Source organism: Parachlamydia sp. AcF125 (assembly GCF_018342475.1).
Lineage (GTDB): Bacteria > Chlamydiota > Chlamydiia > Chlamydiales > Parachlamydiaceae > Parachlamydia.
Window position 1 is genome coordinate 461,372 of the sequence record NZ_JAEMUD010000001.1, and the last position, 57,671, is coordinate 519,042.

A 57,671-nucleotide genomic window follows, 5' to 3' on the forward strand; every position below is an offset into this window, starting at 1 on the left:
AGTGCTTCTCCTTGGTCCAAAGTCGAATAAATTTCTAAAAAATTATTTTTAATTAATGAAATATTCAATTGCATAATTGTGTTTGCATCCTATCATACAATCCATGCCTTTAACTATCTCTACGGTTGAATTTCTGCTTTTAATGGACGTTTGCCTGAAGATAGATCAAAAATTTCAGTTTTCAACATAGGGACTTGATGGCCCATTGGAACTACAGCTTCTGGAACTTCGTTTCTTTGAAATACATTATAAGGGGCTGCTTGAGTGGTCCCTTGCCCAGCTCTTTTACTTGAAATTCTAAAGCGGTCGTTATCTAACAGGTAAGCTTTTTCTTTTTGCTTATCTTCCCTATCTAAATATTCTTGCTCAAACTTGACAATGTTGCGACTTTGCCAATAATATTCCACGCGTTTATGCCAATCATCTCTCCTGACATCTTTATAATCAAACGCATAAAAGCTGACTAATCCTTTATGAAGAGTCATAAATCCCACATAAAATGGATCAATAAAAACCCCTTCATACGATTCAAAATTTACAGCGATATCCAATTTTTCAGGGTTTAACTCCCCACCTGCTTGTGCGACAAGAGCGTATTGTCCATTAAAAAGGTAGAGGAAGTCTTCCACCACTTCTACCAATAATTCCCTTGCTTCTCTTACCTCAATGGCATGTTGGGTCGTAAATTTCAGTTGAATCCGGTTGAGTTTTCTATTACTGAAGATTACCTGAGAATCTTCCAAGATGAGATGTTTGTATTTTTTTCGCAAATCTTGAGCATAGAGCATGATTGTACGAGAAATATCTTCTGTGCTTGTTTTTCCCCCTGCTTTATATTCTCGCTCATATAAGGGTTTAGGGAGATTTGTCTTTTTAAGCTTGACACAGCAGGGTAAGAGAAGGAGGAGAAGAATAGGAAACAGCTTGAAATAGTGCATAATTAGCCTCTAAAGAGTGTCAAAAGTTTTATTTGCATCCTATTTCTTTTTAAGCTTTTTTTTAAAGAAAAACTCAAAGATTAGCCCAAATTGAGTCTGAAGCGACTGGAGTTTAGCAATCTAGAATATTTTTATTTAAGTTCAACTTAGATTGTGTAGAAATGAAAAATGGCTTTTTTGCTCTTTTGCTTCAAAAAAAGTTTCATAGCCGTCCTTTTTTTCCTGCATGAGAGGTGATTAAAAGGAGGATCGAAGAACTTTCCAAGAGCTTGGGATAACTGATGGCTTATTGAATTGTCTTGCTAAAAATAAATTAACGCACTCTTATTTATTTTTAAGCAAGAAGAGGGGAAATAAGGGATGTAAATAGCCACAGAGGAACCTTTTATAGTTCCTCTGTGTGCAAGAGCTTAGCTCAAGAGACTTGATTAGAACGCGTAGATCGCTTGTAATCTATACTCTGAATAACTGTGCTGATCTCCAAGGCTCTTTCTGATTTGTGTGGACCATTGTACACGAGCATCTAAAGAGAGGTTATCAGTTACAGCATACAAAGCCTGTAGTCTCCAGCCTTTGTAGTTGGTATTACCACGACCTTCATTGTATAAAGATTCGTTAAGCACGTTTCCACGCCCAATTCCAGCTACATCTTCATCTGGTACAGCCCGAGCTTGTACGTATTGGTACTGCACATCTACAGACCAGTCGCCTTCACAAATTACATCACCGAGTGTGAAACCTGCGTACCATGCAAAGTTATCACGCTTGTGGCGATGCTTGCCAGAATCTGTCTGCTCTTGAGTAGCGAAGATAGGTTGGTGTTTACGTGCAGCTGTGTTCCACAATACAGCACCGTAGACTTGAGCTGGTGCGTAAAGCATTTCTGGATCTAAGTGATAGTAACCAGTGAACTGAGATACACAGAAATTAGAGCCACGTGGGTTGCTTACTTTGCAACGGTTTTTTCCATGGTTATTCCACCAGTGTTTTTTCCAATCGATAAAGGAGTATTTAAAGTCAACACCTGAAGCATAAATATCGAGTAAGCCAACTTCACCTATAAATGCAGCATGGCTAGCTTTTTCGTCTACAATAAAGGCACCTAAATGAACATACCAATCAGCAAAAAACTCGGAGTTGCTGTCGTATTTTACTAAGATACCATCAAAACGGTTTAGAAATTGAACGCTGGAATCAAAGACTGTGTAAAGAGGACGACGACCAATTTCAATATCAAAACGGGCACCTTCGTTGGTGTAAAGGTTATAACCTAAATAAGCTTTTCTAAGGTTGATTGAATCGCCAAATCCACTTCCATGTAGAGCTTCTGAAGAAGTTGCACAATCTACTCCATCAATACCCGCAGAGTTATCAAATTGCAATTGAACTACGCCCCATGTGCTGTCGGCAGAATATTCAACAGTGAGGTTTGCTTCCATGTCATAGTCATCGCGAGGAATAAGCTTCCAATCTGCTTCATTCCCTGGATAATTTTCTGGAATAGTTGTCGTGCCACGTAACTTGTGGTGGTCACGCTTTTCTTGCATGTGTCTCCACTCTGTACGAACGTCGCCAGAAACTGTCAAGTTGCTTGCTTTTTCAGCAACGTTGATTGTGCGCTTTGTATTGATGTAATCTAGCAAAGCATCCCAATCTCTTTCATTGAGTTCATCGTTAAAGCGTGCTTCGTCGCCAGTTTTATCGTTAGCTGAATCTGCATAAATTGCAGAAGAAGTGAAACCTAGAGCTACCAGTAATGGCAACAAATACCTAAAAAGTTTCATGATTTTCTCCATTTTTGTTTGTTGCTAAGTTCTATTCAAATATTCTTTGCTAATCCCACCAAATTGTACTTGTAAGCGACTCCTGGGCTGGTCTCTTATTTTATCCCTTTATTGACACGAATCCCTATGACGGGCTAAGGGCGTATATAAGATTTAGTACATTTTTTGTAAATACAATTTGTAAAATTCCTTTTCGCTTTCGTAGCTAAAGCAGGCAATCTCGCTTTGGAAGCGACTGATTTAATTCGGTTGCGATCCTTGCTTTTTACCGTTCCCTTACAGGGGAAGCTTATGCTTAGGCTGATGTAAAGCCAAAAACGACTGCTCGTTGCTAACGTTTTACTGGATTTGAGGAGATTTAGTCAACATCTATTATGTTTTAATGCATTTTAAGTTGTCGAAAAAGACTATAGGTTGCTTTGTTCTTTTTAAGCAGTCTGCTCGCAAGCTATTGTAAATCAGAAGCAAGCTAACTCTTTCGAATTATTTATAATATTCGTAAGGATGGTTGTAAATTCCCCAAGATAAATCTCTGCGACTCCCATCTAGCCATTTATCCCAACTTGCCATAGGAGCCCCCGAGCTCCCAATAGGATCGACCCGCCACAGCTCTAATTTGTCTGTGCCTGGGTTAATCACAAACCCAAATTCTTCTTTTACCCAGTTAGTATCCGCAAACATAAAAGGAGCGGGGGTCGCATAGCCTAGCTTGCGTGCAACCAAACTAATTTCCTTGTGATAATCGATCGGAAAAGCTGTTTTCTCAGTAACCAAGCAAATTAAGCTTTTACAAATCTCTCTTAAAAGGTGGGCTGTTAGATAAGCGTAACTCTTACGCGTTAGGATATTTAAGTTAGCTACGGCTTTTTTGATTTCCTCTAAAATTCCAGACGAAAATCCCGGCAATAAATTCACGATTTCTAAAGCACGCTCTTCAAGTTGCTCGCGAGGGAATAAAGGAAGCCAGCTATACAAATAGCTATCTAATTCTTCTGGCAAAAGGGCTGGCTGATTCCCTCTTTGTAAACTTCTATCTTTTTCAAAAGCACTTGCGATCAAATTTCTTAGCTCAGAAACACTTTTTCTTCCATAAAGATGCGCACATGCCTTTCGAAAATAATGGCGATAGCTAGGGGGGATTTTTTGTGCAATTAGCTCTACTAAAACTTGAACAGCCTCTTCTTCTAAAAGGAGTTGTTCAGTAAATGCTTGAGCAGGCTTTAAAAATTGATCTCTAAGCCAAATATAGGTATAGGATTCGTCTCGCCAGGCTTCTTTTAAACGATCAGTGCCTGGCTTTAAAAGAAAGGCGTGTGTTGGCGAATGCATCAACAGCGATTTATTGGAATTCTGTTCGAATTCATCTTGAATTTTAGGAGGTAATTGCTTCAAGGTTTCAACCAAAAAAACAAGGAGTTCCATAGGGTTTTCTACCCACCGAGAAACCTCAGAAGGCTTTTGTTCTCTCGCAAAGTAGGCGCTAACCAGCGTACTCATCGAGCCACCCGAAGTATAGACCCATGGCTTTTTCTCAATTTTATCTAAATGATCCAAAGGATTTTTAACTATTTTAGTCTGATGAGCTGTTGCCATTCGATAAAAAGCTGTCTCTAAAAATTCACGCGTGCGAATGTGGCCAACTACAGCTGAAATCATTTCTGAAATGTCTCTCTCCAATCCCGAGGCTAGAGGATTATTTTGAATTTCGCTCTCGGTGGCAATGAAAAAAGAAACAAGGGCCTCAATAAATTCGTTTTGATCTTGGATGAGCGTCCATTGTGACGTATTGCTTCTCCCATGTTTAAATAGAAGCCGAAAGCCCGCCGGGCTATCATCATAAGGGCCCGTGGTCACATCATGCATATCGGCATCATAGACTTCTTGAAAATAGGAGGGAAATAGCTCATCGTACATTTCAATCAGCTCATTAAAAAGCTGAGCCAGCTGCCGAGCTTTAGCATGCATTTCATCCCTAAGTTCTTGTAAAACGTTCAGCTCGTTAACTTTACTTTGATATTCCACTTTCATCCACTTAACTTCTTGTTCTGTCGAAGCGCGCCCGATCCGTTGTTCTAAGTATTTGACTTGCGAAAATAACATTTCATACTCAGTTTGACGATCCTGGACTGCCTGATTGCATTCATCTAGTTTCTGTTTAATCATCTGATAAAATCGCTCTCCTATTCCTCCCGGTTCTTCCGGGGCAAACCCCAAGCTCGAGTATAAATTCCAGCGAGTAAAATGGGCTTTTGTTTCCGCAAAAGAAGCTAAAGTAAATTCCCACGATTTCAATAAAGCATTATCTGTTAAGGCCTTAAAAGCACTTCTTGCATTTTCAAGCTTAACAAAAAAATGGGCGCACGCTTGATTTTTTGAGACTTTGGCAAGCCCCCCGGAAGGCATACTTTGAATCAATAGATCGGTATAAAGCATCCCTTTTGAGCGGTTTGCATAATCGTTTAAGTCTTGTTGCGTCAGGCCTAAGTGCCCTAAGAGAGCCTCATAAATTAAATCTTCGGCAGAGATCAAAAAGTAGGGGAGATTGCCTTTATAATTTTTAAGAATTTTTTGAACGGCTTGCTTTGTTTTTTGGATTTTTGATTTTAAAGATAGGCCTGCTGAAACAATGTCAGCATTTTCAAAAGCGACCAATAACCCCGGAGAAAGCCAAAATTCAAAATCTTCGGCCACATTTCTGAGGATTAAAAACTGCCTTCTTAGCTCACCAGCTCCCCAACTTGTACTCAGAGGGGCGGAATATTCTATCCCTCCAAATGTGCGTTTTAACCTGCCGGTAGACAGAATCTCTTTGAGGTCAGTTAAAAAAAGTTTAGGCTGCTCATCATGCACTAAAATGGCAGGAGCAGTCGCAAAACAAGATCCCACATTTTGACGCAAGTAACACATCCAGGCGGACAAAGCTGCACGCCGCGCATGGGCATCCGTGATAGAGATGTTTGAAGGGAGTTGAAGTGTATCGCGAATGATCTGATCGGCAAATTTATGCTGGTAAGGGCGACTGATACTTTTCAAGGCAAGAGATAGCTCTTTGTCGGTTAATAGAAGAGATAAAACATGCAGGATATGCTCTTGCCTTTTAGCATCGTATTGTCGATGGGGGCCTAAAGAATATAAATAAGTCTTAAAAAGCTCCATTAAAGGGGAAATGAGCGAAAAATTAATTTCTCCCTCGTCATTGATCAATAAATTCGCCAGCCTTCTTGTGCGCAAAACATTTCTAGCCGAGCAACTTTCTTGAAGGGAAGAGCGATCCATCCGACGAGATAATTCTTCATATTCTTCTGCACAAACACGCTTTAAATTATCCCCATCTTTTGCATCGTTATGTTGCCTAATTTTTGTGACAATCGCAAATAAGTTTTGGAATAAACGTGGATCTTCTAAGGAGGCTTCAAGCTGTAAAAAGAGTTGTTCAATTTTATTTGAATCCACAAGTTCCTCTCTAATTTAGATCCCTTTCGAATTTCTTTTTCTTGTAGATTTTTAAAATTTGTACAAGTTTTTTGTCTTACTTTTTAGCTTATCCGACTGAGGAGGACAAAAAGCAAGGCGGAAAAAAGTTGGGGTAAAGACAAGCAAGATACAGAGACTTCGAAAAAGCTCCCTTGACTATTGCCGAGTATACAATCTAAGGATTGTTTGCAATCAAGCTTTTTAAACAAAACAATCGGATATAATGTGGAAATCCGCTAAAATCACAATTCAACTTTTTCAATGCTATTTTGAGGAAAATTATATCATGTTCGTGAAGGTCAGTGGAACAAAAGTATCAGAAGTGGAGTTGCCAGAAAAAAGCACTGCAAAAGAGCTTGCAGATAAGCTTCACTTAAACGGCCCTAATCAAGCTTTAGGCGTAAACGTAAATGGCAAGGCTGTTGATTTAAGTTATGCCTTAAAAGCAGGTGATACGGTTACGTTTTGGTCATTCGATGATCCCCAAGGAAAAGAAGTTTTTTGGCATACGTCTGCTCACGTGCTTGCTCAAGCTATTTTACGCTTATGGCCGAATGCCCAACCAACCATTGGCCCTCCCATCGAAAATGGTTTTTATTATGATTTTGGAAACTTAACGATCTCCGATCAAGATTTCGAAAAAATCGAAGAGCAGATGCGTCTAATCATTGAAGAAAACCACCTTTCCAAAAGAGAAAGCTTTGCAAATAAAGAGGAAGCACTTAAAGCATTTGCCCACAACCCTTTCAAAGTGGAACTCATCGAAAGCTTTCCAGAAGGGGAAGCACTTACGGGTTATCGACAAGGGGAGTTTTTCGATTTATGCCGAGGCCCTCATTTATACAACTTAGGCAAAATTAAAGCTCTTAAAGTGCTTAAAACCTCAGGCGCCTACTGGAGAGGAAACCCTGAAAACGCGATGTTAACACGCATCTATGCGATCACCTTTCCAGATCGAAAGATGTTAAAAGATTATTTAATTTCAGTGGAAGAAGCAAAAAAACGAGATCATAAAGTTTTAGGCGTAAAGCTCGATTTATTTTCTCTAAAAGAAGAAGCGCCGGGAATGCCATTTATCCACCCGAAAGGCACTATTGTTTGGAATGAATTATTGGCCTACTTGCGCCAATGTTTAGATGAAAAAAACTATATTGAAATTAAAACTCCAACCATGATGACCCGTGACCTTTGGGAATTATCTGGGCATTGGAGTAACTACCGTCAAAATATGTTCACTTCTCAAATTGAAGAACGAGACTTTGCCATCAAACCGATGAATTGTCCCGGTTGCATGCTTTACTATCGCAGTCAAATTCACAGTTATCGCGAGCTTCCTTTAAGAGTAGCAGAAATTGGAAATGTGCATCGTTTTGAACCCTCAGGCGCTTTATCAGGCCTTTTTAGAGTGAGGAGCTTCCATCAAGATGATGCCCACATTTTTATGAAACCAAGCGATATTCGTAGCGAAATTTTGAATGTTCTTAACTTAGCCCATGAAATTTACTCTACTTTTGGACTGACCTATCGCCTAGAGCTATCTACCCGGCCAGAAAAAAACACCATTGGCACAGATGAGGAATGGGCCATTGCTACTGAAGGATTAAAAAACGCATTAGATGAAACCGGACGGCCTTATCGCATCAATGAAGGGGATGGGGCTTTCTATGGGCCAAAAATTGACTTTCATATTCAAGATGCTATCAACCGTACTTGGCAGTGTGGAACTATTCAGCTTGATATGGCACTGCCCGAAAAGTTTACCTTGGAATATACGGCCGAAGATGGGAGTCGGCAACGGCCTGTTATGATTCATCGCGCCATATTTGGATCTATTGAACGTTTCTTTGGAATTTTAATTGAACACTTTTCCGGTCGCTTTCCTTTATGGATTAGCCCTCTGCAAGTTCGGTTAATACCCGTTGCAGATCGGCACGTGGAATATGCGAGAACCTTGCGCAAACAATTTAAAGAAGCAGGCTTTCATTGTGATATCGATGAATCTAATGAATCCGTTAGCAAAAAAGTAAGAAATGCGCAACTCTCGCAAATCAACTATATGTTAACCGTGGGAGATCAGGAACTCCAAAATCAAACAATCAACCTTAGAACGAGAGAAAATGCGGTTTACGGAGAAATCAAGCCAGCGGCATTGATTGCCTCTATGCTTGAGGAGAAACGGACCCGAGCCTTGATTTCCCCTTACCATAAATAAACGTTATACTGCTAACATTTGTTTTTGATTGATCTGAGCTAAAGACTATCTCAATCAAATAGTTGGCAGTATACCTTGACAAGGTTAAACTTATCTGTCTGGAGGATTATTTCTTCACTATGCCTAAGATCATTGCGATTAGCAGCTTTAAAGGCGGCACAGCTAAAACATCGACAGCTTTACATTTAGGAGCAGCGATGGTGAAATATCATAAAAAAAAAGTTCTATTGATCGATTTCGATGCTCAAGCTAATCTCACCACAGGTTTGGGATTTGATCCCGATGAAAACGATAGCCTAGCACCTGTTTTACAAGGAAACAAAGCATTAGCTGAAGTGGTACTTCCGACATGTATTACAGGCTTGGATTTAATCCCCGCTGATACGTGGCTAGAGCGAGTAGAAGTCACGGGAACGTTAGCCACTGATCGCTATTCCCACGAAAAACTGCGCACTATTTTACTCCCTTTAACATATGACTTCATCATCATTGATACTCCTCCTTCTTTGTGCTGGCTAACAGAATCTGCTTTAATTGCAGCCGAGCATACCCTAGTCTGTGCAACCCCCGAATTTTATAGCATCAAAGGGCTAGAAAGATTATCTCAGTTCGTTGAAAGTCTTAGTCAACGCCACCCTTTATCGGTATTAGGAGTAGTTTTGTCATTTTGGAATGCTCGTGGAAAAAGTAATAAAGCTTTCCTCGAAGTCATTGAGAAAACTTTCCCCAAAAAACTCCTTAAGACAAAAATAAGGCGCGATATTAACGTTTCTGAAGCCTCTATTTTCGGAAAGCCCCTTTTTGAAACGATGCCAACAAGCCGGGCTGCAGAAGATTATCTAGCAATGTCAAAAGAGTTGCTCAAAAGACTTTAAATTCTCATGTAAAACAGCTTTACATGGTAAAAAAAATAACCTAAAGAGAACGCATATGGCGAATGTTAATGCTCTATTAAGTGAACGGTTGAATCCAAATCGTCAGTCACCAAAGATGGCTAAAATGGCTCAAGCTTCAGCCACCGGCAATTTAACGAGCTTTTCTGGCATTTTTAGCATTTCCGACCTCTCCGACCCAGAAAAGCAATTGCTTGAGAAAATCTTGGAAGAATACACCACAGGCGAACAAAATCCTGCGCAGGATCTTCCTAAGCTAATTCAGCTAACATCCGAAGTTAAGGCAATTAACACTCAAGCAATTATCCTACATGGCGAAAGAATTAAAAAAGCGCATGATATTTTAATTCAATACAAGGAAGGAGCTTTTACAACTTGGTTAATCGCCACCTATGGAAATAGGCAAACTCCCTATAATTTCATGCAATATTATGAACTTCATACCAAGATCCCTAAAAAGCTGCATGCTTTGATCGATTCCATGCCAAAGCAAGCCGTTTATACTTTGGCAAGCCGAGAGGGAGATTTCGAGAAAAAGCTAGAATTTATCGAAACATACCAAGGGGAGACAAAAACGGAGCTTTTAGCCAAAATTCGTAGCTGGTTTCCCCTTCCTGATAAAGATAAACGGCAAACAAATGTGAAAGAAATTTTAATCCAGGGCTTAACTCGTCTGCATAAACTAGTGAAACACCATGCTTTCCAATTAACACGCACAGAAAGAAATCAAATGCAAGAGCTTATTGAACAACTTTCTATTCAGCTTAACCAAAAAATAACTCGATAAAATAAAAGGGGTTTCAACTAGGAATAGTGCCCATGAATTAATAGGAAAGCCTAATCATGAATTTGAAAAAAGCTGGGAAAAGGCTAACTCTCATGAAAAGAAGCTAAAACCGGCCTATAGGCGCGCAGAATAGCGATTTCCAGCTAAACGCTCGCCCCTTTCCACACTTTGGGTGAAATTATGAAGGCCCTTTGAGGGAATGTATTAAAGAATTGAGAAAAACCTTGCTCCGTTCTTGTTATCTACGGCCCTAGGTTTTCGCTGTTTTCCATTGGCTGGCACGCCCCCTTCGTTCTTCCCAGGGGCTTGAAACCTCGGCAAGATGCGTCAATATCGGCGCCATGCCATTGTGGGGCCATAATCCTAGATTAAAAAATGGGGAAGAACGAAAACCAGCGTTGAAACGCTCAAAATTCTTTTAAAGTTTTTGTAACTCTGCTAATCTAACGCTTAATAATTTTATAAGGAGCACGATTATGCAAACCCTTACCATGGCTTCCATCCATTATTCGCCCATGCAACGCTATCTCCAAATCGTGGGGAGTTCTTTTCTTTTAGCGCTTAGTGCCCAAATTTCAATCCCTCTTCCATTCAGTCCTGTGCCTTTAACTTTACAGACCTTAGCCGCTCTTTTGATTGGAGCTAAGTTAGGACCTATTAATGGAGCCTATGCTGTCATGCTTTACTTAGCCGAGATTTGTTTAGGATGCCCATTCTTAGCTGGTGGCATGGCAGATCCTACTGCTATTATAGGATTAAAAGGAGGCTATCTGGTGGGAATGGTGGTTCAAGCTTACCTCATGGGTTTCTTTGTATCCTCTCGTCGATCTTCCTTACAAGTATTCGCAGGAGGATGCATTGCATGCCTGATACAACTCTTTTTAGGAACTAGCTGGCTTTCTGTTTTTATCGGATGGGAAAAATCCCTTCTTTTAGGTTTTGTCCCTTTTATAATGGGAGAAATGGGGAAAGCTTATTTCGTATCCAAGCTGGTTAAAAATAGTTGATCTTTAGCTTGCTTGAATGGCTCTTCAAAACATCTTGAAAGAGACCTAAATTACCTTTAGTTCTCAATTTGCATCTTTTGATAGGGGACGCAATGGGAGCCATCTGTAGTCCCGTCTATAAGCCTAAGCTGTAAAGTTACGCTCCCTTTATGCCAAAAATCTTGTCAGCTAGAATAGGAACGTGTGTATATGGTTTATATTGCCAGCTGTAATCCTATAGGCTAATAGCTCTTCTTTTGAGTACCTGCTGCAGGTAATGCGTTTAAGATGGCAAATTTGTAGTGAGGAGGAATCCATAAAGGAGATGCCTGTGCGCTTTCTTTGCCAGTAAACACAGTATGCTTAGCTGTTCAGGGCTTAGCCTTAAGGGTGCTTTTTGACAATCCTATTCTAGGGTCTGCTGCAAGAGTCATTCTGTCTTTTAGAGATAGCCTTTCCGCCCCTTTTATCAATCGATTTTTCTCCGGAATTTGCTATAACTTCATGAGCTTGCCTTTAGAGCTTAAAAATATGGCTTTAGCAGAAGCTTCAATATTAACAGCTATTGGGGTACTAAAAGTGGCCTTACTTATTTTAGCCGTAATTTAAATTGCTCCAATTTCTTCTTATGCACCTACAGGTCTTGCTTGCTATAAATTTTGGCAAATTTGTTTCTTTGTTAAATATCAAAGCCTGGAAAAACTCCTTCCTTTAGGACGAGAATCTAAAGCGCGAGCATGTTGCGTCTCCATGTTATCTAGCGAGCGCTGTAAAAACTCAATTACCAAACCCATCCCAGCAGTTGAAGGTCAAAGCACTTTTGATAAATGCTTTCTAATGCTTAGGATAATTCTTTTTCGAACCATTTGCCAGGTGTTAATGAATTGGCTAGCATTAAATTCTTCCCAAGGGAAAGCCCCGCATGCACCCAGCCCACTATATGAGTTTTTTTTGAATGCCTACCGGTCTTTTGGCTCAGCTAGCAAAGAAATGGGGAAACAAGCCCTCTAAGCCTATTTTCAGTATTAAAAGCTAAATAGGGGGGCCCATAAGCTCATCTTTACGGCATTTAGCCATTTTTCTTCCGATAGAACCTATACAGGCTATTTCCCTTTATAAATAGAAAAAGCTATTTGAAGCCCATTCAAATTGCACGGATGGGGGAAAGAGGAAATGTAAAAATTTCCTCCTCTTCGAATCTCTTAATGGAAAATAATGGGGGTCGTTCTTTTTCCCACTAAATTTTTAAGGTTGCTTTCTGCCAGTTCATCTGCGATCAGATTGGTGGGCTTATTTTCTTTCTCAGAACGTTCAAAAATAAGGGAAAGCGTATCAAAAATATCATCGACTTTTTCTCTCGAAGCTTTGGGATCATACCCGCCCGGATGATATTCCGCAGCCGCATTAATGACCCCTCCCGAATTAATAATGTAATCCGGCGCATATAGAATATTTCGCTCAAGTAAAGGCCACCCATCCTCGGAGGTTCGGAGTTGGTTATTTGCGGCTCCCGCAATCGCTAGGCAACGCAACTGGGGGATGGTCTCTTCATTTAAAATAGCCCCAAGCGCGCAGGGGCAAAGAACATCGCAAGGCACCTCCATAAAATGAGCAGGTGGCACAGTTTTTGCTCCATATAAGAGGGCTAACTCTTTTAATTTAGGCTCATCAGTATCGGTCAAAATAAGTTCAGCTCCTTCCCAAAATAAAATATCCGCTAACTTAGCCCCTACGTTTCCTAACCCTTGAATCGCCACACGCCGCCCTGCCAAAGAGCGATGATTCCATAATTTTTGCGCTACCGCCTGCAAACCTCTGTAGACGCCCCGGGCTGTAAACCGACTGGGATCCCCGCTGCTTTTTTCTGAATCAGAAGCTGCCACATAGGGTGTTTTCAGACGTAAGATATTCATATCTTCTATCGAACTTCCCACATCTTCTGCGGCAATATAATTTCCTCCCAAGGAATTAAGAACTTCTGAAAAGGCATGCCATAAAGCCTCTGACTTATCTTTCCGTGGGTTGGCAATGATGACACTTTTTCCTCCTCCTAAACCGGTAGTGATGGCCGCGGATTTATAGGTCATCCCTTTTGCTAATCTTAAAACATCGTTTAACGCATCTTGGGGGGAATTATAAGGATAAATTCTTACTCCACCTAATGCAGGCCCTAAAGAAGAATCGTGGATAGCAACAAAACAATGGAGCCCACTTTCTTGATCAATTCCTTCCACCACGTGCTCATATCCTTGTACCTGCATCTTTTTTATTAAAACCATTGTATTCTAAACTCCCTCTTACTTGAGATATTTTCAAAACATCTATTTTGATCGGTTCGGGATTTTTTGACTACCTAAACACTCTTTAAACAAACCATAAAATAAGGTCCGAATCAAGCCTATTGGCATTCCTACGAACAAAAATTTCCTCTAGAAATTTATAAAAATTACCTTGATTTATAATTTCTAAACAAGTTAATCTGTGAGTCGGTTATTAATTTATTGAATCAAAAAAATGATATAAAAGAGGTCGCAATGACTAAGGTTGTCATCACCGATGAGATAAAAACGGCATTACTACACTTGCTCCAAGAAAATCCCCATGCCGATCTAGTGACAACCTATCTTTGCTATGTGGAAAAAAAGTTCAACCTTTCACCTGTTCTTTTTCCTAAAGAAAAAACCATTTTCCAGAGTACTGATCAAGCTGTCAACTTTCTCGAGAAAGAGGGAAAATTATGGCACGAAGCGGAGATCAAAATTGGATTTAATAATTTAAGCGTCAATGAAGCAACCAAGAAGGTTTACATTTGCCCCTTTACAGGTAAAGTTTTCGGCGATAACACCCATCCTAACCCACAAGATGCAATCTACGATTGGGTTTCTAAATGCCCTGAAAATACCGAAAGGGCGGGAGGGCTTCGCGTAAAGCGCTTTTTTGTTTCTGAAGATCCCGAAGTAATTCGCAGTTATATATCGAAAACCAAAACACGAGAATCTATTACAAAAGCGGTTTACTCTTCTGTGTTAAGTGGAAAGCTTTTTAGTACAAAGCAAGCTGTTATCCTTGATTTTGAAAAAAATTACTTAAAAAAACTTTCCCTCGTAGAAGTTCACAACCAAAACCGCTTTCAAATTGAAGAAAGCTTTTTAAACTTTATTCAAAAACAATTGGAAGAAGATAAGATTGCTGCTTTTGTGGAATCTCTAGTGGAAATTGAAGACTTTACTCCTTTTGTTGAGCAATGGGTTGAGTAACTATATAACAGCCTCTCCCCGCCTATTGAAGCTGAATTTATCGAACCCGCTAACCTCTCTGCGCTTAAGCCAATCTATTAGGTTTAACAATACTTGCTCGGCTACATCCATTTTTTCTTCAGCTTCAAAACATCTGGGAACTAAACAATTTCTCATGCCTTGGATGCCTTACATGATGGATTTATTTAAAACTCTCTCTTCTTTTTCCGAAGAGCAAACCATGCAATATGCTTATACATTCGGCCAAAGTCTTCCCTTAAACAGCATTGTTTGTTTTTATGGCGATTTGGGAGCAGGAAAAACAACCTTTATTAAAGGACTAGTAGCTGGAGCAACCAACTATATGCCCACAGAGGTGAATAGCCCTACTTTTGTCTATATGAATATTTATGAAGGTCAAAAAACGATTTACCACTTTGACTTATATAGGCTGCCTCACGCCGATGAATTTCTGGGGATGGGGTTTGAGGATTTGCTCTATGCGAATGGGATCTGTTGTATTGAATGGGCAGAAAGGATCCAGGCCTTAATCCCCCCCCACGCCATTTCAGTGGAAATTCAACATAAGGGGGAAAATAGGCGCAATATCGTCATCAAATCAGGAAAGCCTGCATGACATACTCCTTCAAAAATACCCATTTCATCACAACGGCTGTTAATCAGCAAAAATATCCGCTTGTGAAAAATGCAGCGGGTCATATTTTGCCCGAAATTGCAGTGGCAGGGCGCTCCAATGTGGGGAAATCAAGCTTACTCAATCATCTTTTTCAAGCTAAAAATCTGGTTAAAACCTCGAGCACTCCAGGCAAAACTCAAGCGTTAAATTTTTTCAACGTAGACAATAAGTTGGTTTTTGTAGACCTTCCCGGCTATGGTTTTGCTCAGGTTCCTATCGAAGTTCGCAAAAAATGGGGACCGCTCATTGACCACTACTTGCGAGAAAGGGAAAGCTTAAAACTGATTTTATTTCTGTTTGATATAAGACGATTGCCTAATGAAGATGACAAATTATTCTTAGAATGGGTCATCAAAAATCAAAAGTCCATGATTTTAGTTTTTACCAAAATTGATAAAGTAACCACTAATCAAAAGGTTGCTCAAACCCGCGCAATTCTTTCCGCTTTTGAAGCCGAAAATATCCATTATGCTTATTATTCGGTGCCTAAAAATTTGGGAAGAAAAGAATTAATTGCGATGATGAATGACGCTCTTGCAGAAGAGCATATGTAAGATGATCTTAAAAAATATAAAAAAAGTTTATTTATGACTTTGTTAGAAAAAGCAACCTTTGTCTGTATTGATTGTGAAACTACCGGCTTAGATCCTCACAATGATCGGATCATAGAAGTCGCTGTAGCTCGATTTACCTTCAGCCAAATTCTTGAACAATTTGAATCTTTGATAAATCCAGAATGCCCCATCCCCGAAAGTTCTATTCAAATTCACCACATCACCCCTGAAATGGTAGCTGATAAACCTTCCATTACTCACGTCATCCCACAAATTCTCGATATCATCCACTCTCATCCAATTGTTGGACATGGCGTTTTATTCGATATCGAACTGATTGCGTTGGCTGCTGAACGGGCAGGTATTCCCTGTTCTATTCGGCAAAATCCTTATTTAGATACCCTGCGTTTAGCTAGGCTTTATGGAGAAAGCCCCATCAATTCACTCGAGCAGTTACGCGTGCACTTTAATATTCAATTTGAAGGAGCCCACAGGGCGATGAGCGATGTTTTAGTGAACATCGAAGTATTCAAGCATTTAGCGAAACGGTATAAAACCATGAATAACCTTTTCCAGATTTTAGCCAAGCCCATCTTACTTAAATGCATGCCGCTTGGCAAGCATAAGGGAAGATCTTTAAAAGAGATCCCATTAGACTACTTAAAATGGGCTGCGCACAAAAATTTTGACCAAGATTTGTTATTTAGCCTTCGTTCCGAACTGAAACGAAGAAAACAAGGTAACTTATTTTTACAATCTGCAAGCCCTTTTTCCGATTTGTAAAAAAATACAAGCGTAAAATTGTCCATACTTGCGATACTGTCTAGCATATGTATTCTGTAAAATTTAAGAATAGCATTCCGGAGCCGATATGGTGGAAAAAAAACTAACAAATTATCCCGCAAAGAATACTTTTGAAGTCAAAATTGGCCTTGCTGAAATGTTAAAAGGGGGAGTGATCATGGATGTCACGACACCTGAACAAGCCAAAATTGCAGAAGATGCAGGTGCTGTTGCTGTGATGGCGCTTGAAAGAATCCCAGCCGATATTCGCTCTCAGGGTGGAATTGCACGCATGTCTAATCCTGAATTAATTCAAAAAATTCAAGAGTCAGTTTCCATCCCTGTCATGGCAAAATGTCGTATCGGCCATTTTGTGGAAGCCCAAATTTTAGAAGCTCTCTTCATCGATTTCATCGACGAAAGTGAAGTGCTAACCCCCGCGGATGAAGAAAACCATATTGACAAAACCCCTTTTAAAATCCCTTTTGTCTGCGGTTGTCGCAACCTCGGCGAAGCTTTGCGCCGCATAGGCGAAGGTGCCGCTATGATTCGAACAAAAGGAGAAGCCGGCACGGGAAATATAGTAGAAGCTGTGCGTCACATGCGAGCCCTCATGCGCGAAATCCGCTTATTGACGATGCTTGATCCTTCTGAATTAATGGCAGAAGCTAAAAAAATGGGCGCCCCCTTTCACCTTGTGCAGCAAGTGGCTAAAACAGGTAAGCTACCTGTTCCAAATTTTGCTGCAGGAGGAATTGCTACTCCCGCCGATGCAGCCTTGATGATGCAGCTCGGGGCTGAAAGTGTTTTCGTAGGCTCGGGGATTTTTAAATCGGAAGATCCTCCCCAAAGAGCTAAAGCCATAGTGGCCGCCACCACCTATTATCATAATCCTGAAATGTTAGCTAAGATTTCTATGGGGCTTTTAAGCGCTATGGAAGGTTTGGAAATCCAGCAAATCAAAAAAGAAGAATTACTTGCATACAGAGGTTGGTAATTGATGAATTCACCGATCATTGGGGTATTGGCATTACAAGGAGCATTTGCAAAACATCGGGAGATGTTACATACGCTTTCTATTCCCACAAAAGAAGTTCGAACCCCTCAAGATTTGCAAGATTGCGATGGACTTATTATTCCTGGAGGGGAGTCTACGACTATCTCCAAGCAAATCGATTCTATCCATCTTCACGAATCTATTCTAGAATTTGCCAAAAAAAAACCCTTATTTGGGACATGTGCAGGCTTAATTTTGATGGCTTCAGAAATTGACAAAGGGGAAATTAATCCTTTGCGCCTTCTCGATATTTCGGTGCAGCGAAACGCTTACGGGCGGCAAATAGAGTCGTTTGAAACTGAAGTGGAAATTTTTCTGGGGAAGTCCAAACAAACCTTTTCAGCTATTTTTATCCGCGCTCCCTTGATTAAAAGCTATGGAGCGCAGGTGGAAGTGTTAAGCAGTTTTAATAACACTCCTATTCTTGTTCAACAAGGGCATCACCTAGCAGCCACGTTTCATCCAGAGCTTTCTCAACATACTGCAATTCATCGCTACTTTTTTAAGCTCGTGAAAGACTCGGTTGCTGCAAAAAATTAACCTATATTTCGGGTATGGCGTAGCAAAGGATTTTGACCTTCTGAGAAGGTTTTCGCAGAAATAATTTCTCGCCATTTAGGAGAAAATCCTCTTTCAGTTAAGTTAGAAGAGGCTGAAGAGCAAAAAGAAAAACTTACGTTTTAAGCTAATAGCTAACTTTCTCAATTCATTTGAATTATACGCCTCCCTTTTTTATGATGTTTCCTATTGCCATCTTCACAAAAGGAAGCTTCCCCTTGCGCATCTTAATTATTTCTACCTTCTTTCCTCCACTTAATTCCATAGCATCCCTTAGACCTTATTCATGGGCAAAATTCTGGTCAGAAGCTGGGCATGAAGTTTCCGTTTTAACCACCCAAAAGCCCTCTTTTAAAAAGACTTCTCTTTCTTTAAAAAACACGGGCTTTCAGGTGCATGAAATTCCTTATCTCAGGTTTTTGGACAAGTTTAAAAAAGATTATCGCCCCAATACAACCTCTTCAAACAAACCTCAAGAGGCTTTTTCATTAAAAAGGTTTCTTGCAAGCAGCTTTCAGAAACTCCGTTCAAAGACAGGAATTTTTAATGCTTGTCGGATGCCTGATTTTACCGATCTTTGGATCAGGCCCGCTTATAAGTTCATTGCAAAGCAGGGGACGTGGGATCTTATTGTTAGCACATCGGGGCCCTATGCCGTACATGTGGTGGCGCAAAAATTAAAAAAGCAAGGATTAGGAAAAAAGTGGATCGCGGATTTTAGGGATTCTTGGAGCGATAATTACATTTATCCCGGCATCTTTCCTTTGAATCATATAGAAAGCTGGCTAGAGCGAAAACTTATGCAATCAGCCGACCTTATTACCACCGTTAGCACACCTTTTGCCAACGATTTTGAAAAAAGGTATCCTCACAAAGAAGTTCTTACCGTTGAAAATGGATTTGACTTAAGCGACCGAGAAACACTTCCCCAAGACTCTATCTTTCCAGAAGATGGCAAATTTCGGATTGTGCACACCGGCTCTATTTACTCGGCAAAAAGAGATCCTTCTCCTCTTTTTCAAGCTATTGCAGACATGCATAAAGACCCCATCGAGCGACAACTTTTAGAAAAACTTGAAGTGATTTTTGTGGGAGAACAATTAGGCAATTTGCCTTCCCTTATTGAAAGCTATCAAGTTTCTGAATGGGTTAAAAATTATGGCATGCGAAAGCGAGAAGACGCTCTTCGGATGCAAAGAGATGCCCATGCGCTTCTCTTCCTGCCGTGGACCGACCTAGATTTCCCTGGAGTTTTAACGGGAAAAATATTTGAATACTTATTTTCCGGTACGCCAATTATTGCGGTAGGGGGAAGGGGCCTCGAGCAATCTCAGCAGCTTATCTTGGATGCGAAAGCGGGAAAAATTTTAGAAAATGCCCAAACAATAAGAAGCTATCTGAAAGAAAAATTAAACTCTGTACGGAAAGAGCCCATTCAGCCCTTACAGGCGATTTTGGCTCAATACGACCGCAAATGGCTGGCTTTAAAACTTCTTGAAAGAGTGCAAATATGAATAAGGTAGCCATCATTCTGGTGACTTATAATAGTCAGTTGCATCTTCCTAAAGCCATGGAGTGTTTAGAAAAACAAAGCTTGCAGCCCACCCAAATCATTATTGTGGATACCGGCTCCACAGACAAAAGTTACCTACTAAAATATCAGAAAAATCCTGTAGTAGAGGTTGTCTATGCGCCACAAGATGCGGGCTTTTGCGTAGGCAATAACATAGGCTGGGAAAAACTAGCAGCAAGCATTGAATATGTGTTTTTCCTAAATCCCGATGCCTTTTTAACAGAGTCGTATTTAGAACAAGCCGTATGCATTATGCGAAATCCCTCCCATCGTGCATGTGGAGCCTTGACAGGGATTACCTTGAGATACGACATGCAGAACAATCGTTCCACAAGCATCTACGATACGACAGGCATTTTTAAAACATGGTATGGCCGGTGGTATGATCGCGCGCAAGGAGAGATTTACGAACCAGGACGTTTCCCTACGATTGAAAAAATTCCGGCCATCTGTGGAGCTGTTTTGTTTTGTCGCAAAAAAGCCGTAGATGCCGTTTTAATTTCTAATAAAGAGGTCTTTAACAGTAATTTTTACATGTATAAGGAAGATATCGATCTTTCTTTAAGGCTTCAAAAGAAAAAGTGGCACCTTCTTTTTCATCCCGATCTCCTGGCTTACCATTGCAGGGGATGGACCCCTCGCCGCCAAAATATGCCTCGAAAAATGAGGCTTTATTCTGCTCAAAATGAGCTCAAAATAAACTTTAAGCACTCTTTTCCTTTTGGAGCCGCCTATTCCTTTTTAAAATATTGCGCAGTTAAGTTTTTTGACAAATGAGATCATCCCATGCACCTTTTTGATAGAAAAACGACTTCCCTTCTCCTTCTTTTCTGCCTACCGCTCCTTTTTTTCCCCAAAATTAATCTGCTTAAATTTTCTGAAAAAGAGACAGCAGGAATTCGTTTAGATGACGTGGTTTTGCTGGCTACTTTTTTTCTTCTTTTTTGGGCTCGTTTTTCCCTAAAACATACCTTATGCCAGTTTGAGAAGTGGTTATTGACCGTAGTGGGATTTTCCCTTTTTTCTTTTTTTTGCAACCGCTTTCTTGTTTTTGCTGGCAATTTGCACGTTCACTCTAAAATATTTTATTGCGTGCGCATTCTAGAATACGCCACCTTTTTCTACATCGGATGTTTTGCGTATAATTTGTTGAGTGAACGGAAAATCATTTACGGATTTCTTGTCTGGAATTTAGCTATCATGGCGATGCAAAAAGTGGGCCTAATTGGAGGTTTTAGCTCCTCCGGTTATGGAGAAACCAGCTATCGAGTCACAGGCATAGCCTCTTTCCCTTCAGAAATTGGGGCCATCCTTAATTTATTATTTGCTTATCTAATCTTCGATGAATCCACAAACAAAGGAATCCCTCTCGTCGTCTCGCGGTGGGTCAAGTTGCTATATCACAAGTGCGCCCTTTTTGCCCAATTCGTTATTTTTGCAGTTTTTATCATTTTTTCAGGCTCCAGGATAGCTCTAGCAGCATTGCTTGTGCCTTTTTTATTCAAGCTTAAAAATATGATTAGCTTTAAATCGGTGATCATCATTGCCAGCTTTTTGGGCAGCCTTTCAATTGGAATGGCTTACCTGGTGGTCCATACCGAAGGTTTGCGCAGTGATGGACTTCTCAGTTACAAAAACATTGAAATTGTGAAGCAAGTATGGGAAGAGATCGATGTTAGGTCAGAACCTGAGATTAAAAAGCTAGAGACAGAGGAAAAATTCGACCAAAGTTGGTGGATGCGGATGCATAAATGGTGCTACGCCTTGAAAATATATTTAGCCACGCCTTCCTGTTATTTACAGGGAATTGGACCTGGATTTGCCTTTCCTGCATTAGATGGGGGGTTTTTACGCATTCTTACTGAAAATGGCCTAATTGGAGCTTATCTTTATGCTAGATTTTTTATTTCCATCGGAAAGCAAAGTAAGCAATTAACCTGGATGGTGATTGTTTTTATGATTAATATGCTATTTTTCGATGTGTATCTGGCCTATAAGCCGATGATTTTACTTTTTCTCGTTTCTGGATACGCCTACGCAAGATCGGAAGAACAGCAGCCTTTAAATTTTAAACCTAAAGAAATTCAAGCTCTCAATTAGTTAAAAATTATAGCTTTCTTGCGCCCTACGTTTAACCGATCACCCTAGGATTCATCTCCCCAATAAGGTTTATGGGCAGTTAAGGGCTCTATATAAACTCTCCCTCCCTCGCGCGATCATCTATCGCTGGCAATAAAATCCTATTTTATTAACATAATTTTAGCTAAGCCAACTAAAATTATCTCCATGGATAAGGGAGTACCAAAATGTGCTTTTATAAATCTAATCCTCTCCCTACAGTAGAAACCCGCGCTTTTACTTCCGCTTTAGCAAGTTTTAAAAAATTGGAGCAATTACCCTCTATTCAAAAATCCCTCAAGCTACTTGAGGAAACTTTTTCTTCTCAGGTAAAGCTCAAGCATCCTCGCGATGTTTATCCTCTCTATCAAGCTCTTAATTTCGTGACAAACGAAGTCGCTAAAAAATCTCTTTACGAATTAAGCAATTCTTGGAGAAAAGTTTTAAAGGCATTAAATCATCGCCAGATTTACCGAAAAGGTTTAGGTCCAACTTACTTGGATACAACCATCGCCCAAAAAATTTTAACCCAAGGCCTTGCTAAATTGCAAAACTCCATCGCGATAACCTCTATGGATCTAAAAAATAAATCACAACTTCGCAAAGTCGTAAATTACTTATTGATGACCGACCGAGAAGCTTTTGGCGCTTGTTTTCAAAAGGGATTTTTCCAACATATTTTAAAATCGAAGAGGGTTAGATGCGTAGCAGCCTGCAATAAAAAAAATGAAATGGTAGGGATTTTGTGGGGCTTTTTAGCCTATTATCAAAACCAGCAGATTTTTCACTTTTGGGAGCTTTCTCGAAGCCCCTCTATGGCGCATATGGGTATAGCCAGAAAACTTATCGACTATGCTAAACAGCAACAGCGCGCATATCCTAAGCTGAAATTTGCGACGCTGCATGTAGAGGCCCAAAATTTGCGCGCCAAAGGGATTTACGCCAGAGAAAATTTTGCAGCTAATAGCGAGAAAGAACGTATAAAAGTTTTTATGGCAAATAAACTAGATTCTAGCTCAAATATTCCCCTGAAAGCTAAGGTTTCCAAAAAAATAGTGAGAAATTTTGTTCTAAACACCATTCCTTTTTATAAGCTCCTCTATTATGAATTGCTGCGTAGATGTGAATTAATTTGGAGAGCGTGTTGGTACAGATAAAAAAATAAGCCTCTCTCTTTAAAAGGGGAGAAGGGACTCTTTTACTTAGTTAATGTGCAATATTTGACATTGACTTGAAACAAAAAAGCACGTAAGATGTGATGCTTTATCAAGAGAGAGATCAGATGGACCTAGCTCAGAATAATTTAATTCGCTTTATTAATATCACCAAGAAAAAAGATGGCATTTTTGCTAACTTTAAAGCTAAAGGGGTTCGCGGTGGGGCCGTCTTTACAGCTTCTATTTCGGTTGATATTTCAGCAGCAGAAGTCCATCCCGCTGATCCTCTCGAAAAGATTATCGAAGAATGTGCTCGCATAGCCGTTCTGCAATTTAGAAACTCAGAGCTTCAATTTGAAGGTCTAGTTGCCCTTTAATTCATCTATCTGAGTGTAGCGCAGCTTGGCTAGCGCACTTGCATGGGGTGCAAGGGGTCGGAGGTTCAAATCCTCTCACTCAGATTCTTTTTTCTCTATATAAGCCATTCGTTTATCTAGCCTGTACACCTCTTTCAAAGCTTAAATAAGAATTCTTCACCTCTATCTTGTTTTGTTCAGGGGAGAGAAAGATCGACCATGCATAAGAAAAAATGGAATGTTTATTCCGATGAGGACAATTTTAGCCGCTTCTTAACAAAAAATTCGAAAACCTTCTGTGGAGGGAACATAATGATCTCTTGCTTAGCTTGTTCTAAGTGGCTTTTTAATGAGTTGCTAAATTTGGCATTCTGCTCAGACCACCCCAGCCGCTTAGATGGCGGCTAGGGCGGGTCTTCACGGCTCCCATATCGTTTCACTTTGGATTTACCAAAGTATCAGCTTAAAGCTTGATTATTACATGGGGGATGGAGCTATCAAACAAGAATTCAAACCGGCTTACCTCTCTTCTCATAAGCAGGGCTTAAAAATTGGATATCCATATCTTTGGAAGCTATTATTTTTTTCAATTTTTTTACCTCATTTGTAAGCTCCTCAATTTCCTTTTGAAGGGAGAGCCCTTCCTGAGTTTTTAATTCCATGATTTCATTTTTTTCTTTCCAAGACTTTCTTTCTTCTTCAAGTAAAGTGCGTAGTAATTCATTTTCAACTTTAAGATTTTCGGAAGCAGCTCTCTCTTGCAATAAAAATAATTTTTGTTCTTCTAATTGAAGGGCTAAAGGGTCAATTTTATCGTTTTCATCTAATGGTAATTCTTCAACTACAGGGAGTAAACAATCTAAAGCATCTTCTTGTTTTTCTTCTAAAATTGTTTTTACATTTCCTGGAATTCCATTGATAACTTCGATGCTTAGATCGGCTGTTCGGTAGAACGTTTTGTGGATTAAATCTTTATCTTTTATAGCTGCCGCTCCTATGAACAAAAAAATAGTCTCTCTATCTTTTATTTGGGGGCCATTAAAAAGCTTAATTAGCTCTTTGTAAAGGCTTGCTTTATCTTGAGGAATTAATTGATGCTGGTCGTAAACAAATTCTAGTAGCTCTTCAAGCTTAATACCTTTAGAACTTCCTATTAAATTTTTTAGATTATTAATTAGCATTTCGGCCTCACTGGTTCCCCAGAACCCATCTTTTAACCCATATGAAAAATTTCTTCCAACCTGCTGAGCAGTTAAACCGGCAATATAAGGAATTTCGTATAAAGTAGAGCACACTTGTTTTCCCACCTCTTGAACAGTAAGTCTTGCTTCTTGGCCTGCAGCTTTAATTATCATTTCCTGTCCAGCAAAAGCCTTTGAAAGGACTTCATCTGCAATAAGGCGAATTTCTTGACCTGTGTCTTTAATTAATAAACGCCCTTGTGAACCTAAATTGAGAACGACCCCATTTGCTTCTTCTCCCATCATTCTAATGAGATTTGAAGCTTCTTCTGAAGTCTGCTTGATAGTTGTGTGTACGACTTTTTCAGCTTCTTCAAGTGCTCCTCTTATGACTGTGAGGCTTCTAATTGAAAATTCCTCCCCCGCTTCATGAATAATAGCCTTAGCGTCTTTATTAGCCTTATCTAAGATTTCCTTTACTTCTCTTCCTCCCTGGGTGAGAATTTCGTGCGTTTCTTTTCCTACTAACTTGATAGTCGAGTTGACTTCTCGGCTGAAGGCAATACATGTTTTTCTAGCTTCTTCCCCGCCAAATTGAATAGTTTTTTGCGCTTCCAATCCGGCAGTAGCAAAAACAAGCTCTGCTTCTTTGGCGGCTTTACTTAGAGCTTTTTCTACTTGAAGTTCTAAAACTTTAGAAGTATACCTAGCTTCTATTCCTGCTAGTCCTATTATTTTTTCTGTTTCAGAGCTAGCCACCTTCAGTACACTAGTAGCCCCACTTTGTGCTTTATCAATCGATTGCCTGATCTCTCTTCCCATTTTGCTTAAAGTTTTATTGGCTGCAACCTCAGCTCTATCGATTGAGGCTCTTATCTCATTTCCTCCTACTTGTATAGTGGCCCTTGCTTCTGATCCTGCTTCTTCAATTAAATTTCCAAAAGCGCTTTTAGTAAAAAAGCTAATGACAGAGGGAATAAGTGATAAGAATCCTCCCCCTCTCAACCTTGGGTTAATGTAGAGCTTATAGCCTCCTTTTAAAGGATTTAGGTGGATATAGGTATCTTCTAAATAAGAAGCAAGCTTTCGGGCATCTTTTCGAATTTCCTTGGGAATGCCTACAATCCACTCTGCTGAAACTTGAGCTATCTGGCCATTTTTTTGAACGTAGGCTTGTAGCTCTTCTTTAGAATCTCTTGCTAATATCACTGCTCCTTCTGCGCTATTCCAACTCTTAACGATTTGTAAGGCAGGAAGGCGATCTGTTGCATGAGAGAAGAAAAGAGAAGCGATAAGAGAAAGATCCGCCTGCTTATCAGAGGGTAGAAGGTTCGCGGAAAAGTTATCCAAGCTTTTTGCTTTATAAGTTTGGCCGCTCTGTATAGCTTGGGAAGCTATCGTGGTCACCTCCAGTGAAGAGGTTTGAGGGGCCTGGGGAAGAGTTGGGGGTAAAACCAATGGATTGTTAGAGACAGAAGAAGAGGGGGTAGAAAATACCATATGAGCTCCTAATGTTGTGTTGATTTAAAGGGCTTTCATTTAATGAAAATATTTTTTTAGGCAAAAAAGAAAATAACCTCAACAAAAATTTATTTTTGCCCATTTCCGCTGAGCCATTTTCTTTTGCGTTAAAGCCTGCTCCGTAAATTACGTCTAAAAAGGCTGGGAGCCTATACAGTTGATTTTTGTTAATAGTTCTCTATTGCCTAGCAAAAAGCCAAATTCTCCTGAAGTGGGCTACGCCTCTTGTAGAAAGATACCTTACTCGCAATCAATGATAATAGCTTACAGATCAGTCGGAGCTCTCCTTTTTACAACAATACTTGCAACAGTTCTGCAGCCAATGCCCTCAATGGATAAGAGGTAATAATCCCTGATGAATACGAACATTTTTAAGGCAAAACTTTTATTAGATGGATCAACTCCATCTAAGCATTCTCTTAGATAAGTGTCAGAAGGCAGAAGAAAGCTTCAATTCAAACATCTCCCAGTTCTGGCATTAATTGATCTGAATGCAAAGGCATGTATGAAATATTATTTCAACTTTTTAAAATTTTTATGTCCTGCACTAGCTTGACAAAAACACATGAAAAATAAATTTTCGTTGTGTTTATTTTCTTTTTTATCTAAAAAATATTTTCACCAGGCGAAAGCCCTTTAAATCAACACAACATTAGGAGCTCATATGGTATTTTCTACCCCCTCTTCTTCTGTCTCTAACAATCCATTGATTTTACCCCCAACTCTTCCCCAGGCCCAACAAACCCCTTCATCAGAGATGGCCACGATAGCTTCCCAAGCTATACAGAGCGGCCAAATTTATAAAGCAAAAAGCTTGGATAACTTTTCCGCGGACCTTCTACCCTCTGATAAGCAGGCGGATCTTTCTCTTATCACTTCTCTTTTCTCCTCTCGTACAACAGATCGCCTTCCTGCCCTACAAATTGTTAAGAGTTGGAATAGCGCAGAAGGAACAGTGATATTAGCAAGAGATTCTAAAGAAGAGCTACAAGCCTACGTTCAAAAAAATGGCCAGATAGCTCAAGTTTCAGCAGAGTGGATTGTAGGCATTCCCAAGGAAATTCGAAAAGATGCCCGAAAGCTTGCTTCTTATTTAGAAGATACCTATATCCACCTAAGCCCTTTAGAAGGGGGCTACAAGCTCTACATTAACCCAAGGTTAAGAGGAGGAGGCAACGGAGATGGAAGCAGCTCCTCCTCATCCGCACCAGCCGCAGATAGGTTAGATAAGGAGGTCATCGATCTAATCAAAGGGGCTATAGAGCATGCGAAAAAGGCCCGCGAAAAAGATATTATCGCTTTAATTGGAAATACAGGCACAGGTAAGAGTACAGCGGTCAATCATTTGCTAGGAATCCAGATGAAATGGGTAAGAGAACGAGGAGGAGGCAATATTCAAGCCGCAAATCCAGAAGAGGAAATTGCTAAAATTGGCCATCGACCAGCCACCTCGGAAACGCTCTATGCGCATGTCTATGAAAAACCAGGCGAGCCCCTTATCTTCGCTGATTGCGGAGGATTTTTTGATACAAGAGGCGTTAATCAAGATATTGGAGTAGTAACCTCTTTAAAATTAACTTTAGAAAATGCGCGCAGTGTAAAATTAGTTTTATGTTTCGACTCTTCTACCATTCAAACGGATAGGGCTATTCATTTCTCTCAAGCTGTTAATTTAGCTTTGGGAACTCTTTTGAAAGATTACAAAAAATACGGAAACTCTATTCTTATTCTGTTTACCAAGCCTAAAGCAGACCCAAGTGGACGAATGTTTGATTCTCAAGTTGCGTATGAGCTCTTGGAGGAAATCATGAATGACCTACATGAAGGACCTCAGAAAGAGTTCTATAAATTTCTACTAAGGGACAATGGCAAATATCTATGTGTATGCAATCCTTTATCACCTGCCTCACGCGAGGAAAACCGCCATATTTTAAGCCAGATGGGTTCTATTCAAAATCCCCAAAATGCCTTTCAACCGGCTTATTCAGCACATTCGCAACTTAAGCTTTTGGAAGAAATGACAGCTATAGCTGTAGGCGGAAGCGAATTATATACCCGTTATTTTTACAATCGAGAAGCCATTGAAGGGTATGAAAAAGAAATTGCGAACTTAACGGCCAAAATAACAAGTATTCGCGCTTCTATTCAAACACTTGGAAATGGAGAGAATGATCCAGATGCCATTAAAGCAGCGGAACAAACGATTATTGAACAAAATAAAGATCTAGCTAAGCAACAAGAAGACAATATTAAGCTTCTTGAGGGCAAAATCGAAGAGATTAAGGCTAAAATCGAAGCTATCCAAGCAAAAATAGACCTATTAGATAAAAAAGGGGAAGAAGAAGAAGAGTATTGGAAAGACCGGATTGATCAAGAAGGGATCAATATTGAAAGCAAAACAACGATAATTGAAACCAATAAAAGATCGGGCTTTTTGGGTTTTGGGGGAGGAAGTAGTCGAAAAGAGACAGTTACCTCTACCGTAGACAAACGAGAAATTCATAGAGACTTTAATTACCGGGGGCCAGAAATCGCACGCATAGAAAAAGACCCTGCTGAAGGAAATTGTTGGTCAGAGGAAAACCAGACTGCGAATTCCTACTCTATCCATTATACCACAGGTAAAGGAGAAGCAGCTAGAGCAAGTGTTAAGGTATTTGTTAAAAACAAACATTTGCCTGAACACCTAACACAAAGAGGGGGATACGCTCAAGAAATTGCCACGGAGCAAGCAGAAATTAATAAATGTAACTTAGACATTGCTGAAGATCAAAAAAGGATTCATCAGGCTGAAAAGGCCATTACAGCCAAGGGAACCGTTCTAGAGAAATTAGCTCAGTATAAAAAGAGTGTAGAGGAACTCGAAGATTCTAAAAAGGATTTAGAGGAAAAGTTGCATGCTCGCCAAAAAGAAAATACAGAAGTAGAAGAAAAGATTCAGGGCCAAAAAGAGGAATTTGAATTTTTAAAAGATTACCTTGAACTAAGCCGTGATAACCAATTAAAAGCCAAAGAAATTATCGCTAAATTTCTTAGCCAAGATAAGGAATATGCGGAGGTAGGAAATGCATAATATTAATTGTTATCAACCAAGCCTTCAAACTGACTTGAATCCCTTTTTAACAGAAGGGATTCTCAAAACATACCGACTTTCCAAACATGAAAAAATAAAAATTATATTTGACGAGATAAAAGGAATGAAAGGGATTTGGGAAGAAGAAGGAGTGCAAAAAGAGATTCCTTTTTGGGATTTTGTTGGAATTCCTAAAAGCTTGCAATTTAATTTTTATAAGTTAAAAGAATTCTTAAATGATACCTATATTACACTTAATCGATCCCATGATCATCAATTAACAGTGTTTATCAAGCACCCCCTAAAGGGAGGAGGCAATAGCCATTCTAGCCATACGCAATCTCACCATACTCAGTCTCCTCCTCCTCCTCATAATACTGTAGTCAATTACAGCGCTGGATTCCCCATAAGAAATCTAGAAAAATCTAACCCACCTACCATTTTAGGCATTACCTTCGGGAAGTACATTAATGAATCTGGAGGGGTAGGACACTCCCATTATTCTGTCACTTATCAGTCCCCCTTAGCGGATCTTAAGCCATTTGTAAAGATTACTGTATGGAAGAAAGATTACTATGGTGCTGAACTTGGTAGATTGCGCTCTTTGAAGTCCACCACTGAGCAAAAAAAAAGCGCGGAAATAACCAAAAAAAGCCAAGTTGAAAAGGTTAAAAATAGCGTAAATTTAGCTTTGCAAGCCGTTGCAACCAACAAGTCTGAATTTCAAAGTAAAATCCAAGCAGAAAAGCAATTGTCAGATGAATTAAACGCCGTTAAAAACAAAGTCCAAAACCATGCAAACGCTCTATCTGCTTTACTCCGTGATTTTGAGCAAGAAAAGTCTACTATCAAAGCCTTGATCGAATTTATCCCCCTTGTCAATCGTATAGGCATGAATATCTTGCAGCCTATGCCTCCCTCTATCCAACAATTTATGGCTAGAGATACCTATCTTGATGCGCAGATTACGGGTGAGATTAATAAAGACCATCTTCTGGGAGCAACTGTCGTTTCTCTTAGTGAAATTATGGCAGCTGCTGATGCAGCCAAAGGAAAAGAGATTATTGCTTTGATCGGAAATACCGGTACAGGTAAAAGCACAGCGGTCAATCACCTCTTAGGACTAAAGATGAGATTTACCCGTGAAAAAGGGGGGATCATAGAAGTTGCAGAAGGAGAGCAAGAGATTGCTAAAATTGGTCATAGGAAATGTACCTCCGAGACTCTCTACACCCAAATATACAAACGGGAAGGGAGTCCCTTTACGTTTGCGGATTGCGGGGGGTTTTTGGATACCCGAGGTGTAACCACAGATATACAGGTAGCCGCTTCCTTAAAATTAACTTTAGAAAATGCTAAAAATGTAAAATTGATCTTATGTTTTGATTCTTCTTTGGTTGCAAGCGATAGAGCGATCCATTTTGGCAAGACTGTTAATCTAGCGTTAGGGACTTTTTTAAGAAATTATAAAGAGCATCCTAATTCGGTATTAGTTTTGCTTACCAAACCTACTATAGATCCAGATGGACATCTATTTGATTCTCAAGATGCGTATGAAATCATAGAAGAGCTCATGCAAGACCTTCAGGCAGGGCCTCAAAAGGACTTATATCAGTTTTTGTTAAGAGAAAAAGGAAAATACCTGCAAGTTTATAATCCTTTAGAGGATGCGTCAAGAGATCATGTTCACGAGCTTCTAAAGCCGATGGCTTCTATCCAAAATACAAAAGAAGCTTTTCAAGTTGCCTATTCGGCTGATACGCAACTCAATCTGTTAGAGGAGATGATTAAGATAGCAGACAAAGCCAACCAAATCTATCAAGATCATGCTAGGCTAAGCAAAAAATTGGAAGAGGAGAGGCAAGAAGAAAAACGTCGTGAAGCCCAATTAACCAATCTACAAGCACAAAAAAACACTTTGGAAGAATCTATCAAAAAAGACGAAGAGTATATACGCTCTCACTCTGCAGCTCAAGTTTTAGACAAGCAATTAAAAGATTCAGACCAGGAATTGGCAAGATTAGATCAAGAAATCAAAAAAATTGAAACAGAGATAAAAGCAAAAGATACGACGGAAAGCATTCAGTATGTAAGCCATGGAGGAACCTTTTCAATTGAGTAGGATAAGGAAAACAACATGCTCACCTTCTTGACTGAACCTAAAGTCACTTCTCTAGTCGTTAAAGTGGCTGCAAGATGCAATATCAATTGTGATTATTGCTATGTTTTCAAGCACGCAGACCAAAGCTATAAAAAGCAACCGCGCTTGTTAAATAAAGTTCACATTGCAGCTATTGCTAAGCAAGTTAATGCCTATTTGCTTCAGACTAATATTGAAACAATGGGAATATGCTTGCACGGGGGAGAACCGTTATTAGCAGGTGTAGATTATTTAGAAGATTTTTTTAGAACTTTCCACCAATGGGTAGAAAGTAAAGATAGACTCCGTTTTGTTATTCAAACAAACGGAGTTCTATTGTCAAAAAATTTTCTGGAATTATTTAAAAAATACCAAGTGGGAGTGTCAGTAAGCTTGGATGGCCCTCCTTCGGCTAATGACAAACATCGCTTAGATCATCGAGGTCGCTCCACGTATGAAAAAGTTTTTAACGCAATTACCCTTCTAAAGGAGGATTACAAAGAGTTATTTTTAGGAATCATCAGTGTGATTGATCCTACTAATTCTCCCGAAGAAATTCTTGATTTTTTTGCTGCGATTGATCCCCCTAGCTATGACCTCCTCTTCCCAGACGCAAACCACTTTGTGGCTCCCCCGGGTAGAGAATTGCATGCTAATCTGTATAGCGATTGGATAAAGAAAGCCTTGCATTATTGGTATACAACTCACCGTAAGCTTCCCTTACGAATGTTTTCAAATGTATACCAAGCTATCCTAGGTATCCCTCCTGAATCGGAATTTTTTGGGAATGGAAGTATTAGTTATCTTGTTATTGAAACGGATGGAAGTTACCACTACTCCGATCTGCTAAAAGCAACTTATGAGGGAGCTTCCCATACAGGTTTGCACGTAGAGAGTGCCAGCATTCAAGAAGTCCTTAAAGCCCCCGTTATACAAAGCTATCAATCAAAACTGCAGATGGAAAATCAATGTGTGAGCTGCATTAAATGTCCCGAATTTAGTATTTGTGGCTCGGGCCAGATTGCTCACCGCTATGGGCCTAAAGGATTTAACCACCCCACGGTTTACTGTCGTGAGATGTTAGCGATGATTCATCAAGCTCGACATCTGATTTTTAAAGATAAAGCAGCTGAGATGATGAGCAATCCTGAGCTTTATACAAAAGAGATCGTGGCAGCCTTCTTATCCGATTATGCAGTGCATTTATTGGGCGTAATGATTAAAGAAGAAGTTTCGGTAGATTTAGAAATTAATTCCGCTTCCTTGCATATGTTAGGCAATGATTATCCAACTTTACAATGTCGCTTAATCAACGAAATAGAAAGTAAGGATTTTTTTAAAAAAGATCCGGAAGCAAAACATACACTACAAGCCGCATTGAAACATCTTCAAATGGCGTTTCCCTGTTTTATTAGAGAGGCTCATTTTATCTCCTCCTCTCTTTCTTCCCAAGAAATAGAAAATAGGATAGAGCGGTTATATGAGCAGGTAGCTTTAATGGAAAATGATCAATCCGCTTGCTTGTATTTACCTCTCCAAACTAGAGAGAAGAAAAGCCTTAACTCTTTAGATTGGGCCGAACTTATTCTTCATGAGGTTTTAAAGGCAAAATTATCTATTTTTAATCAACATTATCCTCTCGTTCAACCTTCTTTAGGCTCTTCACCCTATTATACCGAACAAGCTGCTGCGATAAAGGCTTTTGAGTTAGCTTATCGGTTAGCGCATTCTTATCGCTTATGGCAAAATATCCTCGCCCTTAACTCTGATAAGAATATTTATCATAGGCTTAAGCAAGCAAAAGATTTATTGTTAGAAGCCCTCTCTCACTTAGAAGCTGCGCCTCTTTCCAGGGTGGGAAAAGAATTTTTATGCGCTATAGCAGACGATTTCTTGCCAAGTCAGATGAGCTTCTCTGCCAGCACTTAATTAAACCAGTTTAAGTATTTAAAAATTTTTATTTTCATGAGAGCGGCATCAGGGCTTGGATAAAAAAGAGATTGTAAAAATAATTCAAAAGGTACCCTAGGAATTTGGCAACCAAAAGAAAGGAGGAGCAAGATACCGCATAATAGCTTGCATCTTTTGCTTATTTTATTAAAATAGGAAGAAAATAATATCCTTTTAGTAACAGGTTTTTTTTGTGTGATTAAAGTTTCCCTTAAAAAAGTTTTAGAGTTCATGGTTAAATCCCTTTTTACCGCTTAAATAGGAGAAGCGATATGATTTCTTTAACCACAAATAATTTCTCAGAAGCTTTTGTAGCTAGAAGGGCTATCTTGGCAACTTCTGCTCAAAGCTGCAACAAGGCCTTTTCTTTAGCTAGGAAACGGTTTTCAACAGGAGCTCCTCCTGCCCATACTCCTTCCACAAACAGCCCCGAGTGGAAAGCTATGCTGAGAGACTTAGAAAATTATCATAAATATCCTCCTATTTCTCGTCGCTTTATTACAGGTCAAACTACTTTTAAATTTTTCAGCATTGCCCCTCGAGAACTCGCAGAGGTTGATTCAAAATTTAATAAACTAAAGGAAGATCAGGAGCTTGAAAACACTAAAAAATGACTTAAACGACAAATAGAGTAGCAGCGTGGAAATATAAAAAAAGCAGTGAATGACATAAAAAACAGTTAATAGTAAAAGTCACAATTTAAATGCTTAAAAAATAAAATAATTGGTTATATTGTGAATTGTATGAGCATATCCCCAGCTATGCACGGCATAGATCCTATTTGATAAGTAGCTTTCCTTCTTCTAAATCGATGGTCTCATCGCTACGGAGCCACATTTCACTTTTTAACCCCCTTATTTTTTTACGACTTTTTGTCGACATAGTGAGGCCCGTTGAAATTACTCCTTCAAACGTGCCTACTCCAGCCAAATCTAAGCTAGGGGAAAGTTTTCGAAATATTACTTAGCCCCTGATATTCACCCTATACAGCTTTAATCTTAGCGCAATCGCCGTTCCCTTTCTTCGGAAGAGCACTAGGGGTAGGACTGTAGCTGCTCTCGTTTATCAAATGTTCTCTCCCATTCCATACCTCATCACCCAAATTGCTCAGATTTTGCAAGACAGCTCCTAGGCGACCCTTAAAATTTTCGTGGAAACGAACTTGCTAAATTCTACCTCAAAAAAGCAAGCAAGAAGACTCATTTGTACAGGAAAAATTTGGTGGAAACTTTGTTCATAACTTCCCTCTTTTTTGTAAGTACTCTTGTTAGTTTCTTTCTGTCGGCTCTCTTATTGAAGACAACCGAACGGTTATCGACACTTTTTTAACAGCTTATCAACATCCAAAAGGTACTGTGAAAAATGGCTTCTTACAAACATTTCCACAGGAATAAAAGAGGAAGAAACAATAGATCTATTAATATCTCTTCTTCAAAAGGGGATAGGGGAAATTCGAAATTTTAGGAATCACGATTTCTTAAAATGGGAAACCCAAAAAATACGAAAGGTTGTTCATAAGTACCCTTTTTTCAGCTAACTTTTGTGAATGCAATTTTGTGCATAATTTCTTTTTGTCGATAACGGCCCTTTTTTCTTCAACCTACCAACAAAGAGCAAACAATCTTTAAAAGCGAAAAACCGTGAGGAAAGAGATCCCTTATCAACATTCCCACAGCAAAAGAAGAAATAGAAATATGTTTTATATAAGATATATTCCATGAAGAAAGCTGTTGAAAATATTGTCAGTACCTCGTAGTTTAAATGGTTTTAGAGAAATAACAAGGATCTGCATGGATTTTCTTTCCCCTTCTTATTTCTTCGATTTAACCCAGTACGTCCATAAAGGTCTTTTCGATTCAACCGACTATGTGTGGACTGCCTTAGATCGATTAGAAAGCTATTTAGAAAAGATTTCGTTCCAAAAACAGGAGGCAATCATCTCCCCTTCTGCTCATTTGGTAAATCCAGATAAAATTCACCTGGGAAAAGGAACGATTGTGGAACCTGGGGCCTATATTCAAGGCCCTTGCTGGATAGGCGATCGTTGCAAGGTAAGACATGGAGCTTATATTAGAGGGTTTGTGGTTACAGGCGATGATTGCGTGATAGGACATGATACAGAAATCATCCACAGCATTTTGTTTAATCACGCGCATGCAGCGCATTTTGCCTATCTTGGCCAGTCTATCCTAGGAAATCATGTCAACTTGGGGGCAGGGACTAAATGTGCAAATCTAAAACTAGATCGTCAACCTGTCTCTGTAGTTGTGGAAGGGCAAAGCTACAAAACAGGCTTGAGAAAACTGGGGGCGATCGTGGGCGATTCTTCTCAGATTGGATGTAATGTGGTCCTAAATCCAGGGACTCTGCTTGGAAAAAATGTTTTATGCTATCCCACTCTTAATTGCGGGGGTTTTGTTCCTTCTTACCATATTGTAAAGTCGAGAAAACAATTGATGACAATACCGATTCAAAGAGGTAAACATGGTTAAATCGATTCCTGAAAATACGGCTGCTTATTCACCTAAGTTTTCCCGCTCCTGGTATGAAAAACAGGTTCATCACTATAAAAAAGCGATTGTGACCTCTACTATTACCACCCTTATTATGGGCTTTTTAGCGACTATTTACGGCTTTCTTGGATTTGCTCCACAAGCCACAAGCCTAGGAACCTGTACGGCCATGGGCGGAATAGCAACTGCTGTGGCGCTTCGGTCTTTGCGCAAGCATACGCAAACTGGGAAAAAGCAAAAAAGAATTTACCAGCATTTGGAGAAGATTGAAGCTCAAATGGCTGATACAAGGCTTAGTTCGATGGTCCAAACGATCAAAAAAGCTATTTCTACTTATCCCTTGTCATTTGCTTATATGCGCGATTACCAGGCACTTAATGATTCATTACTTGAGGCTAGCAGGGAATTTTCTCAAAATCCTTTGTTGACTAAAGAATGGAAAAAGGTGATTGCTCCCTTACATAAGCTTCCTTTTCATTTGGTTGACGGAAGAGTTGTCGTTTTAGATTTAAAAAATACCCAAACAATTTTAAAAGGGGAAAATCCTTTTTCCGAAGGGACCACAATTGAACTTCTTCCGCAAAAACCTTCAAATCGGGATATCCAAGCTATCCAGTCCCTCTTTAAACAAAGTGCAATTGAGCCCCCTTTTTCTAAAAAAGGTCGCACCATCAAAGAGCTACTTAACAAGAATGAATTTTCTGTATTCGTCATGCGCGAAAAGCAAAATATGGTGGGAATGGTTTGGTTGAAGGAAAAACCTGGGACATGGGCGATTCGCCATTGTGTGCGTGCTGCAGGCCAACCTCTTTCAAGAAAAATTGAAGAAGGGTTAATGGAGCATGTCTTAAAAGCCTATCCGACGGAGCGTTTAAAAGCTTGTGCTCTTCAGGGCGATTTAGTGTCTCAACAAATGTTTAAGAAGTTGGGGTTTGTTTACTCTGGAGTAAGGCCTGGTCTTCATGGCTTTTTAGAAGATGGGATGGTGCGGATGGTTCTAAGGGAGCGTGCAAATCATTGATCCCTTTTTTGATTCTGCTGTTTACGCTATCAATTAAAGATAAATCCCTTATAATTGGGTCTTCCCTATTTCTAGACATAAAGAGTTTTTGTGAATCCATTTTCTGTTCTTTTATCTTATCAGGCTGAAGTTGAGGCAAAAATTGAACAAAGTATCCCTATTTTAGGCGTCAAAAGCCAAATCAGGGATGCTTGTGAATACGCTCTTCGCAACGGAGGAAAACGTTTTAGGCCCGCCCTTGTTTTGATGGTTGCGAGGGCATTAGGCAAACAAGCAGATGTTTCTGAGGCAGCTTTAGCGGTGGAATTTTTTCATACCGCTTCTTTAATTGCCGATGATTTGCCCTGTATGGATAATGAGGATGAAAGAAGAAACAAACCTTCTCTCCACAAAGTATTTGGAGAAGACGTCGCTTTGTTGGCTAGCTATGCCTTAATTGCTGAGGGTTATCGGTATTTGGCCCAAAATAGTGAAACTCTTCAGCTTCAGCGAGTTTCCTTTGCCAATCGATGTGGCCATCTTTGTGTTTTAGCCATTCAAAACGTGGCGCACAACACAGGGCTTTTTGGAGCCACGGGGGGGCAATTTTTAGATATTCATGAGCCTAACCTTTCTCTATCCGCTTTGAAAGACATCATGCATAAGAAAACAGTTTCTTTGTTTGAAATCTCTTTTGTACTGGGATGGCTATTTGGTGGCGGAGAACTAGAAAAGCTGCCTTTAGTAAAAGCTGCCGCATCCCATTTTGGGATGGCTTTTCAAATTGCCGATGATTTGAGCGATATGCAGCAAGATCTAAAAAATGGACGAAAAGCCAACATGGGGCTTTTAATAGGAGTTGAAGAAGCGGCGAGGATGTTCCACAAGGAAACCCATTCTTTTCTTGCTGTTTTACAGCAGCTTGATATTCAGGGACAAGAACTTGAAGCTTTAATCAAGACACTCATCCAAAAAACAGAAGAGTGTCTTGCTTAACAAAGTCAATTTTAGACATCAGCCAGTTCTTTTTCGTCTACTTCCACAGGCTCTGATTTGAGAGCTGAGGAGGCTGCCATCCCATCCTTGCATTTTTGCATGATAAGCTGCTCAATCTCATCCAATAATTTTGGATTGTTTTTTAGCTCGTCCCGGACAGCTTCTCGCCCTTGCCCCAATCTTTGACCTTGATAGCTAAACCAAGCTCCTTTTTTATCGATAATTTGGAACTCTGTTCCTAAATCGATAACGGCTCCTGTTCGAGAAATTCCTTCGTTAAATAAAATGTCAAACTCAGCTGAACGGAAAGGAGGGGCCACTTTGTTTTTGACCACTTTTACTTTCACCCTGTTTCCCACTTCAGAATTGTCTGGGCCTTTAATGCCGGCGGTACGACGAATATCTAGACGAATGGAAGAATAGAACTTTAGGGCGCGACCACCAGTTGTTGTCTCAGGGTTTCCAAACATGACCCCAATTTTTTCCCGAATCTGGTTGATAAAGATAGCGCATGTATTGCTTTTAGCTAAAGTTGAAGTAAGCTTTCTTAAAGCTTGAGACATCATGCGCGCTTGCAAGCCGATAAAGCTATCGCCAATCTCTCCCTCTAATTCACTTTTAGGAACAAGGGCAGCCACCGAGTCCACCACAATGACGTCCACGGCATTAGAACGAGCAAGTGTTTCGGCGATGTTTAAAGCTTCCTCCCCGCTATCTGGTTGCGAAATAAGCAATTCATCGATATTGACCCCAATTTTTGCTGCATAGGCTGGATCAAGCGCATGTTCTGCGTCGATATAAGCAGCAAGCCCGCCGGCTTTTTGTGCACTTGCCACAATGTGAGTGGCTAAAGTGGACTTTCCGGAAGATTCGGGGCCGTAAATTTCGATGATACGGCCGCGGGGGACTCCTCCGATCCCAAGGGCAACGTCTAAAGTTAAAGCGCCTGTTTTAATGACGCTAATTTCCCGCATGGAAGAGTGATTTCCAAGCGACATAATTGCTCCCTCGCCAAATTGTTTTTTAATATGGCTGACCGCCAAGTCAAGAGCTTTTTTTCTTTCAATTTCACTAGATTGAGACATGATAACCCCTCATTTTGCTAGTTAATAATTCCCTTACTCCGCCTAATAGAATACCTGAAAAAGCAACTCTTGTCAGGTAAAAAAACAATTAAACCTCGAAAAAGTAGGATTTATTTATAAATGACAAAAGATGTAAGAAACTAATAAAACAATGAATTGTAGAGGAGGGTCTTTGGGCGTGGTTTTTAGGGGGCTTTCCGCTTTTGAGAATTAGGGATAAGGCGAGTGATGCTGTTTGGGTTGTTCAAAATTAGGAACTGATCAACTTTGTCTTTTCTTTTGGCTTTATTCTTTAGCCAACCCTTTAATGAAAGACTTATGTTTTTTATTTTCGATGTTTCCAACGCTCTAATCGGGGAATTCCTAGAGTAAAAAAACCAGCCAAGAAGCCTGGAAAGCCCATTTCTTTCATTTTATTTTTAACTATGGCTTGCATTTCAGCGACAGTGCAATTTGGCTGAAGGAACTGCCCTTTCTCGTAGCAGTAAGCGCAATACATCTTGCTGATTGTTCCGTCAGAATTTGTGCCACCCCCATTAGGAGATTTTCTTAGAGGCATTCCGCAGCTCTGGCAATTTTTATAGGCTTTTTTCATTTGTAAAATAAATTTTTTTGCTAATAGTTTCTGCTCATTAATGACCATGCATCCTCGATCCATTTTTCTAAAATTAGAGTAGAGGTGGACTTTTTGTCAATTTGCGCCAATTTATCTGCCATAAAGGCGGGAAGATGGCTTGTTTCAAATAAATAGAGTTTAGCTCTGCGAGAAATTTTACTCAGGCGTCTTAATTGTTTTTAGGCTTTTTGAGAGCTTACGTTAAGCAGCTCTTGGCTTAAAGCATGATGTAGCTTTCCGTTGGTTGCCAAGATTTTCCCCGTTTGCAGATCGAGAGGGGTTTCATCATAAGCTGAAACTTTACCGCCAGCCTCTTGAACGAGCAGGGCTCCGGCTGCCATGTCCCATGGCTTAAGCCCCCGCTCCCAATACCCATCAAAGCGGCCTGCTGCCACAAATGCAAGATCCAGAGAAGCCGCACCAAATCGACGCACACCATGCGTTAAGTTGCTTAAATGGCAAAACTCCGGATAATTGGTATCGTCCGTTGTGCGCCGGTCATAGGCAAAACCTGTGGATAAGAGACTTTTATCAAGGGTTTTAGTTGGCGAAACGGTTATTCTCTCTCCGTTTAAAGTAGCTCCTATCCCTTTGGCAGCTTGAAATAGTTCGTGATAAAGGGGATTAAAAACGACTCCTGCGATGACCTCATTTTGGTAGAGCAAAGCGATTGAGATAGCAAACAGGGGATTTTGATGGGCATAGTTAACAGTGCCATCTAAAGGATCGACAACCCACAGAAAATCTGCACAAGGGAGAGGCATTTTTGTGGATTCTTCCGCAAGAATAGAATGGCTGGGATATTTTTCTTTAATCAATTGTAAAATAATTTTTTCGGACTCTTTATCTGCCTCTGTGACCAAATCCCCGGCCGTACTTTTGTCTTCGATCTGTTTGACATTTTTCCAGTACTTTTTTAAGATCTTACCCCCGTTAATAGCAGCTAATGTAGCTGTTTTTAAGTAAGCTTGTAATGCAGAAAAGTTGGGCATTTTCATCTTTGACACCGAGTTAAATTAAGGAATAATTCCCTGGCCTAAAACCTTTATTGGTTTATACTAATTTTAATAATTAATTTCACTTAATTATAAGTTTGAGCGCGAATTTGTTATTTTTCTTAGTTCACCTTTGGATCTTAACCGTTTGCAAAAGTCGCCGAGCTAGAATGAGTAAAAAGCTTGACGATTTAAGGTCCCAAGGGTTATGAATGAGCCTGATTTTGCATAATTTCGGCAAGCAAAAAGAAAACAACTTTCATATAATGGTTATTTTAAAATAGCCATCTTTGCCTGCGGGGAAAAACAGAATTGAAGCAAGAAAAAGGGGAGTCATTTCTTAGCTTGTAGATCGATTCTCTTTTCTTTTTAGAAGCGATATTAACGTTGCTAGTTCTTAAAACAGAGCGTCTTAGTCTTATAAGAAAAAATTCTTTTTTGTGACGAAAATATTTGTACTGCAACAAGTTTAAATAGTTTGATTGATCATGGGAGTGAGTAATGTCTAATACATCACCGGGGACTTTATACCCCTCTGAATTTGCAAGCGAGTCCAAGAATTTGTGGGTCGTTAAGCGCAACGGGTCTTCTGTGTCGTTTGATGCAGAAAGAATTCGTTTGGCAATTACGAAGGCATTTCGTGCTGAGCTGCTTTTGGGAGCTGACCAAGCTTTACCAGAGGAAATCCAAAAGGTGGTCAATGGCATCACATCCTCTGTCATTTCATCTATCCCTACTTTAACAAAAGATGAACCTATTCCTATCGAAAAGATTCAAGATCTGGTCGAAAAAGAATTAATGCAAGAAGGGTATCATCAGGTGGCGCGGGGATATATTCTATACCGGGAAGAAAGAAAGAGAGCGCGCGCATTTAAAGAGATTCCAGCTACTGCTAGCGAGCAAGTAAGGCCCACTTTACATGTCACTTATCCAGATGGCACAAAGTCTCCTTTGAATACGCAAAAAATTCTATCTAAAATAGAGCATGCTTGCGCAGATTTTAAGGAAGTGTGCGATCCGCAAGAATTGATTGAAGAAATGTTGAAGCATCTTTACGATGGGGTTCTTTTAAAAGAATTGAATGAATCTGCCATTTTTTCTGCCCGTTCAAAAATTGAAAAAGAGCCAGCTTACAATTATGTAGCCGCACGCTTGCTTCTTCAAGATATCTATAATGAAGTTTTTGAACAAGAATGCCCCCCATCGCAAGTCGCTGATTTGCATGTTTCTCAGTTTGAGAAATATATTAGAAAAGGGGTAATGGACAAACGCTTAACTCCTGAACTATTTGGATATGATTTAAAGAAGCTTGCTCAAAACTTAGATTCTTCTCGCGATAAATTGTTTACTTACATTGGCGTTCAAACTCTTTATGATCGCTATTTGATTCATGTTAAAAATGAGCGTATCGAAACACCTCAATATTTTTGGATGCGTGTGGCGATGGGATTGGCTTTAAAGGAAAAGGAAAATCGGGAAGAGCGAGTTATTGAGTTTTACAATGTTTTGTCTCAGTTCCATTTTATTTCTTCTACGCCTACCTTGTTCAACTCCGGATCTTTGCATCCGCAGTTAAGTTCCTGCTACCTTTCAACCATCCAAGATGACCTCGTCAATATCTTTAAAGTGATTGCGGATAACGCTAGCTTATCTAAATGGTCGGGAGGAATTGGAAACGATTGGACGAATATTCGTGCTACAGGGGCCCCGATCTACGGAACTAATGGATTAACTCAAGGCGTAGTCCCCTTCTTAAAAGTCGCCAATGACACTGCCGTAGCCGTGAATCAGGGTGGAAAGCGAAAAGGAGCTGTGTGTGCTTACCTAGAAACTTGGCATTTGGATATCGAAGATTTTGTGGAATTGCGCAAAAATACAGGGGATGAACGTCGCCGTACGCATGACATGAATACAGCCAACTGGATTCCAGACCTTTTCATGAAACGTGTTAAGGAGCAAGGTGTTTGGACTTTATTTAATCCTTCAGATACACCCGATTTGCATGATTTATATGGAAGCGAATTTGAAAAGAGATACTGTGAATACGAAAGGCTTGCGCAAGAAGGTAAACTCAAGCTGTTTAAAGTTATCCCTGCTATGGATCTTTGGAGAAAAATGATCACGATGCTCTTTGAAACGGGGCATCCATGGATGACATTTAAGGATCCTTCTAATATTCGCTCGCCCCAATCTCACACAGGCGTAGTGCATAGCTCAAATTTATGTACAGAAATTTTACTCAATACTTCTGAACACGAAACAGCTGTTTGCAATCTAGGATCTATCAACCTTGCTGCTCATATTAAAGGAGATTTTCTGGACGAAGAGTTTTTAGCTAAAACCATTCGCACAGCTATGAGAATGTTGGATAACGTGATTGATATTAACTACTACCCAACCAAAGAAGCTCGCGAGTCTAACTTGCGACATCGGCCTGTAGGGCTTGGTTTAATGGGCTTTCAAGATGCGTTATACCGTTTTAGAATTCCTTATGGTAGTCAAAAAGCTGTTGAATTTGCCGATGCAAGCATGGAATTGATTTCTTATTATGCGATTTTAGCGTCGGCCGAACTAGCCAAAGAGCGGGGAGTTTACTCTTCTTATAGAGGCTCTAAGTGGAGCCAAGGTATTCTTCCAATCGATAGTATTGAGCTGTTGGAGAACGAAAGAAAAGGCTATCTCGAGATGGACAGAGCCTCGAAAAAAGATTGGAGCGTGGTAAGAAAAGAAATTCAAAAACACGGGATGCGTAATTGCAATACAATGGCGATCGCCCCTACAGCTACGATTGCCCACATTTCGGGATTGAGTCAATCTATCGAGCCGACATTCTCGCTGTTGTATGTAAAATCCAATCTTTCAGGCGAATTTGCTGTATTAAATGAGTGGTTAGTCAAAGACTTAAAAGAAAGGGGCCTTTGGAACCAAGACATGCTAGACGAGCTTAAGTATTACGATGGGTCTGTTCAAGAAATTGAGCAATTCCCTGAAGATTTGAAAGGGTTATACAAAACAGCTTTTGAAATTGAGCCAAAATGGTTAATTGAATGCGCGAGTCGCAGACAAAAATGGATAGATATGGGGCAATCCTTGAACCTGTACGTCAACGCGCCTGATGGAAGAAAGTTGAGCGATATGTACCTATTAGCTTGGGAAAAAGGATTAAAAACCACCTATTATTTACGCTCAAAAGCTGCCACCCAAGTGGAAAAATCGACTCTTGATATTAATAAAAAAGGGATTCAACCACGGTGGATGAAAAGTCGTTCTGCGTCAGGATCCATCCAGGTAGAACGCAATAGCTCTATACCAAAAAGTTGCAGTTTATCTGGCGATGAATGTGAAAGCTGTCAGTAAGGAAGATGGAAATATTTAAATAAGTAAGGGGAGGAAGGAATCATGTCGAGTTGTCTTATTCCTGGAGGAGTGGAAGCCGCCGCGCAACAAAAGCGTATTTTAAATTGCAAGCAAGTGGATGTAAATCAGCTCATGCCTTTGAAATACCAGTGGGCTTGGGAACACTATTTAAATGGGTGCCATAATAACTGGATGCCCTCAGAAGTTCCCATGCAGAAAGATATCGAGCTATGGAAGTCAAACCGTTTGAGTCAGGATGAAAGACTGGTCATTATGCGCAATCTGGGTTTCTTCAGCACAGCTGAGAGCCTAGTAGGCAATAACATTGTTTTAGCTATTTTCAAACATTTAACCAATGCTGAAGCGCGTCAATATTTGTTAAGACAAGCTTTTGAAGAAGCTGTCCATACGCATACTTTCCACTATATTGTGGAGTCTCTTTCTTTAGATCAAAGAGAGGTATTCAACATGTACAATGCTGTCAATACCATCCACAATAAGGATGCCTTTGAGATGAAGCTTACAGAAGAAATTATGCAAGAAGGCTTTACTACTGAGACACCAGAAGGCATTCAAACATTCTTAAAAAACCTCATTGGTTTTTATATCATTATGGAAGGAATTTTCTTCTACAGTGGATTTGTGATGATTCTCTCTTTCCATCGTAAAAATATTATGACGGGGATTGGAGAGCAATTTCAGTACATCTTACGCGATGAGACTATCCACTTAAACTTTGGAATTGATTTAATTAATACCATTAAAGAAGAAAACCCCGAAGTGTGGACACCGGAATTCAAAGAGCAGGTGTTAGACATGGTCAAAGAAGCTGTTGAGCTGGAAATTCTCTACGCGGCTGATTGCTTGCCAAAGGGAATCTTAGGTTTAAATGCTGCTTTATTCCGTGATTATGTAGGCTATATTGCCGATCGTCGCTTAGAAAGAATTGGCCTAAAGCCTCAATATAATACCTCTAATCCATTTCCTTGGATGAGCGAAGTCATGGATTTAGATAAAGAGAAAAACTTCTTTGAAACTCGTGTAACTCAATACCAAAGCGGTGCAGCTCTCGTTTGGTAGCCTTCCCTTTTCTGAAAACCTAGAAGAGCCTTTCTCTCTTCTAGGTTTTTATTTTTTCTCCCAGAGAATTTTTTGCAGGATAAGTTTCAAGGGCATAATCCTTCCTTTCAGTCCAACCTTCCAAATGAATAAAGCAACCCCTCTAGGGGATAGATCTTTAAGAAATAAGGTTATTGTTTGACAAAATAAAAAGGACATTTTAATTGTTGGTCAAAAACTGCAAGGAGGATGGAGTGGATATCGTGAGCTTTACTAGTAGCTTATTGAGGAAGATAGCCGGAGAAAATCTGACTGAGGCCGCTATAAAAGAAAAGAATCGAAGGGGGCTAGGAAATTCAATTGTCAGCTTGATTGAGGAAGGAAAAGGTAGATTCCTTTTTCATATGCTAGAGGCATTACATAACAAGGAGGAAGAAGATGAGAGAGGAAAAAGTACAAGTTCTAGTTCTACCTTAAAGATTAGTGCGCTTATCGCCAATATCGGAAGCGTTGGCATTGGAGGAATTGTTTTAAAAGCTGTGATAGGTTTAATTAAAAGAGTGCTGAACAAGCCCTAACAGGCTAAAAGATTTCTCTTTCCTTTAGAATCGATGTAAGTGCCTAGGATGGTTTTTTATTAGAACTTTTTGTAATTTTTTAGAGACCTATCTTAGAAAGCTGACGATTGCTTTAGCAGCCTCTCCATTGCCGTACAAGGATATATTCCAGTCTGGATGCATGTCTTCATGTTGATAATAGTGCTCCTCAATTGCTTTAGCTTGGAGGGGAACTAAGCGATTAAATCCATGTTCAATAAGCTCGACCCATTCTGTTTCTTCTCTCAGCGTTAAGCAAGGGACTTTAAAAAAGTAAGCTTCTTTTTGAACGCCTCCGGAGTCTGTAAAAATGAGCTTTGCATGATTTTCAAGTTGAGTCATATCTAAATAGCCTATAGGCTCGATTAACCGTATGTTTTGCTTAACCTGTTCTAGTAAATTGAGTTTTTGAAGCATTTGCTGCGTACGAGGGTGCAAAGGAACGATAACGGGAGTATGGCGTCCAATAGCCGATAAGCCCAAAAAGATTTCTTTTAAGCGGCGCGGATCATCCGTATTTTCCGCTCGATGAATCGTGGCTAGAACAAACTGTTTTGAGCGAAGAGATAGGCGATGAAGAATCTGGCTGGTTTGATTAGACTTATTCAAATAGTAAATGGCTGTATCATACATCACGTCGCCGGTTTGGATGATTTTATCTTCCGAGAAACCTTCCCTTTTAAGTTGTTGGGTGGCATAGGCGGTGGGTGTAAAAAGCAGGTCAGAGCAATGATCGGTTAGAAGACGATTCATTTCCTCAGGCATTTTGCGGTTAAATGAGCGAAGTCCTGCTTCCACATGTGCCACAGGAATATGCAACTTAACAGACGCAAGCGCACCGGCAAGTGTGGAGTTTGTGTCTCCAAAAACGAGAACCCAATCAGGCCTTTCTTGCGACAAAATTGCTTCAATTTTCTCTAGCATTCGACCGGTCATAGCTCCTTGAGAGCACCCTCCGATAGCGAGATTATAATTAGGAGTTGGGATTCCCATTTCAGCAAAGAAAACATCGGACATATTGTAGTCGTAGTGTTGTCCTGTGTGGATGATTATTTCTTGTATAGAGGGGGATTCAGAAATGGCACGACTTAAGGCTGCTGCCTTGATAAATTGAGGCCGCGCCCCGATGATAGTTGCGATTTTCATACAGAAATTCCTTGCAATACCTCTTTAAGAACAGTTTTAAGTTTTGTTAGAAAACATCAAAGGGGGTAAGCCTATTGCCTTCTAAACGATAGCGTTCCCCCGTGGCTGGGCATGAGGCCTCCACGGTTTTACCTTCTGAAATGGAAATCGGTAAATCAAGTTTTTCGCCATGTCGGCTTACCCAGCCAACCTGGCGCCCTGGATTTCCTACCACAAGCGCGTAGGGAGGAATATCTTTGGTCACCACTGCTCCTGCTCCAATAAAGCTATACTCTCCAAGTTCAATCCCACATACAATGGTGGCATTTGCTCCAATTGTCGCTCCTTTGCGAACAAAAGTTTTTTGGTATTCGCCCCTTCTATTGACTGCACTTCTAGGATTGATCACATTGGTGAAAACCATGCTAGGCCCTAAGAAAACATCGTCTTCGCAAATCACGCCTGTATAGATGCTGACGTTGTTTTGCACTTTTACGTTTTTTCCGAGGACTGCAGAGGGGCTAATCACCACATTTTGCCCAATGTTGCAAGCTTGGCCAACTTTAGCGCCATCCATAATGTGGCTGAAATGCCAAATTTTAGTGCCTGCTTCAATTTCTGCTTGAGGTCCAATGACGGCTGTAGGATGGGCGTAATATTGAGGAAAAGTATGGTCTAAAGGATATTTAAAGGAGGGATTTTTTTCTATCCCATCTTCATTTAGGCTCGCTTGCGCGGCTTGAAGAACTTTTAAAACTTGTAGCCCCTCCTTGCCATCTGTGCGGGGAGTAATCCGCTCTTTACAACATTTGATGAAATGGAAGCATTCTTCAGTGAGGGGTTCCACTTGCGGGATAAAAACTTTTTCAGCTTCATTTTTATTAGCCTGTGGAATATGGCCGTCTGTCCAGGTCACGTGGTTACGGTAAAATACAAGCTTTTCATCCCAGGGCTTAGTGTCATCGAACACCGCCATCCCAGTTGATCCAATCACCACAAGCTTTTGTTCTTTAAAAGGGTGTAGCCAACTGACATAAATATGGGCCCGCACGTCATTTGCAAAGCGCAATGTTGTCAGAGTTGTATCGGCAACACCTTTAGACAAATAGTCCGCGCCCGTACAGCGCACTTGATGAGGAAGTTGATGGCCAACTAAAGAAAGAATCACTGAAATATCGTGAGGGGCAAAACTCCACAAAGCATTTTCTTCTGTTCGAATACTCCCAAGGTTTAAGCGGTTAGAAACGATATAATGCAACTTGCCTAGCTCACCCCGGCCTAAAAGTTCTTGTAGAGCATTAATACAGGGATGATATTGAAGGAGGTGGCCTACCATGAGGATACATCCTTTTTCTTCTGCTAAATGGATGAGTTCTTCACCTTCACGGCTATCTAAGCAAAGAGGTTTTTCGACATAGACATCTTTTCCTGCCAAAAGAGCTTTTTTAGCAAGGGGATAATGAGCTAGGGCAGGGGCCGCAATCGCAATCGATTGAATTTGCGGGTTGTCTAGAACTGCATCATAAGAAAGGGTTAAGTTAAGATCGGGGTATGTTTGACGGAAACCTTCTAAGGTAGGAGGGTGTGAATCGCACAGAGTGTGCAATACACCGAGTTGATAGAAGTTTCTAGCCAGGTTTTTCCCCCACCGTCCACCACCGATTAGAGCAAGGTTCTTATTAAATGATAAAGTGGCCATCTTGTACTCCTTTTAGCTTGAAGCTGGAATGCAGCAAAACTCTTTGACAGCATTTACAATCTTGATTTGCTCTTCTTCTGTTAGCCAAGGATGCATGGGGAGGCTAATGACCTCTTCTGCCATTTTCTCTGCAACCGGAAAAGCCCCTTTCCGATAGCCTAATGAGGCGAAAACAGGTTGTTCATGTACACACTTGGGGTAATAAATGCCTGTAGGGATCCCTTTAGAGGATAAGAATTTTGCAAGTCCATCCCTTTCGGGGGTGCGAATGGTATACTGGGCATACACATGGGTATTGCCCTCTTGAATGGCGGGGATCACGCAGTATCCTGCCAAGGCGCGTGAATAAAAGGCGCCAATTTTTCCACGCGCTTTTAATTCCTGCTCAAAATGGGGAAACTTTGCTAATAAGATAGCTGCTTGCATCGTATCTAAGCGGCCATTCATCCCTAGGCATGTGTGGTGATGCCGCTTTTCCCCTCCGTGTGTGCGGATAGCACGCATTTTAGCGGCTAATATGTCATCATTGGTGAAGAGAGCCCCCCCATCTCCGTAACAACCTAAAGGCTTGGCTGGGAAAAAGCTGGTAGATCCGATAGTGGTCACAGAGCAGCTTTTTCTTCCATGTTGAGTGGCCCCAAAGCTTTGAGCTCCATCTTCGATTACAGGAAGGCCATATTTATTAGCAATGGCATTGATTGCTGTGTAATCAGGCATTTGGCCAAATAAGCTAACAGGAAGAATGGCTTTAGTTTTAGGGGTGATGGCTTTTTCAAGTTGTTCAATCTGAATGTTGTAAGTTTGAGCTTCAATGTCCACAAAAACTGGGGTGGCTCCTACAAGCCCTATGACTTCGGTCGAAGAAATCCAGGTAAAAGGCACCGTGATCACCTCGTCGCCAGCCCCCACGCCAAGAGCCATAAGAGCTATTTGAAGGCTGTCTGTTCCACTTGATACCGCAATGCAGTGCTTTGCTTGGGTGTATTGAGCAAGCGTAGTCTCTAAAGAACGTACCTGGTCACCCATAATAAAATTTCCCTGCTCAAGAACTTCATGAATGGCTGAGTCAATCTCTTCTTTATACAGTTGATACTGTTTTTTGAGGTCAATGAACTCCATGGTTTCTCCTTAAACTTTCCCTATGCCTTAAATACAAGTGAGCATTCTGGCAAAAAGTTTCGCGTATCGATGATGGGGACTTTAAACGATAAAATATGATCTACAGAAAAATAATGGTGGTGGGTTGCCAAAACAAAGCAATCATACTTGTTAGATAGAGGAACACTTTTTTTTCCCGCTAAAAAGCTATATTCCCTGGTTACTCCAATTTCAGGAATATGATTATCGTGATAGTCGACAATAGCTCCTTTTTCTTGCATCAATTTGATTAACTCTAGGCTAGGACTTTCTCGCATATCATCAATGTCAGCTTTGTAAGCGAGCCCTAAAACTAGGATTTTGGACCCTTTCATGGCTTTGTTAGCTTGGTTTAAACAGTCTTGAACTTTGCTAACCACATAGCGCGGCATAGAGCGGTTAATTTCACCCGCAAGCTCAATAAAACGTGTTTGCACCCCATATTCTTTTGCTTTCCAAGTAAGGTAAAAGGGATCAATTGGGATACAGTGGCCTCCTAAACCTGGTCCTGGCCAGAAAGGCATAAAACCAAATGGTTTGGTGGCGGCTGCTCGAATGACTTCCCAGACGTCAATACCCATGGGATCACAAATCAATTTTAGCTCGTTCACAAGGGCAATATTGACGCTGCGGAAGATGTTTTCAAATAACTTAGCGGTCTCCGCTACGCGCGTACCGGACAAAGGCACGATGTTTTCAATTCCAAGCCGGTAGAGTTCTACTGCTAATTCTAAGCTTTTTTGATTAGCTCCTCCTACAAGCTTAGGGATGTTTTTTGTGCCGAAAGACTTATTACCAGGATCTTCTCTTTCAGGGCTGAAACAGACATAGAGGTTTTCATTAAGACGTAAATTTCCAGATTTTTCTAACATAGGAATGACCACTTCCTCTGTTGTGCCTGGCCAAGTTGTGCTTTCTAGAGAAACAAGTGTGTGTGGTTGTAGATGAGGAGCAAGGGCTTCGCAGGTTTTCACCACAAAGCGTAAATCAGGTTCTAAATGATGATCAAGGGGGGTTGGAACGCAAATGATCACCGCATCGCAGTTCCGAATTTGATCGTAGTTCGAGGTGGCGGTGAATCGATTATTTTCGCGAACTTTTTGCAGCCTACCGTGATTGAAGTGTTGAATATAACTTTTGCCCTCTTGAATAGCTGAAATTTTATTTTCATCGATGTCAAATCCAATGACACGCACATTTGCTTCGGCAAAAACCAAAGAAAGAGGAAAGCCAACATAGCCTAAGCCGACAATTCCCACCGTAATTTGTTTAGATTTAATTTTTTCAATAGAAATAGGCATAATCAATTCCTTAACGTGGAGGAAGCTTACCAATTAGATTGAGAGATAGGTGCGTTAAAAAATTCCCTCTAAGGCGCACGACTGTATCAAATTTTTAGGCGCATTACAATATATTTATGAAAGAGAATTTTGGGAGAAGAGGGGTTGAAAAAGGGGCTATTATCGATCTTTTTGGTTTTTTAATATAAAAAAGTAAGAGGAAATAATGAAGAATGTAATCATCCCATATTTTTACATTTTAGATAGTAATCTAAAGAATCCTCCCTTTTCAGCTTTATCAGCCGAAAAGATTTTAACGGGGTATCATGCACCAATAGGCGCCTTCCAACCAGTTGCTCAAGTTTTTACAAAAAAATAGGGGTGGTTGAATCAAATAGCCTCTATCTTCATGTTAAAATGCGATGGGTGGCAGAGGATACAAAAAATTTCGAGGGAGTATATGGGCCAAAATCTTTAGCTTTCTTGCACCGGTAAGCTAGTAAAGAAAATAGCTCATAATGCCTTGCCAGTTATCCGACAAGTAGTTGAAGATCGTGTTGACATACTCTATTCTGCATTTATCACAGAAAATATTAACCAATTTTTAAGAGCTGGCCCTTAATTTTAGCCTATAAGCTTGAGTCTTTACTGACAGACGTAACGACTTTACCTGGAAATGTAAAGCTGCTTTACAAGAAGACCAATTTAAACCTTGCAGGATAATAAGAAATTAAATATATTTTCCTTTTCTTTGGAGGAGTGTCTGAGCGGCCGAAAGAGCACGCTTGGAAAGCGTGTGTACGTTTATCGCGTACCGTGGGTTCGAATCCCACCTCCTCCGCCATTTGACAGGGTCGCACGCGCTAGGTAATTACTGGACAGCTTTAGCTGTGTGTGGATCACTTTTTTCTTCATTTTCAAGTTCGAAAATAGAAAATTCAAGCTTTGTTATTTTTCTTTCTTTTTCAATTCTCGATAGGCTAAATCTAGGACTGTTTGGGTTGTGGCAGGGCTAGCCTTAACTCTTGTTCAGCAAGAGCAATTGGAGAGGCATTTTAGCAATTGATTTGACCGCCTAACGTTCGCTTAAGTTTATAGCGTATGTTTTGGCAAGCAATCCTATCCCTCTGGCATCCCTTTAGCATAAGAGAATTTATTGAGATAATTGCCATCAGCATCATACAAAGTGACAAGCCCACTTCCTTCAGAAACTTCGCTGACGGGGGTTTTTTCCCCTTTTTTATAATATTTTCCTTTAACAAGCTTACCATGGTCGTATTCTTCAATCATCATTAAGTTGCCGTCCATGTAATAGGCAAGAGAAATTCCATTTTTGTTGTTGTTGCTCATTTCTCGTTGGCTTTCGAGTTGCCCATTGCGATACCAGGTTTTACATACTCCTTGAATTTTGCCTTCATACCACTGAATGGAAAGGAGCGGTTGCAAGGGTTGTTTGTTATGGAGCTGGGGATAGAATTCAATTTCTTCTCCCTGTTTTTTTTGGTTGAGTATGTGGTAGGTATTTACTAAAAAGCCCTTTTCATCAAATACACTTACTTTTCCTTCTAATAGACCATTTTGGTATTCTTGAAATTCCTGGACACTTTCCCGATTGAAAGCGGCTCGGATTCCATACCCATTTTCAATTTGCGCGATGAGATTGTTTGATTTATCGTAATAAAAGGCTGAAATAAGCAAGTCATTTTCGTAAACTTCCTCAGCGGCTATTTGGCAGGGAGTCCAATACCTTTTGGCAAATCCTTCTTTTTTACCTGCAGCATACTGGGTCACTTGAAGGAGATCCCCGTTGTCTAAAAAAATTTCGTAATCGCCTTCAATTTTATCCTCTTTATAAAAAACGCACTTCCAAATCTTCCCGTTGGGATGGTAATACACCGATTCTCCCTCAAGCATACCCTTGGAATAATGGATGTAGGCTTCAATCCCTCCTTCTTCGTTCCACACTTTAGCCATTCCATCGAATAGCCAACTTTTTTCAGCGGCTGTATTGAGATCCGCCACCCCTCCAATAATAGTCGCAGTGAGTTTAATCTTCCCAGTGGGATACCATTCTTTATATTGTCCGAAAGCACGGTTGTTAACAACTTCTAGATATTGTTGGATTTGCCCATTGGGATAGTAACTCGTGATTAGAGCTTTTGAATTGCCAAACTTATCTTTGCCATATACCCGCATCACTTTTTGGTAGGGCTGATTACTTAGAAAATCTATGTTTTCATATTGTTTAACCCGTTCGCGGCTGGTAAAAGTCTCTGAGAGGCCATTTTGGTCAATGATATTGATGGTAGAAAGTTGTTCGGGCTTATATTCACAGTAAAAATAGCGCGTGCACCCGCTTAAGCATAGGAGGTAGAAAAGGCAGAGTAATCGAATGGGCATGGTTATAAGATTTCTCTTTTTAAAAGTTTCATATTAATAGTAAAAATCTCATTTTTGTTGGCTAACGCTTTCTTTTCCAAGTTGAAGTCGATGAGAATCAGCTGGGGGCGATTGGGCGCAGGTTCATGCTTCCCTATTTTTTGCCCCTCAATCAAGGAAAGGATTGTGGCAATATCCGAAGCATCCACTTCAACTGGATGGACTTGGGTGACAACTGTCTCCTGAAACCCGGGAAGGGTGTCTACCACGCCCTCGGAAAAGAGTAGCTTATTTGCTGAGCCGGTTAAAAAATCAAACCGCTTACGAACAGTGTCATCTCCGGCATAATTTTTATTTTCCATTACTTCTTTTAAGCTTTGGATCTCGGGCTTTAGAAAAGTCAATTGTTCGAGTTGCTTATCGATATAAAAGCGATCTGCATCTTTAAAGTGATGACTTACAGCCTTATTGTTAGCTTGTCTTCTGGCTTGTAAAAAAGCTTGGCTTTGCGTGTCCTCTATAAATTTTTTCAAATAAGTTATTTCGCTTTGATTGGAAAAAAAATAAGCTATTGAAAACAGCAGGGGCAAAGCTCCTAAAAGCATAAGGTAAAGCAAAAGCCTATTTTGGGGGATTTGACTCAACATACCGGTAGCCTTACTTAATGGATGATGGATATAAAGTTCGATCTTTCAAGAAGAAAGAGGTGTGATAACGGCCCCTATTTGTGCCCCATTTAATCTCTCCTTTGGGATCAACTATTTCGTTTGGAGAAATGAGAAAGTCATGAAATTCCCTGGCTTGTGTAGGAGTGGGAGCCGAAAAGTCTAGATCTACTCTTATCTGGTAGGCTTCATTTTTTTTGCTTTTATCAGGTCGTTTGACCATTTTGTAAACAAAGCTTTCAATTTTTAAGCCTGCTGGTTTTTGCCCCTCTGCATCGTCAGGAGGACTAAAAGAAGGATGTTTAGCTAGCCAAGCTAAAACATCGCTTACCGAGGGGGTATTTGGAAATAAAGGATAAGAATCGGGTGAGCTACTTACAATTTGATTAAGGAATTGAATGCGAGCAGAAAGATCCTCTGTGGAAAGTTGCCTAGGATCTAAGTCCTCTTTAGCCAAAATCGGTTCTAGACCATTTTTTTTACGAAATTGCTCTTCGAATTCAGGATAGGAACGGTGTAATGAAGCGAGTAAATCAGCGTAATCTTTGCGGATTAGATCGGTTTGTTTACTGAGATAAGCCGTTCCAAAGCCATAAAGAGCAAAGGCGAGAAAAACGCAAGCAGCAAAATAGGCAATAAGGGAGTTTTTTAAACGTTTCCAGGGATGGGGGAAACTATATTGCTTTTGCCTAAAGTTAATTTGTTCTTTCCAACTGGGAAGGCCCGTTAAGGCTATACCTATAGGAATTGCGTAAGATTGCAATTCTTCCCCCTTCAAATTAAAATTCTGATGCTCGGCTGGTTGAAGGAGAGCAAGTTCAAGGTTACGGCAGGCTTCTTTTACCAGGATAGGGTATGATCCCATTTCTCCTGTTACTAATATCTCTTTGGGGTCAAACCCTTTTATTTGCTTCGAAATACCTAACACAAGGCGAGTCACATCAATCTTTAAATGTTCCAGGCTTTCTTTAAGGTAGGGAAGGTTTTCGATTTCTTGAGCCTCTAAAGAAGCTAAAGATCTTTCTTTAAAGTTGTCATTTTGCAAAATATCTTGATGAAAAGCATGGGCAAGCTGCTCTGCGCCACGAGGAATGGATTGGGCGGCAATGACTTTACCTTCTTCTGCTAAAACACAGGAAGTGAGCAGACTTCCCACATGTAAAATTAATAAAGGCCCGGCGCGTTCAGAAAACACAGAAGCAAAGGCCGCAAGTGCCGCTGGTATACAAGAAAGCAATTCCGGCTCAATATAAAAAGTATTCCAGCTACTTATTTCTTTTTCGATGTAATCTTTTCGTGCGGCTACAATGGTTAATTTCGAACTGTCTGCAGTTGTCTCAAGTTTTGTCCACTCGATGATGGCATTCTCCACAGGAAAAGGAAGAAGAGGCTCAGCTTGAAAATCGATCACAGAAGCAATTTCAGAACCTTTTTTAAGTTTGACTTCTAACGGACGAATCAAGACTTCATCTGTTTTTAAAGCAACCCCCACGAGGGCATTTGTCGTGAGGGCGGTAAGGGCATGTGCTGTCTCTTGCGAAAAAGAAGAGGAGCTTTCATTAGACAATGTTTCGGAAAAAAAGATCCGAATCAAGGACGGCTTACCTCTAACTTCTGTCAGTAAGGCGCCCTTTAGTTTATTAGATTCGATCTCCAACCCCAAAACATGCAACGCATTGGGTGAATCTAGCATGAAAAATACTCTGTCCTTTTGGTCTAAATTGTCAAAACCATAGACCAAAAATCAAGAATATTCAAGATGAATCTTTTACCCAGTGCAAGGATTGATTTTTTTACGATTTAACGCGTGAGTAGACAAGATCGTTTTTATCATGTTCGTCTAAGACCAGCTTCCACTCTTCCGCCTGATGGCTAAATTCTTCTAAGACATCAATAAAAGTTCGATGGGAAAGATGATCGATTTTACCATTATGGTTAAGAAAAATTTTGTATTGTCGTTCGTCTACGCTTAAAAAAGTTTCAAGGGCGCTGTCATCAAAAGGGGCTTTACCGCTCAAGCAGTGCCGCACACTTTGGGGAATAAAATTTTCGCCAAAATAAACCTGAGTGAGGAGTGAAATCTGCGAAATATGATCTGTTTTAACGAAAATATCGGAGCCCATTAAAGTAATCTGGGCGCAATCTTCGTGATCTAATTTGTTAAATAGTTTTTTTATTTCACTATCTAATATCATAACTTCACCCTTGTGAGAAGGTTAGACTGAGATAATTAAGGTGTATGGCTCAATTATCATTTTATTTTAATTATAACCGAGAGATTTAAAAAAATAAATTAAATTTTTTAGGGTTTTAAGTGCCCAAATTAAGTTATTTAGTCAGATTTACATATTTTGCAAGCAAAGTGAGTTTTGAAAAAAATGGCAGTTTTTTTGCAGTTTACGAAGTCTGCATGAGTGGTTTTATAGAGCAAGTCTTGCTACGACTCAAAATAAATAAAAAAAGTAAAAACTACAACAGATTATACTCTGCTAATAAGGGGATAAAATGGTAATTCATACGGAAGGAGGCCTTAAAGGGAGGAGATTAAATAAGTTTAGGCCGCTTAGATTTTCTATTAGTACTCTTGTTACCTCAGTGCATCTCATTGTAGATAAATAAGATTACCGTAGTTTTGTTGTTGAGGTTGAAAGTAAAATAACGTGGAATTAAAGTGGCACTATTAAGCTAATTAAGAGGAAAGTATTTATGTCTTTAAAAATAGGCTGCTATATTCCCTCGCCTCCTTTAGAGGAATTTACTCCCCCAAAATTAGGCCCCCTTAAAGCGCTCCCCTCAGAGCTTATTTTTAAGATTTTTTCCGATGCTGAACCGGCTAAAAAAATTCTGAGCGATTTCGAACCTCCTGATTTTTTAGGAGCAATTACTTGTATGCTGGCCCAGTATTGTAGCAATCCTGCGACTTTTTTCTTTAAAGAAGGTGGGCCTACCCGTTGCTGGCTGCGTTATAATGGCCATTATGTGGCAGTGGAAATGATCGACGAGGGGCTCGCTGAATGATCGAGCTATCTCTCCTAGAGAAGCGATTGCTTTCTCTGCACAATATAGACAGGCTCAAAGCGTGGTATAGCCGAAGAGGGCTAAAGTGAGCATAACGAGATAGGCACCTATGTCATTTCCCCTGCCCTTTTGAAAAGCGTAGGTGACCATGTTCGCGCTTTGTAAGTCAGGTTGATTCCACGCTACTGTAGCCAAGAGAGCAAGAGCTGTGGTAGTGCAAACTAGCATAACTAAGAAAGGGGCTGCTAAGGTGGCGGCTCCATCCGCCACAGGATTGGATGTTTGGGCGCTAAAATAGGATAATTCCAATGCCGGCATCTGTGGCAAATAGGCCTCTCTCCAAGCCCTCAGTTACAGTTTTGAAAATGCTGTATCCTACAATCCCTCCTACAGCTGGCTTAATGGCAAAAGCAGATTGGAAAATCAGTTGAAAAGCTACGAGTATATTTTCATAGTGGCTCACAATACTCCATAAAACCCCTTCTAAATACAGAGTTGCTTTAAGGGAGAACGATCACCGCGGCTAACTTTGCAACGCGTTGAATGCCACCTAATATCACAATGCCTACAAGGAAGGCTATCGCGATTTTCACCCATTTAGCTAATGGCAGAGAGATAGGATTGACTTGGGCTAAGTTTCCTACCCTCAAGGCCCACACACAGTCAACCTGGAAAAATTAAACTTAGAGATTTTAAGCCAAGCCCATTTTTTAAATAATCCATACTTCTGCCGACATATTCCCCCTAGGCATTTATCTCTTGATATTTAACAGCTAATAAGTAGCTTGCATATTGAATAGCTGCCTCCAAAATGCCATGAGCCATATCCGCACTAATGCCCCTGGCCCACCTGTTGATAAAGCCACCGTCTCATTCATTCCCGCAATATTTCCAGTTCCAAAATTTCCAGCTAATACAGCAGAAAGAGCTTCAAAATGACTGACGTTTCCCTGCTCGTTTCCTTCTTTTTTAAGCAGTTGTTTAAAGCTGGTCAAAAGTTTGGAGATTTGGACACATTTTAAGTGATAAGGGAGGTAAAGACCTAAAAGAAGGATAGAAGGGAAAAGGATAAACCCGATTAAGCTTTCGTTTGGGAATATCAGCAAGCTTTTCATGGTTAATC

The 57,671-nt window shown here is 40.2% G+C and carries 48 protein-coding genes and 2 tRNA genes (1 of these 50 cut by a window edge); 29 read left to right on the plus strand and 21 right to left on the minus strand.

Features of this window, described 5'->3' with window-relative positions; genetic code table 11:
• The 4 genes from PARA125_RS01880 to PARA125_RS01895 all read right to left on the minus strand — a co-directional run.
• Nucleotides 1-74 carry the start of a hypothetical protein gene (locus tag PARA125_RS01880; protein ID WP_213157024.1) on the minus strand. Its footprint begins 1,672 nt before the window's first position, so 74 of the gene's 1,746 nt are visible here — the first part of the coding sequence; it begins with the start codon at nt 72-74; its stop codon lies beyond the left edge, outside the window.
• Nucleotides 75-119: 45 nt separating this feature from the next.
• Complete coding sequence (locus tag PARA125_RS01885) at nt 120-938, minus strand: hypothetical protein (protein ID WP_213157025.1); 819 nt, start codon at nt 936-938, stop codon at nt 120-122.
• Nucleotides 939-1,366: 428 nt separating this feature from the next.
• On the minus strand, nt 1,367-2,722 hold the full coding sequence (locus PARA125_RS01890) for a putative porin (RefSeq protein WP_249274123.1): 1,356 nt from the start codon (nt 2,720-2,722) through the stop codon (nt 1,367-1,369).
• 483 nt (nt 2,723-3,205) lie between these two features.
• Nucleotides 3,206-6,175: a hypothetical protein gene (locus PARA125_RS01895; RefSeq protein ID WP_213157027.1), complete on the minus strand. Its 2,970-nt coding sequence runs from the start codon at nt 6,173-6,175 to the stop codon at nt 3,206-3,208.
• A gap of 307 nt (nt 6,176-6,482) precedes the next feature.
• On the opposite strand from PARA125_RS01895, the gene thrS reads away from it, so the two are divergent.
• The 5 genes from thrS to PARA125_RS01920 all read left to right on the plus strand — a co-directional run bounded on the left by thrS (nt 6,483) and on the right by PARA125_RS01920 (nt 11,683).
• Nucleotides 6,483-8,408: a threonine--tRNA ligase gene (gene thrS, locus PARA125_RS01900; protein ID WP_213157028.1), complete on the plus strand. Its 1,926-nt coding sequence runs from the start codon at nt 6,483-6,485 to the stop codon at nt 8,406-8,408.
• A 119-nt stretch (nt 8,409-8,527) separates the two neighbouring features.
• The gene (locus tag PARA125_RS01905) at nt 8,528-9,283 is read left to right on the plus strand and encodes a ParA family protein (protein WP_213157029.1); all 756 of its coding nucleotides are present in this window, start codon (nt 8,528-8,530) and stop codon (nt 9,281-9,283) included.
• A 55-nt stretch (nt 9,284-9,338) separates the two neighbouring features.
• Nucleotides 9,339-10,088 carry a pGP6-D family virulence protein gene (locus PARA125_RS01910; protein ID WP_213157030.1) on the plus strand — a complete coding sequence of 250 codons (750 nt, stop codon included), beginning with the start codon at nt 9,339-9,341 and terminating at the stop codon, nt 10,086-10,088.
• 476 nt (nt 10,089-10,564) lie between these two features.
• Nucleotides 10,565-11,095, plus strand: coding sequence for a biotin transporter BioY (locus tag PARA125_RS01915; protein ID WP_213157031.1), 531 nt, complete (start codon nt 10,565-10,567; stop codon nt 11,093-11,095).
• A gap of 321 nt (nt 11,096-11,416) precedes the next feature.
• A complete protein-coding gene (locus tag PARA125_RS01920) occupies nt 11,417-11,683 on the plus strand; it encodes a hypothetical protein (protein WP_213157032.1) in 267 nt (88 codons plus the stop codon).
• 593 nt (nt 11,684-12,276) lie between these two features.
• On the opposite strand, the gene PARA125_RS01925 is transcribed toward PARA125_RS01920, so the two are convergent.
• Nucleotides 12,277-13,353, minus strand: coding sequence for a Glu/Leu/Phe/Val family dehydrogenase (locus PARA125_RS01925; RefSeq protein ID WP_213157033.1), 1,077 nt, complete (start codon nt 13,351-13,353; stop codon nt 12,277-12,279).
• A 255-nt stretch (nt 13,354-13,608) separates the two neighbouring features.
• On the opposite strand from PARA125_RS01925, the gene PARA125_RS01930 reads away from it, so the two are divergent.
• The 12 genes from PARA125_RS01930 (at nt 13,609) to PARA125_RS01985 (ending at nt 23,268) form a co-directional block, all read left to right on the plus strand.
• A complete protein-coding gene (locus PARA125_RS01930) occupies nt 13,609-14,331 on the plus strand; it encodes a DUF2709 domain-containing protein (RefSeq protein WP_213157034.1) in 723 nt (240 codons plus the stop codon).
• A gap of 172 nt (nt 14,332-14,503) precedes the next feature.
• Complete coding sequence (gene tsaE / locus PARA125_RS01935; protein WP_213157035.1) at nt 14,504-14,947, plus strand: tRNA (adenosine(37)-N6)-threonylcarbamoyltransferase complex ATPase subunit type 1 TsaE; 444 nt, start codon at nt 14,504-14,506, stop codon at nt 14,945-14,947.
• The gene (yihA, locus tag PARA125_RS01940) at nt 14,944-15,561 is read left to right on the plus strand and encodes a ribosome biogenesis GTP-binding protein YihA/YsxC (protein ID WP_213157036.1); all 618 of its coding nucleotides are present in this window, start codon (nt 14,944-14,946) and stop codon (nt 15,559-15,561) included. The genes tsaE and yihA overlap by 4 nt, the downstream gene beginning before the upstream one ends.
• A gap of 33 nt (nt 15,562-15,594) precedes the next feature.
• Nucleotides 15,595-16,344 (plus strand): putative quorum-sensing-regulated virulence factor, encoded by a 750-nt coding sequence (locus tag PARA125_RS01945; protein ID WP_213157037.1) that lies wholly within the window; start codon nt 15,595-15,597, stop codon nt 16,342-16,344.
• Nucleotides 16,345-16,432: 88 nt separating this feature from the next.
• The gene (gene pdxS / locus PARA125_RS01950; protein ID WP_213157038.1) at nt 16,433-17,341 is read left to right on the plus strand and encodes a pyridoxal 5'-phosphate synthase lyase subunit PdxS; all 909 of its coding nucleotides are present in this window, start codon (nt 16,433-16,435) and stop codon (nt 17,339-17,341) included.
• A 3-nt stretch (nt 17,342-17,344) separates the two neighbouring features.
• Nucleotides 17,345-17,941 (plus strand): pyridoxal 5'-phosphate synthase glutaminase subunit PdxT, encoded by a 597-nt coding sequence (pdxT, locus tag PARA125_RS01955; RefSeq protein ID WP_213157039.1) that lies wholly within the window; start codon nt 17,345-17,347, stop codon nt 17,939-17,941.
• A 236-nt stretch (nt 17,942-18,177) separates the two neighbouring features.
• Nucleotides 18,178-19,473, plus strand: a complete 1,296-nt coding sequence (locus PARA125_RS01960) for a glycosyltransferase (protein WP_213157040.1) — start codon at nt 18,178-18,180, stop codon at nt 19,471-19,473.
• Nucleotides 19,470-20,309 carry a glycosyltransferase family 2 protein gene (locus PARA125_RS01965; protein WP_213157041.1) on the plus strand — a complete coding sequence of 280 codons (840 nt, stop codon included), beginning with the start codon at nt 19,470-19,472 and terminating at the stop codon, nt 20,307-20,309. The genes PARA125_RS01960 and PARA125_RS01965 overlap by 4 nt, the downstream gene beginning before the upstream one ends.
• Nucleotides 20,310-20,318: 9 nt before the next feature.
• Nucleotides 20,319-21,632 carry a hypothetical protein gene (locus PARA125_RS01970; protein ID WP_213157042.1) on the plus strand — a complete coding sequence of 438 codons (1,314 nt, stop codon included), beginning with the start codon at nt 20,319-20,321 and terminating at the stop codon, nt 21,630-21,632.
• A gap of 206 nt (nt 21,633-21,838) precedes the next feature.
• Nucleotides 21,839-22,807, plus strand: coding sequence for a GNAT family N-acetyltransferase (locus PARA125_RS01975; protein ID WP_213157043.1), 969 nt, complete (start codon nt 21,839-21,841; stop codon nt 22,805-22,807).
• 125 nt (nt 22,808-22,932) lie between these two features.
• Nucleotides 22,933-23,184: a hypothetical protein gene (locus PARA125_RS01980; RefSeq protein ID WP_213157044.1), complete on the plus strand. Its 252-nt coding sequence runs from the start codon at nt 22,933-22,935 to the stop codon at nt 23,182-23,184.
• Between the two features lie 9 nt (nt 23,185-23,193).
• A tRNA-Pro gene (locus PARA125_RS01985) sits at nt 23,194-23,268 on the plus strand.
• A gap of 404 nt (nt 23,269-23,672) precedes the next feature.
• Here the strand turns inward: PARA125_RS01985 and PARA125_RS01990 are convergent.
• Entirely contained in the window at nt 23,673-25,844 is a 2,172-nt protein-coding gene (locus PARA125_RS01990; protein WP_213157045.1) for a hypothetical protein, read from the minus strand.
• Between the two features lie 685 nt (nt 25,845-26,529).
• On the opposite strand from PARA125_RS01990, the gene PARA125_RS01995 reads away from it, so the two are divergent.
• The 7 genes from PARA125_RS01995 to PARA125_RS02025 all read left to right on the plus strand — a co-directional run bounded on the left by PARA125_RS01995 (nt 26,530) and on the right by PARA125_RS02025 (nt 37,537).
• Nucleotides 26,530-28,938: a GTPase domain-containing protein gene (locus PARA125_RS01995; RefSeq protein WP_213157046.1), complete on the plus strand. Its 2,409-nt coding sequence runs from the start codon at nt 26,530-26,532 to the stop codon at nt 28,936-28,938.
• Nucleotides 28,931-31,060 carry a P-loop NTPase family protein gene (locus PARA125_RS02000; RefSeq protein ID WP_213157047.1) on the plus strand — a complete coding sequence of 710 codons (2,130 nt, stop codon included), beginning with the start codon at nt 28,931-28,933 and terminating at the stop codon, nt 31,058-31,060. The genes PARA125_RS01995 and PARA125_RS02000 overlap by 8 nt, the downstream gene beginning before the upstream one ends.
• Nucleotides 31,061-31,075: 15 nt before the next feature.
• Nucleotides 31,076-33,007, plus strand: a complete 1,932-nt coding sequence (locus PARA125_RS02005) for an FxsB family cyclophane-forming radical SAM/SPASM peptide maturase (RefSeq protein ID WP_213157048.1) — start codon at nt 31,076-31,078, stop codon at nt 33,005-33,007.
• A 293-nt stretch (nt 33,008-33,300) separates the two neighbouring features.
• Nucleotides 33,301-33,642, plus strand: coding sequence for a hypothetical protein (locus tag PARA125_RS02010; protein ID WP_213157049.1), 342 nt, complete (start codon nt 33,301-33,303; stop codon nt 33,640-33,642).
• Nucleotides 33,643-34,818: 1,176 nt separating this feature from the next.
• Nucleotides 34,819-35,520, plus strand: coding sequence for an acyltransferase (locus PARA125_RS02015; RefSeq protein WP_213157050.1), 702 nt, complete (start codon nt 34,819-34,821; stop codon nt 35,518-35,520).
• Nucleotides 35,513-36,562, plus strand: a complete 1,050-nt coding sequence (locus tag PARA125_RS02020; RefSeq protein WP_213157051.1) for a hypothetical protein — start codon at nt 35,513-35,515, stop codon at nt 36,560-36,562. Before PARA125_RS02015 ends, PARA125_RS02020 begins: the two co-directional genes overlap by 8 nt.
• A gap of 90 nt (nt 36,563-36,652) precedes the next feature.
• Nucleotides 36,653-37,537, plus strand: a complete 885-nt coding sequence (locus PARA125_RS02025) for a polyprenyl synthetase family protein (RefSeq protein ID WP_213157052.1) — start codon at nt 36,653-36,655, stop codon at nt 37,535-37,537.
• Nucleotides 37,538-37,548: 11 nt separating this feature from the next.
• Here the strand turns inward: PARA125_RS02025 and recA are convergent, their stop codons facing one another.
• The 3 genes from recA to PARA125_RS02040 form a co-directional block, all read right to left on the minus strand.
• A complete protein-coding gene (recA, locus tag PARA125_RS02030) occupies nt 37,549-38,622 on the minus strand; it encodes a recombinase RecA (protein WP_213157053.1) in 1,074 nt (357 codons plus the stop codon).
• 325 nt (nt 38,623-38,947) lie between these two features.
• Complete coding sequence (locus PARA125_RS02035; protein ID WP_213157054.1) at nt 38,948-39,265, minus strand: zinc ribbon domain-containing protein; 318 nt, start codon at nt 39,263-39,265, stop codon at nt 38,948-38,950.
• 152 nt (nt 39,266-39,417) lie between these two features.
• Entirely contained in the window at nt 39,418-40,236 is an 819-nt protein-coding gene (locus PARA125_RS02040; protein WP_213157055.1) for an inositol monophosphatase family protein, read from the minus strand.
• 498 nt (nt 40,237-40,734) lie between these two features.
• Between PARA125_RS02040 and PARA125_RS02045 the strand changes: the two genes are divergently transcribed.
• The 3 genes from PARA125_RS02045 to PARA125_RS02055 all read left to right on the plus strand — a co-directional run bounded on the left by PARA125_RS02045 (nt 40,735) and on the right by PARA125_RS02055 (nt 45,227).
• Nucleotides 40,735-43,590, plus strand: a complete 2,856-nt coding sequence (locus tag PARA125_RS02045; RefSeq protein ID WP_213157056.1) for a ribonucleoside-diphosphate reductase subunit alpha — start codon at nt 40,735-40,737, stop codon at nt 43,588-43,590.
• A 42-nt stretch (nt 43,591-43,632) separates the two neighbouring features.
• Nucleotides 43,633-44,670 (plus strand): ribonucleotide-diphosphate reductase subunit beta, encoded by a 1,038-nt coding sequence (locus tag PARA125_RS02050; protein ID WP_213157057.1) that lies wholly within the window; start codon nt 43,633-43,635, stop codon nt 44,668-44,670.
• A 233-nt stretch (nt 44,671-44,903) separates the two neighbouring features.
• Entirely contained in the window at nt 44,904-45,227 is a 324-nt protein-coding gene (locus tag PARA125_RS02055) for a hypothetical protein (RefSeq protein WP_213157058.1), read from the plus strand.
• 87 nt (nt 45,228-45,314) lie between these two features.
• On the opposite strand, the gene wecB is transcribed toward PARA125_RS02055, so the two are convergent.
• The 4 genes from wecB to PARA125_RS02075 are packed head-to-tail and all read right to left on the minus strand — an operon-like array spanning nt 45,315 to nt 50,507.
• Nucleotides 45,315-46,391 carry a non-hydrolyzing UDP-N-acetylglucosamine 2-epimerase gene (wecB, locus tag PARA125_RS02060; protein WP_213157059.1) on the minus strand — a complete coding sequence of 359 codons (1,077 nt, stop codon included), beginning with the start codon at nt 46,389-46,391 and terminating at the stop codon, nt 45,315-45,317.
• 46 nt (nt 46,392-46,437) lie between these two features.
• On the minus strand, nt 46,438-48,069 hold the full coding sequence (locus PARA125_RS09910; protein ID WP_213157060.1) for a Gfo/Idh/MocA family oxidoreductase: 1,632 nt from the start codon (nt 48,067-48,069) through the stop codon (nt 46,438-46,440).
• Between the two features lie 12 nt (nt 48,070-48,081).
• Nucleotides 48,082-49,188, minus strand: a complete 1,107-nt coding sequence (locus PARA125_RS02070) for a DegT/DnrJ/EryC1/StrS family aminotransferase (protein ID WP_213157061.1) — start codon at nt 49,186-49,188, stop codon at nt 48,082-48,084.
• A gap of 20 nt (nt 49,189-49,208) precedes the next feature.
• Nucleotides 49,209-50,507, minus strand: a complete 1,299-nt coding sequence (locus PARA125_RS02075; protein ID WP_213157062.1) for a nucleotide sugar dehydrogenase — start codon at nt 50,505-50,507, stop codon at nt 49,209-49,211.
• A 732-nt stretch (nt 50,508-51,239) separates the two neighbouring features.
• Between PARA125_RS02075 and PARA125_RS02080 the strand changes: the two genes are divergently transcribed.
• Nucleotides 51,240-51,330 (plus strand) — tRNA-Ser (locus PARA125_RS02080).
• A gap of 275 nt (nt 51,331-51,605) precedes the next feature.
• Here PARA125_RS02080 and PARA125_RS02085 read toward each other — a convergent pair.
• The 4 genes from PARA125_RS02085 to PARA125_RS02100 form a co-directional block, all read right to left on the minus strand.
• Nucleotides 51,606-52,886, minus strand: a complete 1,281-nt coding sequence (locus PARA125_RS02085; protein ID WP_213157063.1) for a toxin-antitoxin system YwqK family antitoxin — start codon at nt 52,884-52,886, stop codon at nt 51,606-51,608.
• A gap of 2 nt (nt 52,887-52,888) precedes the next feature.
• Nucleotides 52,889-53,512, minus strand: a complete 624-nt coding sequence (locus tag PARA125_RS02090; protein ID WP_213157064.1) for a hypothetical protein — start codon at nt 53,510-53,512, stop codon at nt 52,889-52,891.
• A 10-nt stretch (nt 53,513-53,522) separates the two neighbouring features.
• Nucleotides 53,523-55,223 carry a type IV pilus biogenesis protein PilM gene (locus PARA125_RS02095; protein ID WP_213157065.1) on the minus strand — a complete coding sequence of 567 codons (1,701 nt, stop codon included), beginning with the start codon at nt 55,221-55,223 and terminating at the stop codon, nt 53,523-53,525.
• Nucleotides 55,224-55,323: 100 nt separating this feature from the next.
• The gene (locus PARA125_RS02100) at nt 55,324-55,725 is read right to left on the minus strand and encodes a hypothetical protein (RefSeq protein ID WP_249274124.1); all 402 of its coding nucleotides are present in this window, start codon (nt 55,723-55,725) and stop codon (nt 55,324-55,326) included.
• A gap of 511 nt (nt 55,726-56,236) precedes the next feature.
• On the opposite strand from PARA125_RS02100, the gene PARA125_RS02105 reads away from it, so the two are divergent.
• Nucleotides 56,237-56,548 (plus strand): hypothetical protein, encoded by a 312-nt coding sequence (locus PARA125_RS02105; protein ID WP_213157066.1) that lies wholly within the window; start codon nt 56,237-56,239, stop codon nt 56,546-56,548.
• Between the two features lie 54 nt (nt 56,549-56,602).
• On the opposite strand, the gene PARA125_RS09915 is transcribed toward PARA125_RS02105, so the two are convergent.
• The 4 genes from PARA125_RS09915 to PARA125_RS09715 form a co-directional block, all read right to left on the minus strand.
• The gene (locus tag PARA125_RS09915) at nt 56,603-56,866 is read right to left on the minus strand and encodes an alanine:cation symporter family protein (RefSeq protein WP_283248315.1); all 264 of its coding nucleotides are present in this window, start codon (nt 56,864-56,866) and stop codon (nt 56,603-56,605) included.
• Nucleotides 56,838-57,011 carry an alanine:cation symporter family protein gene (locus PARA125_RS09920; protein ID WP_349305642.1) on the minus strand — a complete coding sequence of 58 codons (174 nt, stop codon included), beginning with the start codon at nt 57,009-57,011 and terminating at the stop codon, nt 56,838-56,840. Before PARA125_RS09920 ends, PARA125_RS09915 begins: the two co-directional genes overlap by 29 nt.
• Before the next feature lie 37 nt (nt 57,012-57,048).
• Complete coding sequence (locus tag PARA125_RS09710) at nt 57,049-57,207, minus strand: hypothetical protein (RefSeq protein WP_249274125.1); 159 nt, start codon at nt 57,205-57,207, stop codon at nt 57,049-57,051.
• A gap of 114 nt (nt 57,208-57,321) precedes the next feature.
• Nucleotides 57,322-57,663, minus strand: a complete 342-nt coding sequence (locus PARA125_RS09715) for an alanine:cation symporter family protein (RefSeq protein WP_249274126.1) — start codon at nt 57,661-57,663, stop codon at nt 57,322-57,324.
• Nucleotides 57,664-57,671 lie beyond the last annotated feature (8 nt).

Excerpts from the sequence above, each read along its gene's own strand:
- PARA125_RS01885 (WP_213157025.1), bottom strand. The coding sequence starts at position 938 with ATGCACTATTTCAAGCTGTTTCCTATTCTTCTCCTCCTTCTCTTACCC.
- PARA125_RS01890 (WP_249274123.1), bottom strand. The coding sequence starts at position 2,722 with ATGAAACTTTTTAGGTATTTGTTGCCATTACTGGTAGCTCTAGGTTTC.
- thrS (WP_213157028.1), top strand. The coding sequence starts at position 6,483 with ATGTTCGTGAAGGTCAGTGGAACAAAAGTATCAGAAGTGGAGTTGCCA.
- PARA125_RS01905 (WP_213157029.1), top strand. The coding sequence starts at position 8,528 with ATGCCTAAGATCATTGCGATTAGCAGCTTTAAAGGCGGCACAGCTAAA.
- PARA125_RS01910 (WP_213157030.1), top strand. The coding sequence starts at position 9,339 with ATGGCGAATGTTAATGCTCTATTAAGTGAACGGTTGAATCCAAATCGT.
- PARA125_RS01915 (WP_213157031.1), top strand. The coding sequence starts at position 10,565 with ATGCAAACCCTTACCATGGCTTCCATCCATTATTCGCCCATGCAACGC.
- PARA125_RS01925 (WP_213157033.1), bottom strand. The coding sequence starts at position 13,353 with ATGGTTTTAATAAAAAAGATGCAGGTACAAGGATATGAGCACGTGGTG.
- PARA125_RS01930 (WP_213157034.1), top strand. The coding sequence starts at position 13,609 with ATGACTAAGGTTGTCATCACCGATGAGATAAAAACGGCATTACTACAC.
- tsaE (WP_213157035.1), top strand. The coding sequence starts at position 14,504 with ATGATGGATTTATTTAAAACTCTCTCTTCTTTTTCCGAAGAGCAAACC.
- yihA (WP_213157036.1), top strand. The coding sequence starts at position 14,944 with ATGACATACTCCTTCAAAAATACCCATTTCATCACAACGGCTGTTAAT.
- PARA125_RS01945 (WP_213157037.1), top strand. The coding sequence starts at position 15,595 with ATGACTTTGTTAGAAAAAGCAACCTTTGTCTGTATTGATTGTGAAACT.
- pdxS (WP_213157038.1), top strand. The coding sequence starts at position 16,433 with ATGGTGGAAAAAAAACTAACAAATTATCCCGCAAAGAATACTTTTGAA.
- pdxT (WP_213157039.1), top strand. The coding sequence starts at position 17,345 with ATGAATTCACCGATCATTGGGGTATTGGCATTACAAGGAGCATTTGCA.
- PARA125_RS01965 (WP_213157041.1), top strand. The coding sequence starts at position 19,470 with ATGAATAAGGTAGCCATCATTCTGGTGACTTATAATAGTCAGTTGCAT.
- PARA125_RS01970 (WP_213157042.1), top strand. The coding sequence starts at position 20,319 with ATGCACCTTTTTGATAGAAAAACGACTTCCCTTCTCCTTCTTTTCTGC.
- PARA125_RS01975 (WP_213157043.1), top strand. The coding sequence starts at position 21,839 with ATGTGCTTTTATAAATCTAATCCTCTCCCTACAGTAGAAACCCGCGCT.
- PARA125_RS01980 (WP_213157044.1), top strand. The coding sequence starts at position 22,933 with ATGGACCTAGCTCAGAATAATTTAATTCGCTTTATTAATATCACCAAG.
- PARA125_RS01990 (WP_213157045.1), bottom strand. The coding sequence starts at position 25,844 with ATGGTATTTTCTACCCCCTCTTCTTCTGTCTCTAACAATCCATTGGTT.
- PARA125_RS01995 (WP_213157046.1), top strand. The coding sequence starts at position 26,530 with ATGGTATTTTCTACCCCCTCTTCTTCTGTCTCTAACAATCCATTGATT.
- PARA125_RS02000 (WP_213157047.1), top strand. The coding sequence starts at position 28,931 with ATGCATAATATTAATTGTTATCAACCAAGCCTTCAAACTGACTTGAAT.
- PARA125_RS02005 (WP_213157048.1), top strand. The coding sequence starts at position 31,076 with ATGCTCACCTTCTTGACTGAACCTAAAGTCACTTCTCTAGTCGTTAAA.
- PARA125_RS02010 (WP_213157049.1), top strand. The coding sequence starts at position 33,301 with ATGATTTCTTTAACCACAAATAATTTCTCAGAAGCTTTTGTAGCTAGA.
- PARA125_RS02015 (WP_213157050.1), top strand. The coding sequence starts at position 34,819 with ATGGATTTTCTTTCCCCTTCTTATTTCTTCGATTTAACCCAGTACGTC.
- PARA125_RS02020 (WP_213157051.1), top strand. The coding sequence starts at position 35,513 with ATGGTTAAATCGATTCCTGAAAATACGGCTGCTTATTCACCTAAGTTT.
- recA (WP_213157053.1), bottom strand. The coding sequence starts at position 38,622 with ATGTCTCAATCTAGTGAAATTGAAAGAAAAAAAGCTCTTGACTTGGCG.
- PARA125_RS02035 (WP_213157054.1), bottom strand. The coding sequence starts at position 39,265 with ATGGTCATTAATGAGCAGAAACTATTAGCAAAAAAATTTATTTTACAA.
- PARA125_RS02040 (WP_213157055.1), bottom strand. The coding sequence starts at position 40,236 with ATGAAAATGCCCAACTTTTCTGCATTACAAGCTTACTTAAAAACAGCT.
- PARA125_RS02045 (WP_213157056.1), top strand. The coding sequence starts at position 40,735 with ATGTCTAATACATCACCGGGGACTTTATACCCCTCTGAATTTGCAAGC.
- PARA125_RS02050 (WP_213157057.1), top strand. The coding sequence starts at position 43,633 with ATGTCGAGTTGTCTTATTCCTGGAGGAGTGGAAGCCGCCGCGCAACAA.
- wecB (WP_213157059.1), bottom strand. The coding sequence starts at position 46,391 with ATGAAAATCGCAACTATCATCGGGGCGCGGCCTCAATTTATCAAGGCA.
- PARA125_RS09910 (WP_213157060.1), bottom strand. The coding sequence starts at position 48,069 with ATGGCCACTTTATCATTTAATAAGAACCTTGCTCTAATCGGTGGTGGA.
- PARA125_RS02070 (WP_213157061.1), bottom strand. The coding sequence starts at position 49,188 with ATGGAGTTCATTGACCTCAAAAAACAGTATCAACTGTATAAAGAAGAG.
- PARA125_RS02075 (WP_213157062.1), bottom strand. The coding sequence starts at position 50,507 with ATGCCTATTTCTATTGAAAAAATTAAATCTAAACAAATTACGGTGGGA.
- PARA125_RS02085 (WP_213157063.1), bottom strand. The coding sequence starts at position 52,886 with ATGCCCATTCGATTACTCTGCCTTTTCTACCTCCTATGCTTAAGCGGG.
- PARA125_RS02090 (WP_213157064.1), bottom strand. The coding sequence starts at position 53,512 with ATGTTGAGTCAAATCCCCCAAAATAGGCTTTTGCTTTACCTTATGCTT.
- PARA125_RS02095 (WP_213157065.1), bottom strand. The coding sequence starts at position 55,223 with ATGCTAGATTCACCCAATGCGTTGCATGTTTTGGGGTTGGAGATCGAA.
- PARA125_RS02100 (WP_249274124.1), bottom strand. The coding sequence starts at position 55,725 with ATGATATTAGATAGTGAAATAAAAAAACTATTTAACAAATTAGATCAC.
- PARA125_RS02105 (WP_213157066.1), top strand. The coding sequence starts at position 56,237 with ATGTCTTTAAAAATAGGCTGCTATATTCCCTCGCCTCCTTTAGAGGAA.
- PARA125_RS09915 (WP_283248315.1), bottom strand. The coding sequence starts at position 56,866 with ATGCCGGCATTGGAATTATCCTATTTTAGCGCCCAAACATCCAATCCT.
- PARA125_RS09715 (WP_249274126.1), bottom strand. The coding sequence starts at position 57,663 with ATGAAAAGCTTGCTGATATTCCCAAACGAAAGCTTAATCGGGTTTATC.